Origin of the sequence: Serratia sp. (in: enterobacteria) (genome assembly GCF_046715635.1) — a bacterium.
In the GTDB taxonomy this organism is placed as follows: Bacteria; Pseudomonadota; Gammaproteobacteria; order Enterobacterales; family Enterobacteriaceae; genus Chania.
Genome location: NZ_JBKJYW010000412.1, coordinates 1 through 57,671, shown reverse-complemented (window position 1 = coordinate 57,671; position 57,671 = coordinate 1). Strand labels below are relative to the sequence as shown.

At 49.5% G+C, this 57,671-nt stretch carries 55 protein-coding genes, 1 tRNA gene and 3 pseudogenes (1 of these 59 running past the window's edge); 30 read left to right on the top strand and 29 right to left on the bottom strand.

Translation table 11 applies throughout. From position 1 onward, the window contains the following. From ACLQ7H_RS21520 to ACLQ7H_RS21465, 12 genes are all read left to right on the top strand, one after another. Positions 1-629: the 3' portion of an ATP-grasp domain-containing protein gene (locus ACLQ7H_RS21520; RefSeq protein WP_411754416.1), read on the top strand. 436 nt of this gene lie to the left of the window's left edge; only the last 629 of its 1,065 coding nucleotides appear in the window; its start codon lies off the left edge, out of view; the stop codon is at positions 627-629. 3 nt (positions 630-632) lie between these two features. Continuing rightward, on the top strand, positions 633-1,763 hold the full coding sequence (locus tag ACLQ7H_RS21515) for a phosphoribosyltransferase domain-containing protein (RefSeq protein ID WP_411754415.1): 1,131 nt from the start codon (positions 633-635) through the stop codon (positions 1,761-1,763). Then, on the top strand, positions 1,756-2,529 hold the full coding sequence (locus ACLQ7H_RS21510; RefSeq protein ID WP_411754414.1) for a hypothetical protein: 774 nt from the start codon (positions 1,756-1,758) through the stop codon (positions 2,527-2,529). Before ACLQ7H_RS21515 ends, ACLQ7H_RS21510 begins: the two co-directional genes overlap by 8 nt. Position 2,530: 1 nt before the next feature. Continuing rightward, on the top strand, positions 2,531-3,610 hold the full coding sequence (locus tag ACLQ7H_RS21505) for a cysteine protease StiP family protein (RefSeq protein ID WP_411754413.1): 1,080 nt from the start codon (positions 2,531-2,533) through the stop codon (positions 3,608-3,610). Continuing rightward, the gene (locus tag ACLQ7H_RS21500) at positions 3,610-4,566 is read left to right on the top strand and encodes an HpcH/HpaI aldolase/citrate lyase family protein (protein ID WP_411754412.1); all 957 of its coding nucleotides are present in this window, start codon (positions 3,610-3,612) and stop codon (positions 4,564-4,566) included. Before ACLQ7H_RS21505 ends, ACLQ7H_RS21500 begins: the two co-directional genes overlap by 1 nt. Positions 4,567-4,568: 2 nt before the next feature. Further along, positions 4,569-5,042: a tellurium resistance protein TerW gene (locus tag ACLQ7H_RS21495; protein WP_411754411.1), complete on the top strand. Its 474-nt coding sequence runs from the start codon at positions 4,569-4,571 to the stop codon at positions 5,040-5,042. Between the two features lie 412 nt (positions 5,043-5,454). Beyond that, on the top strand, positions 5,455-6,093 hold the full coding sequence (locus ACLQ7H_RS21490) for a vWA domain-containing protein (RefSeq protein ID WP_411754410.1): 639 nt from the start codon (positions 5,455-5,457) through the stop codon (positions 6,091-6,093). A gap of 20 nt (positions 6,094-6,113) precedes the next feature. After that, positions 6,114-6,758, top strand: coding sequence for a TerD family protein (locus ACLQ7H_RS21485; RefSeq protein WP_411754409.1), 645 nt, complete (start codon positions 6,114-6,116; stop codon positions 6,756-6,758). After that, positions 6,755-7,393 carry a vWA domain-containing protein gene (locus tag ACLQ7H_RS21480; RefSeq protein WP_021807360.1) on the top strand — a complete coding sequence of 213 codons (639 nt, stop codon included), beginning with the start codon at positions 6,755-6,757 and terminating at the stop codon, positions 7,391-7,393. Before ACLQ7H_RS21485 ends, ACLQ7H_RS21480 begins: the two co-directional genes overlap by 4 nt. Positions 7,394-7,488: 95 nt before the next feature. Next, complete coding sequence (locus ACLQ7H_RS21475) at positions 7,489-8,529, top strand: TerY-C metal binding domain-containing protein (protein WP_411754408.1); 1,041 nt, start codon at positions 7,489-7,491, stop codon at positions 8,527-8,529. Next, positions 8,529-10,106: a PP2C family serine/threonine-protein phosphatase gene (locus tag ACLQ7H_RS21470; RefSeq protein ID WP_411754407.1), complete on the top strand. Its 1,578-nt coding sequence runs from the start codon at positions 8,529-8,531 to the stop codon at positions 10,104-10,106. The genes ACLQ7H_RS21475 and ACLQ7H_RS21470 overlap by 1 nt, the downstream gene beginning before the upstream one ends. Before the next feature lie 30 nt (positions 10,107-10,136). Then, a complete protein-coding gene (locus tag ACLQ7H_RS21465; RefSeq protein WP_411754406.1) occupies positions 10,137-11,636 on the top strand; it encodes a helix-hairpin-helix domain-containing protein in 1,500 nt (499 codons plus the stop codon). A gap of 109 nt (positions 11,637-11,745) precedes the next feature. Here the strand turns inward: ACLQ7H_RS21465 and ACLQ7H_RS21460 are convergent. Beyond that, a pseudogene (locus ACLQ7H_RS21460) lies at positions 11,746-12,012 on the bottom strand (hydroxyacid dehydrogenase); the annotation flags it as partial. Between ACLQ7H_RS21460 and tssC the strand changes: the two are divergent. Then, on the top strand, positions 12,011-12,889 hold the full coding sequence (gene tssC, locus ACLQ7H_RS21455) for a type VI secretion system contractile sheath large subunit (protein WP_411754405.1): 879 nt from the start codon (positions 12,011-12,013) through the stop codon (positions 12,887-12,889). The pseudogene ACLQ7H_RS21460 and the gene tssC overlap by 2 nt on opposite strands. Here the strand turns inward: tssC and ACLQ7H_RS21450 are convergent. Further along, positions 12,774-13,097, bottom strand: a complete 324-nt coding sequence (locus tag ACLQ7H_RS21450) for a type VI secretion system baseplate subunit TssF (RefSeq protein WP_411754404.1) — start codon at positions 13,095-13,097, stop codon at positions 12,774-12,776. The two genes, tssC and ACLQ7H_RS21450, sit on opposite strands and share 116 nt — an antisense overlap. A gap of 24 nt (positions 13,098-13,121) precedes the next feature. Next, entirely contained in the window at positions 13,122-13,625 is a 504-nt protein-coding gene (locus ACLQ7H_RS21445; protein WP_411754425.1) for a hypothetical protein, read from the bottom strand. On the opposite strand from ACLQ7H_RS21445, the gene ACLQ7H_RS21440 reads away from it, so the two are divergent. From ACLQ7H_RS21440 to ACLQ7H_RS21400, 9 genes are all read left to right on the top strand, one after another. Beyond that, a complete protein-coding gene (locus ACLQ7H_RS21440; RefSeq protein WP_411754403.1) occupies positions 13,619-14,653 on the top strand; it encodes a type VI secretion system baseplate subunit TssF in 1,035 nt (344 codons plus the stop codon). The genes ACLQ7H_RS21445 and ACLQ7H_RS21440 overlap by 7 nt on opposite strands. Next, positions 14,650-15,678: a type VI secretion system baseplate subunit TssG gene (tssG, locus tag ACLQ7H_RS21435; protein ID WP_411754402.1), complete on the top strand. Its 1,029-nt coding sequence runs from the start codon at positions 14,650-14,652 to the stop codon at positions 15,676-15,678. Before ACLQ7H_RS21440 ends, tssG begins: the two co-directional genes overlap by 4 nt. A gap of 18 nt (positions 15,679-15,696) precedes the next feature. Further along, positions 15,697-17,268: a type VI secretion system baseplate subunit TssF gene (locus ACLQ7H_RS21430; RefSeq protein WP_411754401.1), complete on the top strand. Its 1,572-nt coding sequence runs from the start codon at positions 15,697-15,699 to the stop codon at positions 17,266-17,268. After that, the gene (locus ACLQ7H_RS21425; RefSeq protein WP_173409033.1) at positions 17,265-17,531 is read left to right on the top strand and encodes a hypothetical protein; all 267 of its coding nucleotides are present in this window, start codon (positions 17,265-17,267) and stop codon (positions 17,529-17,531) included. The genes ACLQ7H_RS21430 and ACLQ7H_RS21425 overlap by 4 nt, the downstream gene beginning before the upstream one ends. Positions 17,532-17,921: 390 nt before the next feature. Next, a complete protein-coding gene (locus tag ACLQ7H_RS21420) occupies positions 17,922-18,107 on the top strand; it encodes a polymorphic toxin type 43 domain-containing protein (RefSeq protein ID WP_138106379.1) in 186 nt (61 codons plus the stop codon). After that, the gene (locus ACLQ7H_RS21415; RefSeq protein ID WP_411754400.1) at positions 18,076-18,483 is read left to right on the top strand and encodes a hypothetical protein; all 408 of its coding nucleotides are present in this window, start codon (positions 18,076-18,078) and stop codon (positions 18,481-18,483) included. The genes ACLQ7H_RS21420 and ACLQ7H_RS21415 overlap by 32 nt, the downstream gene beginning before the upstream one ends. A gap of 780 nt (positions 18,484-19,263) precedes the next feature. Continuing rightward, complete coding sequence (locus ACLQ7H_RS21410; RefSeq protein ID WP_411754399.1) at positions 19,264-19,731, top strand: hypothetical protein; 468 nt, start codon at positions 19,264-19,266, stop codon at positions 19,729-19,731. A 385-nt stretch (positions 19,732-20,116) separates the two neighbouring features. Beyond that, positions 20,117-20,497: a hypothetical protein gene (locus ACLQ7H_RS21405; RefSeq protein ID WP_411754398.1), complete on the top strand. Its 381-nt coding sequence runs from the start codon at positions 20,117-20,119 to the stop codon at positions 20,495-20,497. A gap of 760 nt (positions 20,498-21,257) precedes the next feature. Beyond that, on the top strand, positions 21,258-21,884 hold the full coding sequence (locus tag ACLQ7H_RS21400; RefSeq protein ID WP_411754397.1) for a DNA-binding protein: 627 nt from the start codon (positions 21,258-21,260) through the stop codon (positions 21,882-21,884). Between the two features lie 198 nt (positions 21,885-22,082). Here ACLQ7H_RS21400 and ACLQ7H_RS21395 read toward each other — a convergent pair. From ACLQ7H_RS21395 to ACLQ7H_RS21340, 12 genes and pseudogenes are all read right to left on the bottom strand, one after another. Beyond that, positions 22,083-22,250: pseudogene (locus ACLQ7H_RS21395) on the bottom strand (hydroxyacid dehydrogenase); the annotation flags it as partial. 93 nt (positions 22,251-22,343) lie between these two features. Continuing rightward, complete coding sequence (locus ACLQ7H_RS21390) at positions 22,344-22,799, bottom strand: hypothetical protein (RefSeq protein ID WP_411754396.1); 456 nt, start codon at positions 22,797-22,799, stop codon at positions 22,344-22,346. 30 nt (positions 22,800-22,829) lie between these two features. Continuing rightward, the gene (locus ACLQ7H_RS21385; RefSeq protein WP_411754395.1) at positions 22,830-24,080 is read right to left on the bottom strand and encodes an FRG domain-containing protein; all 1,251 of its coding nucleotides are present in this window, start codon (positions 24,078-24,080) and stop codon (positions 22,830-22,832) included. Between the two features lie 273 nt (positions 24,081-24,353). After that, a complete protein-coding gene (locus tag ACLQ7H_RS21380) occupies positions 24,354-27,491 on the bottom strand; it encodes an N-6 DNA methylase (RefSeq protein ID WP_411754394.1) in 3,138 nt (1,045 codons plus the stop codon). A 264-nt stretch (positions 27,492-27,755) separates the two neighbouring features. Then, positions 27,756-27,912, bottom strand: a pseudogene (locus ACLQ7H_RS21375) (IS3 family transposase); the annotation flags it as partial. A 4-nt stretch (positions 27,913-27,916) separates the two neighbouring features. After that, on the bottom strand, positions 27,917-28,333 hold the full coding sequence (locus ACLQ7H_RS21370; protein WP_411754424.1) for a JAB domain-containing protein: 417 nt from the start codon (positions 28,331-28,333) through the stop codon (positions 27,917-27,919). Positions 28,334-28,685: 352 nt separating this feature from the next. Next, positions 28,686-29,138 carry a hypothetical protein gene (locus ACLQ7H_RS21365; protein ID WP_411754393.1) on the bottom strand — a complete coding sequence of 151 codons (453 nt, stop codon included), beginning with the start codon at positions 29,136-29,138 and terminating at the stop codon, positions 28,686-28,688. A gap of 86 nt (positions 29,139-29,224) precedes the next feature. Further along, positions 29,225-29,851: a hypothetical protein gene (locus ACLQ7H_RS21360; RefSeq protein ID WP_411754392.1), complete on the bottom strand. Its 627-nt coding sequence runs from the start codon at positions 29,849-29,851 to the stop codon at positions 29,225-29,227. A gap of 116 nt (positions 29,852-29,967) precedes the next feature. Beyond that, positions 29,968-30,636, bottom strand: a complete 669-nt coding sequence (locus tag ACLQ7H_RS21355; protein ID WP_261467307.1) for an EcsC family protein — start codon at positions 30,634-30,636, stop codon at positions 29,968-29,970. A gap of 245 nt (positions 30,637-30,881) precedes the next feature. After that, positions 30,882-31,703 (bottom strand): DUF932 domain-containing protein, encoded by an 822-nt coding sequence (locus ACLQ7H_RS21350; protein WP_411754391.1) that lies wholly within the window; start codon positions 31,701-31,703, stop codon positions 30,882-30,884. Between the two features lie 93 nt (positions 31,704-31,796). After that, positions 31,797-32,006, bottom strand: coding sequence for a hypothetical protein (locus ACLQ7H_RS21345; protein WP_411754390.1), 210 nt, complete (start codon positions 32,004-32,006; stop codon positions 31,797-31,799). Between the two features lie 141 nt (positions 32,007-32,147). Continuing rightward, the gene (locus tag ACLQ7H_RS21340) at positions 32,148-33,101 is read right to left on the bottom strand and encodes a hypothetical protein (RefSeq protein WP_411754389.1); all 954 of its coding nucleotides are present in this window, start codon (positions 33,099-33,101) and stop codon (positions 32,148-32,150) included. Between the two features lie 438 nt (positions 33,102-33,539). On the opposite strand from ACLQ7H_RS21340, the gene ACLQ7H_RS21335 reads away from it, so the two are divergent. The 3 genes from ACLQ7H_RS21335 (at position 33,540) to ACLQ7H_RS21325 (ending at position 36,447) form a co-directional block, all read left to right on the top strand. Then, on the top strand, positions 33,540-33,746 hold the full coding sequence (locus ACLQ7H_RS21335) for a helix-turn-helix transcriptional regulator (RefSeq protein WP_411754388.1): 207 nt from the start codon (positions 33,540-33,542) through the stop codon (positions 33,744-33,746). Positions 33,747-34,140: 394 nt separating this feature from the next. Further along, a complete protein-coding gene (locus tag ACLQ7H_RS21330; RefSeq protein ID WP_411754387.1) occupies positions 34,141-35,190 on the top strand; it encodes an inovirus-type Gp2 protein in 1,050 nt (349 codons plus the stop codon). A gap of 210 nt (positions 35,191-35,400) precedes the next feature. Beyond that, on the top strand, positions 35,401-36,447 hold the full coding sequence (locus ACLQ7H_RS21325) for an inovirus-type Gp2 protein (protein WP_411754386.1): 1,047 nt from the start codon (positions 35,401-35,403) through the stop codon (positions 36,445-36,447). On the opposite strand, the gene ACLQ7H_RS21320 is transcribed toward ACLQ7H_RS21325, so the two are convergent. After that, positions 36,430-36,666 carry a hypothetical protein gene (locus ACLQ7H_RS21320; RefSeq protein ID WP_411754385.1) on the bottom strand — a complete coding sequence of 79 codons (237 nt, stop codon included), beginning with the start codon at positions 36,664-36,666 and terminating at the stop codon, positions 36,430-36,432. The genes ACLQ7H_RS21325 and ACLQ7H_RS21320 overlap by 18 nt on opposite strands. Positions 36,667-36,860: 194 nt before the next feature. On the opposite strand from ACLQ7H_RS21320, the gene ACLQ7H_RS21315 reads away from it, so the two are divergent. Further along, complete coding sequence (locus ACLQ7H_RS21315; RefSeq protein ID WP_411754384.1) at positions 36,861-38,165, top strand: putative zinc ribbon protein; 1,305 nt, start codon at positions 36,861-36,863, stop codon at positions 38,163-38,165. Further along, on the top strand, positions 38,149-39,159 hold the full coding sequence (locus ACLQ7H_RS21310) for an AIPR family protein (RefSeq protein WP_411754383.1): 1,011 nt from the start codon (positions 38,149-38,151) through the stop codon (positions 39,157-39,159). Before ACLQ7H_RS21315 ends, ACLQ7H_RS21310 begins: the two co-directional genes overlap by 17 nt. A 308-nt stretch (positions 39,160-39,467) precedes the next feature. On the opposite strand, the gene ACLQ7H_RS21305 is transcribed toward ACLQ7H_RS21310, so the two are convergent. The 4 genes from ACLQ7H_RS21305 to ACLQ7H_RS21290 form a co-directional block, all read right to left on the bottom strand. After that, the gene (locus tag ACLQ7H_RS21305; RefSeq protein WP_411754382.1) at positions 39,468-40,448 is read right to left on the bottom strand and encodes a hypothetical protein; all 981 of its coding nucleotides are present in this window, start codon (positions 40,446-40,448) and stop codon (positions 39,468-39,470) included. A gap of 2 nt (positions 40,449-40,450) precedes the next feature. Next, complete coding sequence (locus ACLQ7H_RS21300) at positions 40,451-41,485, bottom strand: hypothetical protein (protein WP_411754381.1); 1,035 nt, start codon at positions 41,483-41,485, stop codon at positions 40,451-40,453. 698 nt (positions 41,486-42,183) lie between these two features. Beyond that, positions 42,184-43,365: a tyrosine-type recombinase/integrase gene (locus tag ACLQ7H_RS21295; protein ID WP_411754380.1), complete on the bottom strand. Its 1,182-nt coding sequence runs from the start codon at positions 43,363-43,365 to the stop codon at positions 42,184-42,186. Between the two features lie 244 nt (positions 43,366-43,609). Further along, positions 43,610-43,704 (bottom strand) — tRNA-Sec (locus ACLQ7H_RS21290). Between the two features lie 174 nt (positions 43,705-43,878). Between ACLQ7H_RS21290 and ACLQ7H_RS21285 the strand changes: the two genes are divergently transcribed. Beyond that, positions 43,879-44,463 (top strand): DJ-1/PfpI family protein, encoded by a 585-nt coding sequence (locus ACLQ7H_RS21285; RefSeq protein WP_021181316.1) that lies wholly within the window; start codon positions 43,879-43,881, stop codon positions 44,461-44,463. Positions 44,464-44,571: 108 nt separating this feature from the next. Here the strand turns inward: ACLQ7H_RS21285 and ACLQ7H_RS21280 are convergent, their stop codons facing one another. Next, complete coding sequence (locus ACLQ7H_RS21280) at positions 44,572-44,727, bottom strand: hypothetical protein (protein ID WP_411754379.1); 156 nt, start codon at positions 44,725-44,727, stop codon at positions 44,572-44,574. A gap of 244 nt (positions 44,728-44,971) precedes the next feature. On the opposite strand from ACLQ7H_RS21280, the gene ACLQ7H_RS21275 reads away from it, so the two are divergent. Then, the gene (locus ACLQ7H_RS21275; RefSeq protein WP_411754378.1) at positions 44,972-45,136 is read left to right on the top strand and encodes a hypothetical protein; all 165 of its coding nucleotides are present in this window, start codon (positions 44,972-44,974) and stop codon (positions 45,134-45,136) included. Between the two features lie 10 nt (positions 45,137-45,146). Beyond that, positions 45,147-45,911 carry an Rpn family recombination-promoting nuclease/putative transposase gene (locus ACLQ7H_RS21270; RefSeq protein ID WP_411754423.1) on the top strand — a complete coding sequence of 255 codons (765 nt, stop codon included), beginning with the start codon at positions 45,147-45,149 and terminating at the stop codon, positions 45,909-45,911. Positions 45,912-46,279: 368 nt separating this feature from the next. On the opposite strand, the gene ACLQ7H_RS21265 is transcribed toward ACLQ7H_RS21270, so the two are convergent. The 8 genes from ACLQ7H_RS21265 to xylF all read right to left on the bottom strand — a co-directional run. Further along, the gene (locus ACLQ7H_RS21265) at positions 46,280-47,632 is read right to left on the bottom strand and encodes an amino acid permease (RefSeq protein WP_411754377.1); all 1,353 of its coding nucleotides are present in this window, start codon (positions 47,630-47,632) and stop codon (positions 46,280-46,282) included. Positions 47,633-47,715: 83 nt separating this feature from the next. After that, the gene (locus ACLQ7H_RS21260; protein WP_411754376.1) at positions 47,716-49,998 is read right to left on the bottom strand and encodes an Orn/Lys/Arg decarboxylase N-terminal domain-containing protein; all 2,283 of its coding nucleotides are present in this window, start codon (positions 49,996-49,998) and stop codon (positions 47,716-47,718) included. A gap of 190 nt (positions 49,999-50,188) precedes the next feature. Next, entirely contained in the window at positions 50,189-50,878 is a 690-nt protein-coding gene (locus tag ACLQ7H_RS21255) for a helix-turn-helix transcriptional regulator (RefSeq protein WP_411754375.1), read from the bottom strand. Between the two features lie 307 nt (positions 50,879-51,185). Then, on the bottom strand, positions 51,186-52,532 hold the full coding sequence (locus ACLQ7H_RS21250) for an esterase-like activity of phytase family protein (protein WP_411754374.1): 1,347 nt from the start codon (positions 52,530-52,532) through the stop codon (positions 51,186-51,188). Between the two features lie 164 nt (positions 52,533-52,696). Then, positions 52,697-53,875: a D-xylose utilization transcriptional activator XylR gene (gene xylR / locus ACLQ7H_RS21245; protein WP_411754373.1), complete on the bottom strand. Its 1,179-nt coding sequence runs from the start codon at positions 53,873-53,875 to the stop codon at positions 52,697-52,699. A gap of 89 nt (positions 53,876-53,964) precedes the next feature. Then, the gene (gene xylH / locus ACLQ7H_RS21240) at positions 53,965-55,149 is read right to left on the bottom strand and encodes a xylose ABC transporter permease XylH (RefSeq protein ID WP_411754372.1); all 1,185 of its coding nucleotides are present in this window, start codon (positions 55,147-55,149) and stop codon (positions 53,965-53,967) included. After that, on the bottom strand, positions 55,127-56,668 hold the full coding sequence (locus ACLQ7H_RS21235; protein ID WP_411754371.1) for a xylose ABC transporter ATP-binding protein: 1,542 nt from the start codon (positions 56,666-56,668) through the stop codon (positions 55,127-55,129). The genes xylH and ACLQ7H_RS21235 overlap by 23 nt, the downstream gene beginning before the upstream one ends. Before the next feature lie 28 nt (positions 56,669-56,696). Beyond that, on the bottom strand, positions 56,697-57,671 hold a 975-nt coding region (gene xylF / locus ACLQ7H_RS21230), incomplete at its 5' end, for a D-xylose ABC transporter substrate-binding protein (RefSeq protein ID WP_411754370.1).

Genomic DNA, 57,671 nt, shown 5'->3' with positions numbered 1-57,671 from the left:
TGATTAGCCGTTCCCCTTTCTCTGGCGCGCAGCTGTGCGTCAAACCGGTGAAGGGTATTTATGGCATGGGATTTTGGCGTTTTGATGAAAGCGTGGGCCCGATGGCCGCCTTTACCCATCCGGAAAACCGCAAAGTGAACCCACAGCGCTACCTCAGCGCGCTGGCGGACGCTGGCGAGTTTGAGCCGCTGGTGCTGATGCCTTACCTGCCTGGCCCTGAATACTCCGTCGACATGTTGGTTAATAAGGGCACGGTTCTGGCTGCCGTCGCACGTAGAAAAGAAGGGGCGCTGCAATATCTGGAAAACCACGGCGAGGCGTTTGAACTCGCTAAAGCCTGCGCCACCGCAATGCAGGCCGACGGCCTGGTCAACGTGCAAACCCGCAACGACGCCAGCGGGCGTCCAGTGCTGCTGGAAATCAACCTGCGCCCGTCTGGCGGTATCGGCTATACCCGTTTCAGCGGCGTCAATCTGCCGGGCCTGTTCGCCCTGTATAAGCTAGGCGTAATGAGCCAGCAGCAAGTGATTGATGAGGCCAAAGCCGCATTCTCCCCAGCGATCGTCCGCTCTATTACCGATGTCGTCAGACATCACCCCGTGCTCGACAACCTGCTGGTGAAGGACTAACCCATGCTAAATACCTATTCCCGCACGCTGTCCTGCGGCACGCTGAAAGTAACCCCAACGGGCGGCACGATCGCGCTGGATGAGCTGTTTGACGTAGCCGAAAGGCGCAACCCGAAACGCGCGTTTCTGTTCGTCAGCAAAGTGCTGGGCCGCCATATTCCGGTGAAGCCGAGCGTCATGCGCGCCGTCTATCAGCAATTGGCCGCGCTGTTCCCGGCCTGTGATCAAGGCCCGGTGCTGTTTATCGGCATGGCGGAAACCGCCGTCGGCTTCGGGGCCGGTGTGTTTGACGAAGTCCGGGGCAGCGTTAGCGACCCGGTATACCTGACCTCCACCCGCCATCCGGTTGAGGGGGGTGAACTGCTGTGCGAATTCAAAGAAAACCACAGCCACGCCACCGACCACCTGATTTATCTGCCACAGGATGCCGAACTGCGCCGCCGAGTGCTGGAAGCCAAAACCGTCGTGCTGATCGACGATGAGGCCACCACCGGCAATACCTTCATCAACCTGCTCCAGGCTTTACAGCAGGATGCCGGGTTACACAACATTGCCCGCGCCATCACCGTCACGCTGACCGACTGGAGCGGCGATGCGCTCGCCCAGCGCAGCCCGATCCCCATCCAGTATGTGTCACTGGTTCAGGGTGACTGGCACTGGGAAAAAAATCCCGAGGCTCCGGTTCCGGTGATGCCAGCCGTCAACGTTACGGCCACCGGCAGCGTGCCGATCACCGGTAAACAAAGCTGGGGCCGCTTGGGCATCTCATCGCCAAGTGCGGATCTGGGGCGCGATGTTCAGACGCATCCAGGGGAAAAATTACTGGTGCTGGGCAGCAGCGAGTTTGTCTGGGAGCCCTTCCTGTTGGCTGAACGCCTGGAAAAACAGGGTGCCGAAGTTAAATTCAGCTCCACCACCCGTTCGCCGATTGCCACCGGGTTCGCCATCCAGTCCGCCATCGCCTTTGGCGATAACTATGGGCTGGGCATCCCCAACTTTGTCTACAACGTGGCCCACCAGCAGTTTGACCGGATCCTGTTGTGTATAGAAACCCCTGCGGCCAGCGTTGATCCCGCGTTAATTGAGGCGTTAAAACAGGTCGCCCCTAGCGTTGAGGTCGTTTGCTATGAATAAGCCGGTCATTTTCTCCGATCTGGACGACACCCTGTTCCAGACGCGCCGCAAGATGGTCGATGAACTCGACCTGGCCCCGTATCGCACCGGCGCCTTGGATCGTAGCCTGGAGCCACGCAGCTTTATGACTGAAGAGCAGTCGATGCTGGTGGACTGGATGCTGGAACATGCCGAGCTTATCCCGGTGACCGCACGGGGAACCGAAGAGATTGCCCGGGTGAGCATCCCGTTCAAGTCTTGGGCGGTGACTACGCACGGTGCGGTGATCCTCAACCCCCAAGGGCAGGCAGACCCGGCATGGCAGGCACTGATGCTGGAAAAACTGCAACCTTATGCTGCTAACCTGCTGGCGATGCAGCGCAAGATCACCGAGCTGATGGCCGAACGCAACATCAATGGCTGGGCGCGTATCAACTATGAGTACGGCGACACGCCGGTCTATCTGGTGATGAAGCACCGAGATAGCACCCGCCTGGACGAGCTTTATGCCATCGCCGATGAGATTGAGCAGTTGTTCCCTACCCGCGGTTATTACGTCCACCGTAACAGCAACAACGTTGCCTGGTTGCCGACCGTGGTAGAGAAAGGGCTGGCCGTGACCTTCCTCCTGGAAAAACTGCGCCTTGAACGCGGCGTGTTCCCGGTTATCGGGTTAGGCGACAGCCTCAGCGATCATCGTTTTATGAAGCTTTGCACCTGGTTTGGCCTGCCGCGCCAGAGCCAGTTTGCCGAAGCGATCTCCCGTCATATTTTCGGAGAGCAGTAATATGTCTGATTTTGTGCCCTTTTCCGGCTCATACCTGCCCGAGGACGTTCACTTTCTGCTGCAACCGGTAGAAATGGCCATGACGCCGGTCGATCAGAAAGAACAGCTGATCCAGTCCGGTGCCCGTCACTACTCGGAAATGTTGAGCCAGGAACCGGAGCCGACCCCTTCACACCTCGACCTGTTTGCCCGCGCACTCGATCAGGGGGCGGGACGCTTGGCAAAAGAAGTGTCTATGCTGGCCCTTGCGCTGATTGAACGGTTCGGCGATACGCCAATTGTGCTGGCCAGCCTGGTGCGTGCCGGTGTTCCTCTGGGGGTAATGCTCCAGCAAACGCTGCGCGCCATGGGTAAAGAGTCGTATCATTATGGCATCAGCATCATCCGCGACCGGGGCATCGACTCGCTGGCGCTCGACTGGATCGAGGCACGTCACGGCACCGAAGGGATAGTGTTTGTCGATGGCTGGACGGGTAAGGGGGCCATTACCGGCGAACTGATCCGCTCCCTCAACAACCGGCCCGGCTATCCTGCCCAGCCCCGCCTGGTGGTGCTTGCCGATCCCTGCGGGTGTTCGTGGCTGGCCGCCAGCGACGATGACTGGCTGATCCCGTTTGGCATTATGGGCGCGCCGGTTTCCGGCATGATCTCACGCTCTATCTGGACAAGCGAAGGCCTACACGGCTGCGTACAGTGCGATCATCTCGCCCAGTTTGAATGCAGCCGTCTGCTGGTGGATACCGTGGCACAGTATCGCGCGACGCTAAACACAGCGGCGCTTGAGCCCTGCACACAGGATGCAGAGAGAAAGGCTTACCTGAAACAACAAAGTGAGCAGGTGGTCAGCAACCTGGCTGAAAAATATCAGGTTGCCAGCATTAACCGAATTAAACCAGGGATCGCAGAGGCTACGCGCGCTGTGCTACGCAGAGTACCGGATCACGTCTTGGTCCGTACGGTAGACGATCCCGACGTTGCGCTGCTGGTCTATCTGGCGCGCGAAAAGGGGCTGACCATTACCGAAGTCGGTGATGAGATCGGGCAGTACCGTGCGGTGACAATTATCAAGAAGGTGCTCTAATGAACCAACGACTTTCCCCTTGGCGGCTGGGTGCTTCACTCTATATGCCCGCCACCAGAACGGATATCGCCGATACGATCCTCAAGAACAAGATCGCCGGTTTACGCTCGCTGATCGTCTGCCTGGAAGACGCAGTCAGCGACGAAGATATTCCCCAGGCGCTGGACAACCTGCGCGAACTCACCCAGACGTTGGCCCAGGCCAAGGCCGCGGAGGGCAATGACCACTGGCCGCTGGTGTTCGTACGGCCTCGTCATAAAGAAATGGGTAAACAGCTGCTGGCAAGCATGGATTTCAGCGCGGTGGACGGCTTGGTGCTGCCCAAATTCACGCTGGCTTCGCTGCCTTACTGGTGGAACATGATGCAGGACTCGCACCTGTGCATGATGCCCACGCTCGAGACAGAAGAAGTGTTTGATGTGGTGCAAATGCGTGAGTTAGCCAATACCCTGCATCACCATCCGTGCTATCGGCGCATCATCGCCCTGCGTATCGGTGGCAACGATCTGATGAACGTGGTGGCACTCAGAAGGCCGCGCAACCTGACGCTGTATGACGGCCCGATGGGCTATGTGATCAAAATGCTGGTCGCTGTGTTTTCTCCGCGTGATTTCGCCCTGACAGCACCGGTTTGTGAGCATATTGACGATCATCAGATTATGGATAGGGAATTGGCGCTCGATATCGCCCATGGCCTGGTCGGCAAGACGGCGATCCATCCGAATCAGATCGGCAAGATCGAAAAGGCGTTGATGGTGCAGGCCAACGATCATACCGATGCGCTGCGGATCCTTAACTCCTCGCAGGCGGTGTTTAAATCGCAGGGAACCATGTGCGAGCCGGCAACCCATCGCCGCTGGGCGTCAGAAATCCTGGCGCGTGCTCAGGTATATGGCATTGCCAACGAGCCATCTCAGGAAAGCCACCGCTTTAGCATCAACGCAGGCAGTCATTAATCATGCAACTCAATACGCGACAGGCACGGATCTATAAGCTGGCCATTTTACTGAGTGCGGGTAAACCCGTATCCGCAGACAAGATCATCACCGAGTTAGACTGCTCGGGGCCAACCCTGACACGCGTGCTTAAGGAATTGAGGGAATCCTACGAGGCGGAGATCAAATACCGCAAGGCCACCCATTCCTATCAGTTGACTGCACCTGGGAACTTAGACAAGAAGACGTTTCGCCGTATGCAAGATGCGCTGGCGGCCAACTCGGAGCTGAAGACCAGCGAAACCGTCAGCCGGGTCTATCTGGATAAAGAGAAGAAGAAAGCCGTGTCACTGTCATTGAAAATGTCGGTGCTGCGCAAAATTGACCGCTTATCCAGAGTGACGGAAACGACCCGCAGCGAAGCGGTGGATATGGTTGTCGAGCGCTGTATCGACGACCTGGTACGCAGCATTCAGGCCAGCAAACAGAAGCCGTAATACCCTCCCCCTCACCCTAACCCTCTTCCACAGGGAGAGGGGACCGATCGAGTAGATCTGAAAGCTCGGTAACGCACCTTGGACAAGGGGACGATCGAGTTCACTGAGGCTCCCCACTTCCAGAAGCTACACAGACTAATCCACAACGCAGGACAGCTCCCTCTCCCTGTGGAAAAGAGGACGGTCCGTGCTACAACTCAACGACATCCTCTCTATCAGCCCTGTTACAGATCAACTCCCGTACCCGACCACAACTCCGCGCTGGCTCCCACTCCCTGTGGGAGAGGGTTGGGGTGAGGGGGCGAAAGCGATCGCAAAATCAGCAAATCTACTCCCGCAAACGAGGGTATTTCTGTTGAGATAACGACCAGAACACTTATTATGTTAATTCGGCACTCAATAAGGGAATACGATGAGAAGACTTCCGGTCTATCTGCTACTTGATACTTCGGGCTCCATGACGGGCGAACCCATTGAAGCGGTCAAAAATGGGGTGCAAACGCTGCTCTCCACCCTACGACAAGATCCCTACGCCCTTGAAACCGCCTATATTTCCGTCATTACCTTTGATTCTTCCGCACGCCAGGCAGTGCCCCTCACCGATCTGCTGAGCTTCAAGCTGCCAGAACTGGTGGCCAGCGGCACCACCGCGCTGGGTGAGGCCCTCTCACTGGTCGCCACCAGCATCAGCAACGAAGTGCAGAAAACCACCGCCGAGACCAAAGGCGACTGGCGCCCGCTGGTGTTCATCATGACCGATGGCTCGCCAACAGATGACTGGCGCAAAGGCGTCAGCGACTTTAAAGCCGCCAGAACCGGCGTGGTTGTTGCCTGTGCCGCTGGCCACAGCGCCGAAACCAAAGTGCTACAGGAAATCACCGAGATCGTGCTCCAGCTGGATACGGCGGACTCCACCTCGATCAAAGCCTTCTTTAAATGGGTGTCGGCCAGCATTTCCGTCGGCAGCCAAAAAGTCGAGTCAGGTAAAAAGGAAGTCATTGGCCTGGACGATTTGCCACCACCACCACCCGAAGTTAACGTTGTGCTATAAAACATTTTCAAGGAGATTTTATGTCAGTCAGTTTGCGTAAAGGACAAAGCGTCAGCCTGCGTAAAAACGAACACGACCTTTCCTCAGTCACCATTGGGCTCGGCTGGGATATCAATGAAGAGAAGAAAGGTTTGCTGGGTGGTCTGTTTGGCAAGAAAGAGCCGGAGTATGATCTCGACGTCATCGCCTTCCTGTGTAATGCCCAAGGCAAAGTCGCCGACCTGGGCGATGTGGAAAACGGCAGGCCTTCGCTAGTTAACGGGGACATCATTTTCTTCAACAGTCAGCGCCATAAGTCTGGCCACATCTGGCTGACCGGCGATAACCGCACCGGCGCGGGCGACGGTGATGACGAGCAGATCATCGCCCAGTTGAACTCCCTCGATCCCAAGTACGAAAAAATCGTCTTTATCGTGCAGATTTATAACGGCCAGGAGCTGAAGCAGCACTTCGGCAAGGTGCAAAACGCCTTTATCCGCGCGGTGGATGCCAAAAACGTGGAGATGGCGCGTTTCGATCTTTCGGGCGGAGCCGCCTTTGATGGCCAGCGTTCCATGCTGTTTGCCGAGTTGGTGCGTGAAAGTACCGGCTGGAAGCTGAACGCCATTGGTGAACCTTCCGAGTCCGACTCCTTCGTGTCCCACTTGAAGAACTATCTGCCATGAGAAGATTACCCGTTTACCTGTTGATTGATACCTCCGGGTCGATGCGCGGGGAATCTATCCATGCCGTTAACGTGGGCATTCAGTCAATGATGAGCGCGCTGCGCCAGGATCCGTATGCGCTGGAAAGCGTGCATATCTCCATCATCACCTTTGATAACGAAGCCCGGGAATTTATCCCGCTAACCTCATTGGAAGAGTTCCAGTTCAGCGACATTGTCGTCCCCAGCGCGGGTGGCACCTTCACCGGGGCCGCGCTTGAGTGCCTGATCAAATGTGTCGATCGGGATATCCACCGCTCCGATGGCGATCAGAAAGGCGACTGGCGGCCACTGGTCTTCCTGATGACCGATGGCACCCCGTCAGACAGCTATGCTTATGGCGAGGCGATCAAAGAAGTCAAAAAACGTTCCTTCGGCTCCATTATCGCCTGTGCGGTCGGGCCGAAGGCCAAACATGAGCACCTCAAGCAACTGACCTCTCAGGTTGTGGCCCTCGAAACTCTGGATTCAACGGCCTTTTCCGGCTTCTTCAAATGGGTGTCGGCCAGCGTCGCGTCAGGCAGTTCCAGTGCAGGTGTTAACGCCGGGCAGGATAACCTCCCGCCACCACCACCGGAAATACAGCTGGTTCTGTAGCCAACAGGCAAAGCCTCTACCCGGAGCTTTGCCTGTTTTTTCATTGCCCCCTGACGCGCATTGCAAGAAGCATCCGCCTGACGAGGTTTTTAACCATGAGAAGACTGCCCATCTTCCTGGTCCTGGACTGCTCAGAGTCCATGATCGGGGAAAGCCTGAAGAAAATGAATGATGGCCTGCAAAGGATCGTCAGCGACCTGAAAAAGGACCCCCACGCGCTTGAGACCGCCTGGATATCGGTAATCGCCTTCGCCGGGGTGGCAAAAACCATCGTTCCGCTGGTGGAGGTGGTGTCGTTTTACCCCCCTCGCCTGCCGATCGGCGGCGGCACCAACCTGGGCTCGGCATTGCGGGAACTCACCCGTCAGTTGGATCAACAGGTCAGAAAAACCACCCAGGAACGCAAAGGCGACTGGAAACCGGTGGTGTATCTGCTCACCGATGGCCGCCCAACGGATGATACCGCCCCCGAAATCAAGCGCTGGAAAGAAAACTACGCCAGCAAGGTCAACCTGATCGCCATCGGCCTTGGCCCTTCGGCGGATATGAACATCCTGCGGCAGCTGACCGATAACGTCTTACTGTTCACCGACAGTCAGGAAGGGGATTTCGCCCAGTTTATTAAGTGGATCACCGCGTCTGTCTCTGCCCACAGCCGCAGCGTGGGGGAGGATGCGCCTCCGTTGCTCACCCACACCGATCACATTGTGCGGCTGGCCAAAGACGATATTGCCAGAGCCTACGACGAAAACTGCGTCACCCTGACGGGCCGCTGCAGCAAGTCACGCCGCCCTTATCTGATGAAATACGAACGCCCGGCCATCAACCTTTCCTCGTTGGATTTCAAGCTCAACATCAACGGCTTCAACCTCAACGGCTGCTTCCCGATCGATGAGGATTATTTTGCCTGGAGCGACGAATCGGCATCCACCATTCAGGTCAATACCAGCGAACTGCACGGCGTGCCGGGTTGCCCGTACTGCGGCAATGCCAGCGCCTTTGCGATGTGTAGCTGCGGCAAGCTGTTGTGCGTCAACGGGCCCGATGACGTTATCTGCCCATGGTGCGATAAGGGGCTGACGTTCAGGGAAAACGGCGGCGACTCTGATTTCGACGTGACGCGAGGGAAAGGCTGATGCAAGACGTGGATAAACTGCGCCAGAACGTACTCATGCTGATCCTGGCAGAAACGGGCGCAACGACGGATGACGCCCAGCTTGCCAGCCTGCAAGCCGATGATGAGATCGGCACCTTGCTAACCAACCTCATCACAAAAGTGACGGCCAAGACCCCCGCAACGGTTGAGACAACAGAAGCTCCGCCGTTGGTTGCCAATGACGATACCTTGGCCGACGAACCTAAAGTGGTCCTCACCAAGAGCGATGACATCCCTGTTGCCGCCCCACAAACCGCAGATCTGCCAACCCCTGAGGGTCCGTTTGATCCGCTGGAAGTGCAAGGAGATGCCACATTGCCTAAAGAAAACCTGAAGCCAGGCCAGATCCCGTCCGGCACCGCTACCCCGATTAGCACACCGCAGAACATTCAGCCGCAGGCAAAAATCAACGTGGCTAATGCCCGCACCGGCGTCCCCTTCCACTCTGAAATCGATATCGTGCTGGATGATGGAACAACCGCAGAAGTGCTGGCCGTCGCGTTCGCCAAAGATATCGGCATCACCTTTGATCCGGCGACCTCTTCACTGGCTGGAACGGCCACCGAAAGCGGCGACTTTGACATCACGGTCACCTGGTCTTGCCCTACTGCGCCGCAATGCTCCACCCAAGTGCCCTTTATCGTTAACCCCGACCCGCGCAGCCTGTGGAAAATCCTCGAGCCACCTGCCGATTCGCGCTATTTCAAACCGCATATCGCCCATCAGCAGATCCAGGGGCCTGGCGTGAATATCGTGGCGGCCAGCCGCAGGGGGCGTTCACACGAGCATGCAGGCACCTTCCGGGACGATGACTTTTATATCGCCAGCAATTGCGATACCGGCTGGAACGTCATGTTGGTAGCTGACGGAGCCGGTAGCGCTAAAAACTCTCGCGAAGGTTCGCGCATCGCGACTCAAACCGTGGGCGACTACCTGACTACCCTGTTGAATAGCGACAAAGGGCTGGAACTCAAAGCCTGCGTTGAAAACTGGGAAACCGACGATCAGCGGATAGTCTGGGAAGCGTTTAATCGCCTATTCCGCCAGGCCGCGATCATGGCCGTCAACACTATCAGCAATGAATCCATCCGGGCCGAAGAGAGCGCCAAATCCTATTCGACCACGCTGCTGGTCACCGTTTCCTTCCGTACCGGGGCCGAGCTGTTCGCCGCCTCCTTCTGGTTGGGCGACGGTGCCATTGCGGCCTACGGGCCGGTGGGTAAAGTACGCGTACTGGGTACGCCAGACAGCGGCGAATATGCGGGCCAAACGCGTTTCCTGGATGCCGATGCCGTGAACGATGCGAACTTCAGTAAGCGCATCAGCATCGGTAAATGGACCGAGGTCTCTCATCTGGTACTGATGACGGACGGCGTCTCCGATCCCCGGTTTGAAACGGATAACGGCCTGCAAAATAGCCAGAAGTGGGATGAACTGATCGCCGAGCTGATGCCCTGCCTGAGCGATCCCTCGCAGCCCGCAGAGCGGCTGGCCGAATGGCTGAACTTCTTCTCCCCGGGCAATCACGACGATCGGACCCTAATCGTGGCGTGGTGAATGGATTGGACTACATAGCGGGTGAGTAAAATGGCAAATATTGTTACCTGTACCACCAGGGATGGCGAAACCATCCAGTATGTCGATGAGATCATCGGCTCCGGCTCGATGAAGGACGTCTACTTTTCGCCGGACAAGTCATACGTGGTGGCGTTCTATAAAAAGCCGCAGAACGAGCAGGCGAAAGAGCGCATCGAGATGATCACAGGCCGTTACCGGCAGAACATCTTTGAGCAATCCGGTGGCGATTACTGGCAAGGGCTGTTTTGTTGGCCGACCAGCATAGTGGAACACGACGGCAAAATCGGCATCGTGGTGCCCACCTATCAGAGCCACTTCTTCTTTAAGTACGGCTCCAAGAATAATGACTTCCTGGGGATTAAAGGCCGCGAGAAGGAAGGTAAATGGTTCGCCAGCGCCAATAACCAGAACAAGTTCCTGGATCCGCGCGAACGTGGCAACACCCTGAATTACCTGAAGGTGTGCCTGCTGCTGACCAGAGCCGTCCGGCGTATGCACGCCGCTGGCCTGTGCCATAGCGATCTGAGCTATAAAAACGTGCTGATCGACCCCGAGCAAGGGCACGCCTGCATCATTGACGTCGACGGGCTGGTGGTGCCAGGCAAATATCCCCCAGACGTGGTCGGCACGCCGGACTTTATTGCCCCGGAAGTGGTGAAAACCAGCCATCTGCCGAAAGAAGATCCGCAGCGCATTCTGCCAAGCATCGCCACCGACAGGCACGCGTTATCCGTCCTGATCTACATGTACCTTTTCTTCCGCCATCCACTGCGCGGCGGCAAGATCCATGACATGGACGATGAGATGCGCGATGAAGCGCTGGCGATGGGTGAGAGAGCGCTGTTTATTGAGCATCCGACGGATCACAGCAACGCGGTCAAACTCAACCAGGTCAGCCCTTCTTCGCTGCCTTGGGCCGATCCGCAGAAAGTGCCCTACACCATTATGGGTCCCTACCTGACGCCGTTGTTTGAAAGGGCGTTTATTGAGGGCCTGCACGAACCCACCAGACGGCCAACCGCCGATGAGTGGGAAACGGCGCTGGTGAAAACGGTCGACCTGATCCAGCCGTGCCAGAACGCTGCCTGCGAGCAGAAGTGGTATGTGTTCTCCGGTAAAAATCACCCGGCTTGCCCGTATTGCGGTACGCCGTTCAAAGGCAAACTGCCGATCCTGAATCTTTACTCTTCGCGTAAAGCCGGGAGCTTCCGCCCCGACGATCATCGCCTGATGGTATGGAGCGGCCAGTCGATTTATGCCTGGCACGTTAACCGCCTGGTCGCCCCCAACGAACGCACGCCGGACGCGCAGAAAAAACGCGTGGGCTATTTCGTGTTCCATAACGATCAGTGGTGGCTGGTGAATGAAGGGATCGGCGGGCTGCTCTCCTTGCCGGATAAAACCCCGGTGGCGATCGGCGACAAGCTGGCGCTGAACGATGGGGCTCAGTTCGTGCTTTCTACCGAGGAAGGCGGTAGGCTGGTGGTGGTGCAGTTGGTGGCGAACTAGCGGTTGGATGAGTGATGCCCCCTAATAATTTTGCTTGTGGCGATCGGGGGCATTCAAGGCTACTTGTTAGCGTCGGTTTTCCACTGTAGTAAACCGGCAATATCCTTTTATATTGAACCTGATAGTTTTTCCCATCACTGGCAGTTGTTCGGTAAAACCGAACAACTGAATTTTCGACCAGTTCACCGTCTTCAAATATATTCGTGATGTGTTCGCTGATGGTCGCTTTAGCTTTGCCATATAGTTCGCAGATCATTGCCTGTGATAGCCACAGGGTATCGCTTTCAAAGCGACATTCAACACGCACTTTTCCATCGCCGCTGGCAAACATAACAAATTCGCCTGCCGGGGATTGGGTGAAGTGTTTATCTGTCATGCCGCCTCCGCTTTACAATGCTGTACCGGAACAAGGCCGTGGCATCACCCTCAACATTCTGCTGATTGACCGCCTGCTGCGGGAACTGGATCAACGCCTGAGTGCCCAGATGGATGCGATCCTGCATGCTCCGGCGTTTCAGAGCCTGGAATCAACCTGGCGCGGGCTGGCTCTGCTGGTCGATAACATCCCGTTTCATGAAAACATTCAACTGACGTTGCTCAATGCCACCCAGGAAGAGCTGCTAGCGGATTTCGAATTCTCCACCGAGATTACCTCCTCGGGCTATTACCAGCATGTCTATTCGGCAGGCTATGGCCAGTTTGGTGGGGTGCCGGTGGCGGCGGTGATTGGCTGCTATGATTTCACCCCCGGTGCCGCCGATATCAAACTGCTGCACTACCTCAGCGTGGTCAGCGCCATGGCGCACGCGCCGTTTCTTGCGGCGGCAGACGCCACCTTCTTCGGCGTTGATTCACTCGCCGAGCTGCCCGCCATTCTTGACTTGGATGCGGTCATGGCTGCACCGACACATCTGCGCTGGCAGGCGCTACGAGCAACTCCCGATGCCCGCTATCTGGGGCTGACCGTGTGCCGTTTTTTGCAGCGCGAGCCTTATACCCAGACGTCACAGCAGGTCAGGCAGTTTGTCTATCAGGAACAGGTCACTTCCCATCAGCACCTGCTGTGGGGCAACAGCGCCTGGTTACTGGCGCTCTGCCTGGCGGGCAGCTTTGCCCGTTATCGCTGGTGCCCGAATATTATCGGGGCGGAGAGCGGCGGGGCGTTCCGTAATCCTGCTGCCATTCCAGCACGGTCATGCTCGGCGTGGGCCGCAGAAAATAGGGCCACAACAGGGTCAGCATATGGTGGGTGAGGTTAGGTAGCTGGTCTGCCAACTGCCCCTCTAACTGCCCGGTCATCCAGGCCATGCCCTCCAGTTGCCGCTCCACATCGGGGTCGTGGTTGGGTGCGGTCAGGAAGGAAACCAGCGGGGCATGTGTTTGTTGCAGCACCTCGGCAGCCTGGTGTAGCGCTTTGCGCCGACGGGCTGGAGGGAATTGCCGATGTTTATCCCGGTTCATGCTGTAGACATCCTGTCTTGGAGGTTATTTATCCAGACGCCCGGTCAAGGCGAGGACGAAGTTCGAGCCCATGTGTTTGAAATGCGGCTGCACATGCAGTTGTGTCAGATACCAGCCGGGATCATTCGCGACTTCCTGCACTTCAATGCGTGCAGCACGTAACGGGCGGCGGCTGCGTACGCTGGCTGGCGGGTTCTCCTGATCGGAGACAAAGCGTTTTAACCAGTTGTTGAGCTGATGCTGCAGGTCACCCCGATTGCGCCAACTCCCCAGCCGCTCACGCTGCAATACCTTGATGGTGTGCGCCAACCGGGTAATGATAAACAGGTAAGGCAGTTGCGCCCCCAGTTGGTCATTGACCCGGGCGTTCATCCCCTCAGGCGTGAGGTCGGTGTATTGCGGCGACTGGATTGAGTTGGCCGAATAAAACACCACGTCCTGCCCTTGCTTGCGCACCCCAAGCGGAATAAACCCGGCCATTGACAAGGAGTACTGCCACTGGTCCGACAGCAGCGTCTCGGTTGGGATCTTTTCTTGCCAACGCCCCAGCGCCGCATAGTAGCGGGCGGGCAGGTTACCTGTCGGATCCCGCGCAGGCTTGCCCCCAGATCGCCAAGGGGGCCACGGTGGTCAGTATCCCGCTGCCGGTGACGACCGGTAAAGAGACGCTGCGGTGCCATTTTCGCACCTGCCGTGATACCCAGCTGTGGCCGTTACAGGTGCAGGCGGTAAGCCGCGAGCAGCGGCACGGCAATGACAGCCTGTGTCTGCAACTGGTTACCACGGCGGATCGGCCGCTGGATCTCACTAGCCTGGACGGCCTGCGGCTGTATCTGGGGGAAGACCTGCACACCGGGCAACAGCTGCATTTGTGGCTGAGTGAATACCTGAGTGGGGCCACGCTGGAAGTGGGGGGAAAGACGTGGCCGCTGCCTGAGCTGGCGCTCACCCCGGTCGGTTTCAACGACGAAGAGGCCCTGCTGCCCTGGCCACAGAATGCCGATCCCGGCTATCGCTTGCTGCAGGAGCACGCCTGTTTCCCCAACGCCTTTTTATTTATGGACGTGACGGGGTTCCCCAGCCTACCTCCGCTATCAGCCTCTCACGGCTTTACCCTGCGGTTCACGTTCTCCCGACCTTTACCGTCTGCCCTGGTTATCAACCGCCAGACGGTGCGCCTGCATTGCACGCCCGCCATCAACCTGTTTAGCCATTACGCTGACGGGGTCAACCTCGATGGCACGCAGTCAGAGCTGCCGCTATTCCCCAGCGTGCGCCATCCCGAGGATTACGACGTGTTCTCGGTGGATGAAGTGACCGGCGTATCAGTTCTGAGTGATACCCCCCGCCACTACGCGCCGTTTGAACGCTTCAGCCAGCAACAAGACGCGGGGTATTACCACGTGCGGGTCCAAGGGGCGTTTGACTCGGAAGGCGAGCTCTATCTGTATGGCCGGGTGCTGGCACGGTTCCTGGCCCAGCGTGCCAGCGTCAACCATTTCCATACCCTTACCGTGGTTAACCAAGATAATCAGGAGTGTTACCGCTTTCTATGATCCCCAGTGCAGAGCAGGAGCAGCAGCTCCAGGTTATCGCCGATAACGTTAGCCAGTATGACTTCTACCGCCTGGTGGAAGGACTGAACCGGCTGGCAGGCCTCGATCCGGCCCGCACGCTCGGCCTGCCGCCGAACCGGGAGGCGTTGCGCTTTACCGCCGCCGCCGGGTTGGGCTATGCCGCCAGCGATGTGGTGGCGTTGCAACATGAACCGGGTGGGCCGCTGCGCCTGGAGGTGAGTTTTCTGGGCCTGCAGGGCAGCCAGTCGCCCTTGCCCTATTACTACCTGGATGACATTGCCGGGAGCACGGCGCAGGGAGAAACGCGGCTCAACGATTTTCTGGCGGTGTTCAACCATCGGCCCCTGTCGTTGGCGCACCAGATTTGGCGCAAATACCGCTATGAGATCACCTTCAAACCGGGAGGCCGCGATGCCACCTCGGGGCGTATTTTTGCCCTGATAGGCCTGGGCCATCCGCAAACGCGAGAGCAGTTGGGGATCAACGCCGAAGCCATGCTGGCCTACGCCGGTCTGCTGGCCTCACCGGGCCGCTCGCCGGAGGTGATCGCCCGCCTGGTCGGTCACTTCTTTTCACTCCCGGACGTGACGGTACAGTCTTGTATGCCCCACGTCATGACGCTGAGTGACGAGCAGCAAAATCGCCTGGGGCAGGTCACCGCCGTACGCGGGCAACGCCATCAACCCCGGTCGCTGCTAGGGGGTAACTTTGTGATCGGTAGCCGGATGCGCGATCGCAGCGTCAAATTTCAACTGTCGATCAATGAGCTCACGCAGGAACAGTACCTGTCGTTTTTACCTGACGGTAAACAGCACCGCCTGCTGGTCAATTTTGTCGAGTACATCCTGCGCGAACCGCTGGTCTGGGATCTGCGCCTGACGCTGGCACGGCATCAAGCCGGGGGGCTGAGGCTCGGCGACACACAGCGGACCCAGTTGGGGTGGACCACCTTTGTGGGGCAGCCCGAAGAGAAACCCTACACCCTGTTGCCTGTGCGCAGGTAGCCAACGTCAAGGATTGATATGAACTTTACCGATCATCTCAGAGAGGAACATGCCTTCCTGCGTGCGCTGGCGGACAAGGTGGGGCAGGAAAAACCCGCACTGGCCGCGCAACTGGGCCGCCATGCGGGCGATCCGGACGTGGAATGCCTGATCCAGGGGGCGGCAATGCTGAATGCCGGGCTGCGTCAACGCCTGGAGGACGGCTTCCCCGAGGTCACGCAGGGGCATCTTGCGCGTACCTGGCCCTTCCCCCTGCGGCCTATTCCGGCCTGTGGCGTGGTGAACGTCAGCGCCAAAGCCAGTACGCTGGATGCGCCGTTAACCTTGCCCGCCGGAGAATCGCTCTCCCTGTTGTCCGACGGACGTGCGCAGGTGTTCCAGACCTGCCATGCCTTGACGCTGCAGCCGCTGGCCCTGATTGACCGACAGTTGCTGGTCACCCACTCCCACAGCGAGATCCGCCTGACGTTTCAGTACCAGGGGCCGGGTGGCAGTTGGCCAACCCAGCCGCTGTCGCTGTTTCTGGGCGACGATCCACAGGTGGCAGCAACGCTGACCCTGTGGTGTGAACAGCATCAGGACCGCCCCGTGCTACAGGTGGAAGGACGACAATGGGTGCTGGAAACGGTATTGTCTTCCCCACGGCCCACTGCGGACAGCCACCGACCGATGGCGACGATAGTAGGCTCATCACGGGTGAATAGCCCGAAGGTCAGGACCTATTGGTACCAGAATGACCATCTAGGCACACCGCATAGCCTGACAGATAGCCAGGGCAATACCGTATGGCGAGGGCAGTACAGCGCCTATGGGCAACTGACGGAGGAATGGACACCGCCAGACTCACGGGATGAACACCCGCAACCGAAGGTGAACAACCCACTGCGTTTTCAGGGGCAGTACGAAGATACGGAAAGCGGGCTGTATTACAACCTGAACCGGTATTATGATCCGGGTGTTGGGCGGTATTTGACGGCGGATCCGGTGGGATTGCTGGGCGGGTTAAATGGGTATGCTTATGTCAATGGAAACCCTGTGGGTTGGGTAGATCCGTTGGGGCTGTTTAAGGTAGACAGTAACGGATTTGAAGGGGTAGAGAAACTACAGAATGACCTGGTCGAAGTGTATAGAGTTCAACCTATTAATAATTCATCAGATATTCTTCTAGGTGGCGCTTTTTTGGATCAAAGATTAAAAGGTCGCAGCTTATTGCAAGCTAATAGAGAACGTCATCGTTTAATGAGACGTATGACGTCTGATGATCCTAGTGTCGCAGTAAATGCTATGCAGCAAGCTCAGGGAGGAAGGGCTAGTAGCCCAGTAATATCAACAACTCTTGATAAAGCTGGCGCAGAGGCTAATTTAGCTAAACTTGGATCAGTTGGTGTTCCTGCTGAGTTGATTACTATCAGAGGCCCTCGCTCAGGAGGGATTGACTTCAATCTAGAACTAATTCAACGTGGGGGTAGGACAAAACGGTTCGGTGATGAAGATATGAAAGAATTTGGAATCAAAGATTTATATGTTCCAGCTGAGGGTAAGAGTAAATCAGGATTCGAGATAATCGATAGAGTGAGAACAAAAGAATGAGTGAACTTACAGTTTTTTGGAAAAAAGAAGCCGTCGGTAAGATACTTGACCCGCAACCAGATAATTTCCATCTATGCGGAAAATGGCAACCTATAGCAAGTAATTATTTAGATGATTTTATTAATGACATACAAGAAACCGAAGATTCTTTAGTCTGCGTAGGAAGTGAAGAAAAAGGTTTAACTGGAGTAGTTTGTGCGGTACCTGATGAGTACATAGACGTTTTAATTAGAGACTCCTATAAGAATCTTCATGAATTATAGTAATAACCAAAGAGCGGTCCTCTGATCGCTCTTTAGTTGTAAGCCTAAACAAACCTTGAACGCTGAGAATTTCAACTCAGTAACGGCTAAGGATTATTTTTAAGTTAATCGTTCGAATAAGGAAGCACATTATCATTGATGATGATGTGCCTGTTTCTGATATCTCAACAAGGAAAGTATATATGGTTAAACATGAAGTTAATAGCTTGCAACTAGCGGCATTTTTGGACTAGAGCCTGCATCAAAATCATCTGGGGCAATTCGTCATTATTCTCCGCCAGCAAATAAAGCAATAGAATATGTTTATGACCCTAAAATAGGAAAATTTTCCGTAGGATGCCATAAAGATCCACCCCCTTATATTCACCTCATGAAAATGTTGCAGAAGCTATAAAATCAGATAGAACAGAAGTTTTAGGTGGAATGTTTAGACGAGGACAAAATGGGGGATTTCTTACAAATGAGCACAGTGGACACTATGGAGAACGCTGGACATTAGAACTTCGTGATAAATTTGTTAACCAAATGAAAGAGTACGGAATTGATGTCAAACATCAAAGGTGGAAAAATGAGTAATAGTGAAAAAAAACTGACCATGAGGAATGGGAATGGTATCTGCTTATTGAATGATGGGCAATGGGTCGTCATGTCCAATAACAAGATCCTCCCCCTTAAAACCAGCGATGACTTTTGGTTTTCCTTCCCTATTTTGGAATGCTCACCTCAGCCAACCAAGGAGAAGCTTGGTGATGATTTTCCATATAATGAACTTTTAAAACATGCTCTTTGTAGTGAGTCAAAATATTGGTCAAGCCTTGCATTGCAATGGCTAGAGCTCATCAGTTTGGATGAAAAAATTAAATTAAAAGAGATATTGGAACTAATTGTGTTGGATAAATCTCACCCCCAGCGCAGCCGACATTTAGCTAGGAAATATTTAAAGGATATGTAATTTATTTTTATATAATTAATGCAATAAATGAAGTAAAAAAACTGAATTACAGCCTTGAGAATGGGAGTTCAAACTCAGGGCTGAACCTCATTATTACACTACCAATACCGCCTGCACAGCGTTGATAACGACCTCGCCTAGGCTAATCTTACCACCAGCCCCAACGCTACCGGCCAACCCACTCCCATTCAGCCAAGCACAGTAAGAAAATGCGGAAAGCGGGCAGAATTACTACCTTAACCGGTGGGTGTTTGGTGTTATTTTCTGGCGGCTCTGATAGGGTTGGCGGGTGGGCTCAATGTTGATGTAAATCCGGTTGGTTGGGTAGAACCTCTAGGTTTAAAAGGACTCCCTAGGTTTGATAATCAAGCTATAGTAAATAGAAGTCCAAAACCTGAAATACGTAGGCACAAGAAAATATTTATATACCGAGAGACTAAAATGGAAATCCTATTGAATTAGCCAAGCAACGTGTTAACGGTCAGGATATACCGCTCCCTCATCTCGATGCTGAAGGAAGAGCGCACACGGTTCTAGGAGGTAAAGTAAGCTCGGAAGGTGGTGGAGTGTATAGACAGTCAGCTGAATTCCCAGAAAATACATAGCCTTTAGCTAATGGGCAACCCGTACCTATAAGCGAAGTTCACTGGGGGGATCATGGCAAGCCTCATCATCATCCAAACCCTCACCAGCACCCTTTTGTATTTGACGGGAAAATTTGGTTAAGAACGAAAGGTAACCAAATGCTTCCATTTAACACAGCAACGCAAGGGAAATAGTATGGATATCTATGTGGATTTATTTTTACCGAAGGGTAATGATGTTTGTCATTTAAAAGAAGACCTAATATCATGGGGGAGGGAGAGTTTCTCCCAATTCCCCAAAAAATATTCTTGGATGGATACACTGAAATTCGCCTCCCCCGACCACTCTCCATCATACGAGATTTTATTACCTCAAAATGTAGAGTTAGATAATTACTCAATATATTCAATTGACGATAATTCGATATATGAGTGGGAGCAGGATGTTAATAATCACCTAGTATCTAATAACTATTTAAAAAAATTCATCACCGATGAATTACCTAATATAGACTCATGGATAGCTGCTATTTCATTTGATGAAGACATCATAGACAACATAAAGAAAGTGATTTGCATCAATAATGTTAACGAACTAATAGAAGAGATAGAGAAAGCAATGAACTGGAATGATACCAATGGTTTTATTGCTTATAAAATATAACTTAATTTTATAGTTTATCCTTTAATAAATAATTAGGATCTACTAAGGGATGAACTGCTGTATTAAGAGTATATGATAGAACAAAGGTGAGGGGTTATTCAGCTTCCAGAAGGTAAAACTGGTTTGCAGGAGATAGCCCCTCCTCTTAAAGGATAGTCTCATAACGAAGGAAATGTCTCTGGTATTAGTCCATATACTTCTTGGCCGCTAGACCCTGCTATAGTTCGTTCCTATGCTCAGACTGATGGTATAATTTTGAGAGTTAAAGCTAAAGCGCCAAAGGGCAATGAAAATGGTACCAGGTTTTTTCTGATGACAAGTATTTTGAACAATAAGTTCTTATACAAGAGATTCGTGATAGCGGCATTGAGGTATTTAAACCATTATGACCATTAATTACTTGATAAACAGACTCCGGTGTTTTGATAATAAACCATTGTCTAAAAAGACAATTGATTTACTTTCGACCTCGATAAAACTGATCGAGGTCGAATATGATAAAAGTATAGCTATCAATGAATTTAAAATACACAAAAAATATCTTGATAAGGCTGGCGTTAAATACTTTGGAATTAATGAGCTAATAGATATACTGATGAAAACCCCAGATGAGAGAATATTAATTCTAAATTGCCACAATGAAAATCATGTATTAAAAGTTTTTATGGATCTAAATCATAATGTTATTGGTGTGGTTGGATTTGAAAAACGTAAAAGAACTCCAGAAGAGATTGAAAGGGAAATGCATAATTTAAGAAGAACGTAGATTTAGGGCTATACCTAAAATACCATCATCATCAATGGATGATTTGTTGGCGACTGGAAATATTGGTGGTGAAAAAATGAGTGCAAGGAGGTTGTTAACTATGTTACATGAACTAACCAAAGACGACCATGGTTTCATTAGGTTTGTTATTGGAAAAATTCAGCTTCTCAAAAAAAGCTTTGTACGGTATAGCACTAAAACGTGGTAAAGATCTGGGAGAGGAATGTACCCCTAAAGCTGCATTGCAAGCATTATAAAAACACCCTGAGATTGAGCAGCATTTCAGAGATACTTTTCCGTTCATTGATTTTTAAATTACCTCCCCCCTGTTCTTATTAATTCTAACATGGGGGGCTTGGGGCTGAGTTTTACGGGGAATGACAGAGGGAAGGCAAACAGGCCCGCACGGTGCGCCACTGGAGGAACCAACCTGCCGAACCTTGACCAGCATTTTCTGTGGGATGAGCGACCCGGGCTGTCACCGTGGTCCATCAGGACGGTTCACGGGAGAACTAGCAACATGACACCCACTTCCGCTGCCGGGTGAAAAAGGTCAACCTGGACGGGGCGCTCCACCGCACCGATTTGCGGCTGGGCCTGATACTGTATCCGAACGCACCGATTTGCTTCCTGTTACTTTCGGTTGGAACCCAGAAATGTGCCAGGCGCTGTGCGCCACCTCAATACCGACAACAAATTGGCTTCCGATTATCGTAGACCGTTGATAAAGTGACCGACGGGTAGACGAAGAGAAACCAGCATGGTCGAACGTATTGATTACCAGATTGAAAAATATAGCTTCGCGGAAGTTAATGAAACGCCGCGTATTGCGCAGCAATGGGCTGAAGTCCTCAAAGAATGCCGTCAGGTGCGGGCTGGAAGTACCGAGCGCCTGCGCATCGCATTGCTGAATGTGGATTATGTCACCAGCTTTGAACTGCCTTTTCGTTTGCTGTTGGTGCGTGCCCCACAACTGATTGCCGAGCTACGGGATGAACTGCAACTCAGTCAGAAAAGTGCCGTGTTTAACGGCAAGCGTTTTGGCTGTGTTTACAGCGTGAAGGCTGATTTGAGTAAAGTACCGGATGAATTTCAATACCGTCTATCAACCCGCATTCGCAGGGAAGTATCGTCAGGCGGAACCGCAGAGCCTTACCGGGAAATTGCCAGGGAAATAAAAATGCCGCGCGAGCGGCTTAAAAAGGCGCTTGAGAACGGACTCGCGGTAACGGCACTGGATGGTCTGTTTTGGTTCGGTATGCAGCGAATCGCAGCCGACGTGGCGGTACTCAGAAAAAAGGGGATGCGTATTGCGACCTCAGAGGTTCAGGCATGGGACAGTCTCACCGCTACCCTCCGCCCCATACCGGTATATCGCGGCGTCTGAAATGCTCATTGTCATTGTTATTATCGTTTCCTGGTGTGCATTTTCGGCGATCACAGGAGTCGAATTTGATGCCTAACAATATGATATAAAATGGATTATTTAATATGGATAATTGAGTAACCCCCACAAGAACCCCCAAATGCTTTTGCTTACGGAAATCGTGGGGTAGGCAGGCTACTTTTTGGGGTCGGTTTCCCACTATAGTAAACCGGCAATATCCTTTTCTCCATCGGCTTTTTAACCGGCGTTACTGCTCAGCAAAGTGGGCGTATCCACCCTCCGCTTTTTCATCAGTCGTTTCTTGGTGATCTTTCCTGCACTTTCCATGACCTCACGTTCGTTAAATTGCATGAACTGATTCAGCTTAACCTACCTGTAACATAGCTTCACAACCCACATGCTACATCAGCCATTGCAGCCAGTTGCAAGTCCGCAATGAGCAAAAATAGACATTAGTGCTTAATAGACTTTAGGAATACCGTTTTTGTTAGTTGCACGTAAATTGAATATTTCTAAAGCTTGGTCGTAATTTATTTTATGCTTTCCGTGTGGTGTAGCCTGAATGAAAGTGCGCATCTCTTGTGGAGAGAATGAGAAGTTTGATGGTAAATTTAGCATTCTTTTTACAACACCATCCGTGGAATTGCACTGACCACATATCAATGTTTCAGGAAATCGAGTTTGACCAGGCTCAAAAAAGCCAATAGAATGATCATGGTGTTTATGCAAGGCCGCAACCCAACCCATAAAAGAATGTGGTGTATTCGGGAATCTTTGGGTCCATTTCATGATCTGAAATTTACTGCGTCCACACGCAGGACAAAGCCACTCATCACCAATTGAGTTCCATAACTGATAATAATGAAGGCCATCATGGCTCTGATAATCTTCGTGTGTTGGTATTTTTATTTTCATAACATATTAACTCTATAATCAGATAATTAACTACAGCAATGATTTGTTAAATTTATATTTTTCAGCAACATATTTTGCAGAATTCTCAATATATGGAAACACAGTGCTTTCATTAATATTAAGAATGTCAAGTTCTTTGAGTATTGACAATTTATTAGTGACTGTAATTCTGGTTACAGTAATCTCAGGAGTACCTTCTTCATTCATAACTGCATCAAGTCCATATAAAATAAATGCACCCGATTGAGATGAAATACGAGCATTATTTTTCTTTCCTTTTACGCAGATTATTTTTCGTAGGTCATCAGGTATGATATTCATTTCGAAATATGATTTTTCTTCTCTTATAAAATGAACCAATCTTTTTATTGACAATTGACCATTAAAATCTCCCTCGTCAAAATTAATGTTATCTTTTTCTACCTTAGGTAGTCTAGCTAAATTAGCAATGCAGCTGGCTACATCAGAATCAAAATATTTCACTTCACTTCTCGCCATTGAAAATATTATTACTTCACCATCTTCATCATATGCTGATTTACATGCAAAATAAAGGGCTATTAATGGATTTGAAGTTATGTCCAATAACCTAGTAGGCAGTGAATAGTGTTGCATTCGAACAAGTGTATCTAATGTATTTTCATCGGATTGGAAATCCGCTGAGTTCGATACCATTAGCTCTTTATATAGTATGTGCTCACTTTCTAAATATAAATAATTCCCATCATCATCCTTCCTAAATAAAGAAGGCTCTAGCTTATATTTGACTTTATTCGAGTGCCCCCTGTAAAAAACTTCTGAACCAGGTTCTCTTTCAGAGAAAAGCACTTTAGCTATGAAACCCTGAACCGTCGCAACCTTTGGGTTTGTAGACTTTTTGGCAGAAGGCCTCCCTAATTTATCTGGCCCCCGTATCTGCTCTTGATTTAATATGCCAGCAGTTTCAAGGCGCTCATAAAGGTCTTCATCTTTTACAGCCCAATGGGTTCTATTAATTTCCCAATCACGAATATCAAGTAATGGTGCTATTGGCTTAATTTTATCAAATGATATTGGGGGGATATTCTGATCAAGTTCAAACTCTACAAGTAGTTTTCTTCCTCTCTCCTTAATTGAAGTGAGTTTTCCAACACGAAGGTCTTCTTCATTGCCTTCATATGAGAACAAGCAAGGGTATCCCTTCAGAGTCCCTATCAAATCAGAGGTAAGAGATTGAAAAACAACAGCAATAGACTCTGTTGTATACTCCAGAAATCGACTTCTATCAAATTCGTAAGACATCTGATCCCAAGCACCTTTGTTTGCCGTGACTAAAAGGTTGTACATATCAGGATAACCTCAAAAATTTACTTATTAATCATAATGATAGCTAAAACATCAAAAGGTCATGACTATCAGTACCAATCGTTGGAAAGACATTTAAGATTTATACTCCGAATAATCGTCCGAAACAACTGAATAACCTTACCTTGTCTCTGGATTTAGTTATCTTCGTATCAAAATTAACACATATATGCTCGCATATGATGCCCTACTCAACGAGGTTTACACTTTCTACGAACGGAAAAAAGACTTCAGCAAAAACTTGTCGTTGGCATTTTCAATCAACTTTGTGGGGTTGGCACATGGATACAAACACTCATAGATGAGGGTATTGTGATCTGTGTCATGCTCGGAGTATGAATAAAACGCTTTAAACGCATGCTCATCAGTAGTGTTATCAAGAATGATGAAATCATAAAGCTTATAACAACTGGTCACTGCATCAGGATTTAACACATCAATCTCTGTGAAATACAGCTTGCCATTTTCAAGAGGTGTGTTGGTCGTGATAGATTCAAGCTGGCATGGGTTAACGGATAACCCACTGTAGATCTCGACAGTGTAGATGAAATTCTCGCCATCGTATATGCAGCTTTTTGGGCTAATGAGTGTGAACTTGTAGAAAAAATTTCTGATTTTTGCATCGAATCGGTAATTTAACAGACAGAGGTTTTTATAGCATTCATTCACCCTGACTGAAGAATTTAAACTACCATGTGCAACCTTATTCCTGATTTCATTCGCGTCCTGCAATATATTAACCAGCTCTACATCAAAGTAAGAGTTGAGCTGTTTCGGTAAGGAGTCTTTGTGATCCGTCAGGACATCAAGGATCCGATTGTGTGCCACAGCCATAGTCATCTTTTTGAGCTGTGCTTTCTTTTTGAAGTAAAAATCATCGTTGAAAACCATTATCTCCTGAGGAGTTAGCTGGCCAAATGCTAATGAAAGCAACAGATGACCGAGAACCTCAAAAAACAGGAGTAACGAATGGCATTTATCCTTTCTATTCTCTCCAGAACTGAATTGAAGGAAAAGAATAGCCAGTGGATGAGGCAGTCGTTGAAAGAAGTAATGATGAGCTGACTCTTTCATATAGTCATATTGGTCCAGCTTTTGTCTGTCAATTTTTAGGGTGAATAAAAACTCCTGCCTAACATTAGCGAGTTCATTTTTTCTTTTATCAAGGATCTCCATCGCATAGATAACCTCTTCTTGGAAGGTTTTGTCAAAAATAGGGATCTGTGAGTTCAGCATGTCATATATTTTAACTAAGGATAACCCATTATTTTTACTATGTTTTTTTAAAAGAAGCTGACCATGCTCACTTTCAAGAAATAGATTAAAAAATTCCGGATTAATCGAAGGGTCAAGTGACAAACGTGGTAGCGCTCGTGATGATTTGACTGCCTGCGATTTAATCATTCTTTTTCGGACATCACACCAGGCAAGCTCACCATCTTTGTGAAATCGGATAAGATCTTTTAACGTGCGAGTATCGAACTGGTATTTGGATTTCAGAGACTCATCGTACTCCGACATGAGTGCCATAAAATCGATAGCATAGCCCACAGTACCGATCTTACCGTCGAGAGAACTCGTTGCTGCCTTGTCATACCATGCATCCGGAAAGCGGTTTTTCACATTGAGTGAAAAATATTGCTCAGCTGACTCGTTAAGAGGAATACGCTCATAAATGCGTAAACTCGGATCCGCTTCAATATTTCCATTTTTCAGACAAATCTCGGCATGAACATCTGACTCGCTTAAATATTTAGTAAGTATTCTGAACGTCGTAACCGGGATGTTATCTGGCAACGCCTGCCTGAATATATCTCTGGACAGGTATTTCTCGTCCATTTTATCTAATGCCGCAAGGATCTTGCATGCATCAGCTACATTGCTCCACTGTTTATCTGCTTTCATATCCTCAATACGTACTAGATCATGGGGATAGAATGCTAATCTTAGTGGGTGCTCAATAGTTATACGCCGATAGCCAAAATCTGATGTCCTGAAAATTTTCACATTTTTGGCCGGTATATTTTCTGCGTAAAGGCTCAGGATTTCATTAACATGCGCAGTACTCATGTGGCGGCGCTTTCTGCCTATTGCTTTACCCTGTGGCTCGAACATATCACTGGCATTGATAAGGATGACTTTACCAGTGCGCTCCCGTGGTTTATTTTTATCTAGTATCCAGAGATATGTTGCGATTCCTGTATTGAAGTGCATTTCCGCAGGCAAGGCAATAATAGCATCAAGGTAATCCTGCTCCAGAATATGGCATCGGATATCACTTTCTCCGCTACCCGCATCACCGGTAAAGAGAGGCAAGGCGGTTGTTATAATACCGGCACGGCCGTTCTTATTCATCTTGTGAAGCAGATGTAGCAGGAAAAGAAAGGAACCATCCGACGTTCGGGGCAAGCCTGGCCCAAAGCGCCCCACATCACCTTTCTGATGTTCATCCTTAACGCTCCGCTCTATTCTTCTCCAGTCAAGATTAAATGGGGGGCATGAAAGAACGTAGTCAAAACATTCCTGTGCAAACTGGTCCGAAGATAAGACATCTCCTAACCTGATGTTACTAGGGTTCTGTCCTCGTATCTGCATACCTGCTTTACAGACAGCATAAGACTCATGGTTGATTTCCTGACCATAAGCCTGGACAACGGCCCCTGGATTCATCTCACGAACGAACTCTATTGCACTTGAAAGGAACCCCCCACTTCCAGCTGTCGGATCGTAAACACACCGAATGCCCCCATCATGAACCAGCATATCATCATCGTTCGCCAGTACTAATGTAGTGACCAGAGATACGACATCGCGGGGGGTAAAATGTTCTCCTGCAAGCTCGGCGGAACTCTCGGCGGTACGGCGCACGAGATCCTCAAATATCAATCCCATATCCTCATCCTGGAGTACTTCTTCCGACAGTTCGATATTGCTGAAGTAGTTAACCAGTAAATCCAGTAATCCAGCATTATCAAGCTGCTGCAGGGTTACTGAGAAATTAAAGCTTTCAAAGATCTCACGCACTTCGCTAGTGAACGCGCGAATATAGTTTTCTAAATTTTGACGCGATGCGGTCCCGGTCAGAGTTCTTAGAGTAAAAGAGGATGTATTACTGAATTGATGTCTGGATGAGGTCCGCAACAAGGTATCTTCGCTCTCTGTATCAGACAGCTGACTCAGCAGTTCAGTTTCGGACATTGCTTTTCTTATAGGGTGAAGAAGACACTCTAGGCGGCGCAGCAACGTAAAGGAGAGGATGATATTTCCGTACTGAGACGGTCTAAAATTACCACGCAGCAAATCAGAGGCTGACCACAGTATCGTTGTCGTTGAGATAAGGTTTGTCATTGTTTTCACCAACCTAGAGTAGATGCGTCTATTTTCCATTTAACGGACTGTTTCGCAAGAGAAAAAACCATCTACATAGTGAACTGACTTCATAAAGTTGGACAATTTATATTACGCAACTATATGGATGGGCCTGGGTTCGGTTCTCTACCGGACTCAGGCCTTTTAGTTTCTACATTTATTCATTCACGGTTGTAGTATGTAGATGTACTCGACGATGAAATATCACAACTAACTGATGCTTAGACTCTTTCTTATTGAGTGATTCCGATTGCAGCGTGCTGAAGAAGCTTTCTATTACCGCATTTTCATAACCGTTTCCCTTTTGTGACATGCACTGTTTCAACCCTGCTTCTTTAATTCGATTCTGGTAGTGCGCCATCGGATATTGCTAGCCCTGATCTGAATGAAGCAGCGGATAAAGATCACAACCAGCCGCGCTCAGCGAACGACACTGACTCACCATGACCAAGAACGATATGGTCAAGAGTTCTCACTTCCACCAATGACAACGCTTCCTGCAGATGCTTGGTTATATGACGGTCAGCCACGCTGGGCTCTGCCACGCCAGAGGGATGGTTATGTGCCACGACGACAGCCGCTGCATTATGGCTAAGCGCCGTTTTCACGATTTCCCGTGGGTACACCGGAGTCTGGTTTATCGTGCCGATAGATACCGTCTCACAGGCAATCAGCCGGTGCTGGTTGTCCAGGAATAGCACCATGAACGCCTCATGTTCCAATCTTTCCAGTTGCAGCCGTAAATAGTTTTTGGTGCTTTCAGCAGAGGTAAAACTGAATGGCCTGGTTTTCAGCTTCTTTTCCAGGAGCTGTATTGCCATGGCAATAATACGTTGCTCTGTCGTATCTCTTTTCACCTAGTTGTTCCTTATAAGCAGCATAAAGCTCAACTCCCCGATGAAAGGGAGTTGAGCTGAGTTGAAGTTGATTTATTTTTTACATAAATGTCGTAATACTATGGATAACAAACCGAAAGGGGGAAACCATAAAAGGAAGGGGGTTTATGAAGTGTATTAATACGTTAGTATTAATACATCCTCTGGTGTTAAAGAGTAAGTAATAAAACAACACAGGAAGGTAAACACCTTCCTGATGGTAAGCAGAATAAATAATACCAATGATAAGCAGATTAATACATCAGGCCCGGAGGCAACAACCAACGGGCCGAGAGAGTCAGAAATCCAGCCCTGTCTTACAGTCAAACTCGGGGGTTCCCCAGGCTGGTAATGCAGTGGCTACCCCTTTCGTGGGCAGGTCAACCGTTTGGCCATCCGTAGTTTTGGCCTGCAGCCGGGTTGCCTTTCTCAGTGCATCCCAAGTATAGGTAAAGTTATTGCTGCCTACTCGTGAATCTGTATCATACGGCGTTTGAACCTCGGTGCCATTGACAATCAAATCAAAGCCCTGCTGGCTGTATGAGCCGTATTTCTTCCCTTTGAGGCTCAGGGTCATGCTGACCGGTTGGTCTTCACTGCAGGCGATATACAGCGAATCACCGCTTTGCGTGACGACCGTATATTCTGACACCCCTTGCCCCCAGCCACTAGACCATTGCCCAGGCTCACCAAAAGCATAGACACGCGTGGCTATCCAGAAAAGCAATAATAGAACGATGATTTTCTTCATAATAAAACTCCTGTAAAAGATGGACTGATTGACAATGCTCTTCTTAAGAAAATTAAGTAAAGAAATGAAGAGGCAATGTCATCAAATCACTGACTAAACATAGACAGAACTTCTTTTGTATAAAAACGATCCAGTGGCAATGTATTATCCTGCACAGAAAACAATCGTTCTGCCGGATACAAAAATTTGTAGCTAACATCGTCAATGACTTTATTGACGCTTGGTGTATTACTCACTTCAGTAATCACTTTATCTTTGGTGTTATATACGATGTACTCCACCGTTCCAGTGACAGTTCGGGTATCAGTCATACGACGGGCGGAGTTATTTACATTATCAATAAAGAGACGACTAGCATTGTAATTTGACATGCCTTTCGCCCTATCTTCGATTACACCCATAATACGTTTCATTCTGGCTTTCTCTTTGTCCGAATACACCACTGTGAGTTGCGCCTTACAGGTCAGTGAATTGACTGATGGGTTACTGTCTGTGGCATGAATGTTATCTAGCCTCAGAGTTAGCGAGTCCGGCGTCAGTCCCATACTACCGAATTTCTTGTAGGTACTAAGGTTCATCTTGTTCAACGCATTGCTGGTCACTATCTCATTGATAGAACGAATTGACTCAGGGTTATCACAGGAAAAAGCATCACCGCAACCTGACAGTACTGCAGAAGCCATGATTACTGCCGCTATTTTTCTTACATTCATTTCTTTTCTCCATAATCAAGATGAACAGCCTCCTTCCCGCCGAAACGGGAATGAGTTGTTACTGCATGTGGTAAATACAATATGGTGACTAAGATCACCGGATTATCGAATGGTGGTTACGGTGCCATCACCTCATCAGCCATTGAATTTATGTCATGCCCGATAAAGGTCTCTCGGGCAATATTGCCGATGATGTTGGTGGAAATACTGTCGAAGGTTCCGCCGACAATGCCCCCGGCCAACGGCACCAGTTTCACCAGATTGATGCCGCCTTTCTGGCCAAACTTGGTCAGCAGTCGGAAGCCAACGGCCCGGTTGATGGTCTTGATGACCTCACCCGATACGCTCCGGATTGCGCTTCGGGTAAGCTGCATACCGATTTTAATACCAGCTTCCTTGAGGATGTCTTTCGCTGCATTACCACACAGGCAGAGATACACAAAAGCGCGAACATTGTCGTCTTTCAGGTCATAGCCACCGATATAGGCAATTGCCGCAATCATCCTAATCTGGATGTACATCACACTGGTGATATTGGCAGGAATTGCTACCGGCAGCGTGATAGCTCCGCCAAGCCCGGTAACAAAACCACTGGTACCTGCTTTGGTGTTTTGCCAGCGGATAAGTGCGTTAACACAATCCACCTGGTTTCCTCCCTTCTTCATATAGGACTCGGCAATGTCTTGCGCCGAGTCCAGCCCCGTGACACCGTTTACCGCCTTGTCGTAAGCCCAATCCAATACCTTCTGAACTTTGCCTGCCGTGAGTGCCTTATCCTGTTCCATCTACGCCTTTCCCCCTTGTTGAAAGCCCGTTATTCCTACGATAGCGGGCTGTATTTCCCTGTATGTCGGCGTGCCAAAACGTACCTGATTGATGGGTTGCAAGATGAAGAAAAACCGAACGGCACCCAGGCCGATCTTATCGACGGATGAACGGCAAAGATAATCGGTTGTGTAGATCAATAACGAGAAACCGATCGTTGAAAACGATCAACTTTTTACAAATGATGGGATATTACGTGAACGCGTTACTTGTTGAATTTAAGCATATTTTCAGCCAACACCCACAAGGCACGGTTAAGCTTGATATCACCTTCAATGCCTTTCACTGCGCGGGTTCTAGCCTGTCTGCCACGGGCGTTGCGACCATTTAGCCCACCTTTGAGCATGTTTTCCTGCACACGCTGGTAGGTACTCCACAGGTCGCTTTGGCGGTCTTCCCAACGGCGTGGTATCAAGATTTGCTCTTCGGTAACTGGCTGGTGGTCTTCACCGTAGCGGTAACTCAAGGCTGCGTTGGCAAAGGCCCGTTGTGCCGGTAGCGTCAGAGAAGTGGTCAACATGGCTTCGCGTGAGGCCTCCACCTTGTCGAAAATCCCCAGCACTTCATAAGCGCCTTCGATAACCTGACCAACAACATCACCTTTATGCGGCACACGCACTTCGCCAAAGCTGTTGCCGCATACCAAGCCGTTGGCACACACAAAGCGAAACAGGCCCGGGATCATCTGGTAACTGCTGGAGCCATCGTGACTGTTGAGCAGGATAATCTCTGGCACTTCCTTACCAACAATCTGGTTCTCACGGCGTAGACGCAGCATGTGTTTGGTATGCTCACGCTTATCCAGGTCGCGTACTCGGGTCTGGCAGGCGAAGAAGGGTTGGAAACCTTCTTTACGCAGGTTATCCAATAAAGCGATGGTGGGAATGTAGGTGTAGCGATCGCTACGGGAAGCGTGTTTCTCTTCCGAGAATACGCTGGGCACATGGCTGGCCAATTCATCATTGGTTAACGGACGCTCACGGCGAATGGTATTCACCGCACCAAAGCGGGAGGCAAGACGAGTCATGATTTCTACTCCTTAATAAGGCATAAAAGCAGGCAGGCCTACCGAAAAACCGGAGGCCTGAAATGTGGTGGTTTGGAAAGTCTTTCCCTAGTGTTAACGCATAAAGCCTTCATTGGCCTTATGTCGTGAACTAGCGACGAGTGAAACGGAAGAACCTGACAGGGTATGAGAGCCAAAAATATTGCGGTACTGCTCTGTCAGTTGCTGTTCGGAACTAATGCCGTGGCCGCCCAGTAGGGCTTTGGCGTATAAAGCATCCAACCCACGGGGAAATGGCGGAAGTGATGATGAATCATCGTGCATGAGATGACCTATTTCATTGGGTGGAAACCACGTTTCACAATTGATACTGTGGCGCAACTCCCTTCAGTGATATAGGTGTAAAAATTTGTTGATTAAATATTTTTTGATATTTTTCTAGATGATACAATTATCCCGCATTGCTTATCGTTTTATTTTTGAGAGTCCTAAACTTTTACTTTGCCCAGGTAAATTGAAAGACTCTCTTGAGAGAGTATAAATGTAAAACTCAAAATCTTTCTTATCTCCCCTGTTCGTTCTGCATTTAGGGTCTACACTCATACCATTGTAGTCGTCATAAAAAAGTACTTTTCTCATACCATCACTACGGTATTGATTAACTTCATAAAGACATTTTTCACCTGCCACTCCACCTTTTGTTAAAAGTGGCCCAATGAAATTCTCGCTCATGGTAAAATGCCGCACACTTCCTGTACGCCCTTGCTTCTCAAGAATATTGAACCATACACGGTTAATCTCCAGCCCAATGGTGTGATTGAAGTCTTTTTCGTTAAAGTAGAAATGCAAATGCAAATAGGGGTGCCCATCCTGATGGCGCAAGAGCACCCAAAAATAGGCAATTACGTGAGAAAATAATGCCAATGTCTTAAGATTGTTAAATAACCTTTTTGCCATGTCCTTAATGACATCATCATGTAATAAATAATTACCAGCAGCCTCACTACTTTCTTTTACGTCGAGAGACAGGCAAAGAGAGCCCGCCTTTGGATAAGCCCTTAACACTTCATGGTGGTAGTCCCGCAACCTTCGATATGTCGCCATTTTCTTGTAAATGCATTGTCTCACAAGAGAAAGAAGTCTCTCCTTGTATTCTAAATCACACCCAAGAATAAACACTACTTTTCCGTCAATAATACCATCATAGACATAATCCAATTCATGGATAATATTTACAAGATCCTCACCATCTCTGTCCTTATAAAAAAGGCAGTAAGTGTTTGCCAGCGCATTTAAATGACTACGAACAGGCCGAGTATTTTTATGCGTAGCAGATTTCTGGGGGAAGATAAACCTAAAGTCATCCATCATGTTGTATACGCCCATCAGCTTCCCTTTCCTATATTCAGCCACAGTCATGGTCGACCTCATGAACTGTTACGTTATCACATAACAAACATTACTTGCTATAAATAATAGCATTACCTGCAGCAAATAATGACATAACTTGTAGAAATATCAAGGCTGGTAATCAAGTATAGCGTGGAGACAGTTGAACCACCTCCCTGGCCAACTCATGCAGAGAAAAACCGTGAACGTAAGCTTGTTTACATTGCGGGTTTGTTATCAAAATCTGCTGCTGATAGAGATGCAACACGTCGTTTTTTGATGCATCAATAATAATTCGATTGAAGAAACATCCATAAAAAATGAAAGGCAGGAGCCTGCATGCGTATTTTTTTACATGACTGACTGATGTGATAGAGAACATTGTGGCACAGTGGCATAAAGCGAAAAGGAAAAATCACGCTGTCACACCCCGTTCTCCATACTCTCAATCTCATGGGGAAAAACGATATGCAAAACAAGAAAAAAAGCCTGCTGGATGACCAACTAATCGACATGAAATTTATCGTTGAGTATACCGGCATGTCTGACAAATGGTTTTACAAACTCATCGCACTCAAGCGTTTCCCAAAAGGAATCAAGCTCGGCAGTAGCAGACGTTGGTTTAAAAGTGAGGTTGAAGCATGGATTCTAAAGCGCATTGAAGAGTCCCTCTAGTTACCAATAAAACAACCAAACCGCAATAAAACCAACCACCACATACATAGTTCTTTGCCCTCCCCCCTGAATATTATCACGTTCAAACAGACACTAACTTACCAGGCTTTTGTTTGGTGCGGAACGATATCATAGACACCACTATTTAATTTAAAACGTATCCAGGCACACACCAAATTCACCGTTGTAATTCGGGATTTTTTATTATTGAATTGACCAAATCATTCAATGATTACTTTCTGTTAGCTTGCTTGTACAGATATACAACCAGAATAGAAAGTTTAGAGCATATAACCACTGTCACATATACAGCTTACCACAATATAGCAGAGCCTCGCATGGCTCTGCTCATCTCACATAGCCCCACTAAACACTACCATTGAGGAATATAAAAATGGGTTTTAACTATGACCACCACATGCTGTTATCAACCAGTTCTATCGATGAAGATTCAGGTACACTTGTATACCTGACTCAGGACCTAAATTACCTGGAGGATTTGCTTAATTTATTCAACGACACTCAGCTTATCGCCAAATCAGAGTGTGATGAATTCAGTGTACATTACTCTCCATCAGCTCGTTACGCCTACATAAAGTCCAGCGCAACAGGAAAAAGGATATTTCTCGCACTAAAGAGACTTCAGTCGCTGAACGCCGTAAAAGATGAACCGCGCGAATATCATCCTACACTGGCAGCACTCCGAAAACTGTCTGACCAACACGATATTTCGCATCACATCGCAATGGCAGATAATACGACAGAGGCGATTGCACAGTTAACCAATCGCCTTAATGTATTCATTCGGCAATTCAGAGCAGAAATCACTACGGGACCGCATAAGCTTAAATTACGCAAATACCAAAAGGCAGCTAAGAAAAACCTAAAGGGTACTCTTCAGTATATCAACTCGCTCTCTGCGCAATACGCACGGCTGTTGGTTGTTCGGGTTGACTTGACTTATCTCAAGGACGCCAAGGCCATGATAACTGCAGACTTGGCACGTCAGCACCGGCAGCGTTTTTTCAAGAACCTGCAGGCACATCGCCTGTTTCGGGCGTGCGTGGGCTATATCTGGAAACTTGAGTATGGACGTTACAAAGGGTTCCACTATCACTTGCTGGTGTTTTATGACGGTGCCCTGGTTCGGCAGGATGTGACTCTTGCACGGCTGCTGGGTGAATACTGGCGAGACGTCATTACCGATGGGGCAGGTAATTACTATAACTGCAATGCCTATAAAGAGCGTTATCGAATCCCAGGAATTGGCATGCTTCACCATACCGACACAGTCAAACGGGGTGGGCTGAACATCGCCATTAACTATCTGTGCAAAGTCGATACCTACGCCCGCCTAGCGCTGCCAAACGGTGCCCGTACCTTTGGGCGAGGAGAGTTTTGCCCACCCACCGCAGTTCGCCGTGGTCGTCCTCGTTCGCCGTGAATAACGGCCACTTTCCTCCGCTCGACGACCTGCCATCCATCATCGGTAGTTCTACCCAATAAATTTTTATCTCCATGACAAGAGATATGAGAAGTACCTCCTCCATTTTTCTGCATGCCACTGATGCATTCCCAATGAGCCACTTCGTACACGCATTCACGATAAATCAAGCCTGGCAGCCTTACCTGCTGGCATAACTCTGAGCTTCCCATGAAAAAATACTATCAAAAGTGCGTTTACATCGACGAGTATGATGTTCATCTGCAACTCGCCACCTCACTGCTTCACACGCAGGAGTTCGGTTCTGAAACCGTATTAGCCACCAAGGACTACGATATCCTGGGCAACATTCGCGCCCGCCTGCAGGCTCTTCAATGTCTGCTTCAGGACGCACCGATAACAACCACTTCCCATCAAGGCCTGTTAAACCCTGTAGATACTTTAAGATACGCATTGAGGTTATCAACGCCAGGTCAGGCAGCGCTGTTGGCAGAAAAACGACCTCTCTACCGCCTGCTTCACCCCACGCTGGACCGGTTCATCCAGTTAGCAAAGCGCTACCACGACAACTACAAGCGTAGCAATGAAGGTTGTCCCATTTATCACCAGGACGCTGCCGAACAAACCCGTTGGCTGGAACACGTATTGGAGAACTTTCGGGAAAACACCGAGACGGTGAACTCCCCTTGCCAAGTACAAAACTTCCTGATGAAAAACGCACCCTACCTGCAGAAAGCGCGGCGTGTTGTCGATGCACTACTACAGCAATATAAGTCACTGATGATGGTGGGTATTGACCTCAGCTACGTGCAGACGGTCAAAGACGACATCACACCCACGCAAGTTCGCCAACACCGGCGTCAACTGCTGGCCATGTTGCACAACCATTCGCACTTTCGCCATTGCGCAGGGTACATCTGGAAGCTGGAACACGGCCCCATCAAAGGCTTCAGTTATCAGTTGGTTTGCTTTTTTAACGCCGCACAGGTAGACCTTTACGCCCGTATCGGCGTAGATATCGGAACCTGCTGGCAGACTGTCACCGAGAAAACAGGTCGGTCTTTCTGCCAAAGAGAACTCCAGGATGATTATTCCTACCCAGGATTGATGATGTTTTACCAGAGTGATACCGCTGCACCGGAAAAACTGTACCGGATATTCAACAACATGATTCAAACAGATACCTACGCCAGGCTGACTTTGCCCCACCAATTTCGCACCTTTGGCAGTGCACGGGTATTACCCCACCGACGGTAACTCCTGCATCGGGCATCGTTCCAGACCCACTCCGTGACTGGCGTGCAAATCGACAATATTCAGGTGATTAATCAGGCGCTTGAATGGAAAGCCCGTTGGTGGTGCGAGCTCAATTGACTGCTGCGTCCAGTAATACACGAAGGGATTGCCGTTGCAGGCAATCCCTTGTTCGGCAAAATGGGCTGTAACACGCAGGTATTTTTTTACAACACTCGCCAATTTAATGACAAAGCTTCCCCCCTCGTTTGCTGCTGTAAGTCAGCCTGATTAACCACGCCCACTATACGCACCGCCCTGTTGCGGACTGCTATCCCAGACACCCGGCGCGTTTATCAGCATCACCGCACCACGACGTCGTTCCGGTTATGCCCAATGAACAGGTATTTGCTACCGGATGCATTCAGGAGTCTTTCATGTTCATACAATTCAAGAAAATCACGACCGGCAGTACCGGGGATGGCAGTACCGTGTCAGCGGACGACCTGTCACTCAATCCCCAAATCCCTTATCACTGTACCAGTTGTGGTAACCCGCTGCGGCTCCACCTGACGCATACGGCAGGGCGATACTTTGAGCATGACCTTGAGCACTGCTCGTTCCAGACACTCGACACGTGCACATATTTACTTCCATCGTCACATTTTCAATCTACTAGACCGCTCACTCCCTTTGCGCAGGCAGTTCAGGAAAACAGACAACGCGACGATGACACCTTGGGTTTTCCAGGGCTGCAGCATTACTTCTGTGTGATGTGTGACCGTGACTATTATGGTAAAAAGAGCTGCCTGTATTGCGATGACACCCATTACACCACCGAAATCAGCAACCGGGACGCTGAAATGGTCACTATCGATACGACCCCTCTGGGATTATCCCCTACCGAACAGAATCGCTATTTCGCCCATCTGACACGCTCAACCTTGCTCCCTGTCGAGGAGCGTGGCGTGCTCTATCCCGGTGTCACAAGCGACCTGGACCGTCTGACCGAGCCCTATCTGCTGCTACATGACCTGTTATCCGGCATGAAGGCTATTCCGATGAATCCTTATACCGCGCATTCGGTGTGCCAGCGATTGATATCGGTCACGAACGATTGCCGCAAGCATCGTACGCTCCATCCAACCTTGCAGCGATGTGCTGAACTTATCAATCAAACTGAAGAGGACCAGAGAGGGAACAAAGCCCTTTGCATGAGTCTGATACAAAACCTGCGGATGGAATACCTCGGCAACACGCATCAGCAGGCACTGATTCACTGGTTGCAAAAGGGATACCAGAACCGACTGGCAGCATTTCGGTGGCTGGCTGAACTCCATACTAGCTCCCCATCTTTCGCCATGGTGGGGATTGAGCTTGCTTATCAGCAGACCGATACGCCGCTGGCTTGCATCACCGAGGACCTGAAGCATTTCCTGCGTGACATCCACACCCAAGATAAACTGACGCACGCCATGGGGGCCGTCTGGCACCTCGAATATGGCAAATTGAAGGGGTATTTCGTCCAGGTGATGGTTTTCTTTCCTATCGAACAGTCGGATACGGGCCCTGCCTTGGCGGTACTAATGGGTGAATACTGGCAAGAGACGGTGACACAGGGTAATGGACGTTACTACGCTAATGAGGCAGAACAAGAAGAATATCGTTATCCTGGATGTCTTTCGGTATTGCCCTATCCGCAGAACCATTCTGTCCGAGCCCCAAATGTTTTTTGCCTATAACAATGGCATCAGCGCCACCGCTCAGGAAGTGAATGTGGAAAAAAGCGAAGATGGCCTGCAGATAACACACATCCGTGATCTACAAATTGTCAATGGAGGTCAGACAACTGCATCACTTTTTCATACGGAAAGAAGAGATAAAGCAGTTCTGAAAGATATTTTTGTTCAGATGAAGCTTACTGTAATAGACAGCACTGAAAGTGATGATGTTGTTCCAAAGATATCTGAATATGCAAATACACAAAATCGCGTCAATGCTGCCGATTTCTTTTCAAACCATCCTTTCCATACGCGCATTGAAGCGTTCTCCCGCCGTCTTTGGGCACCTGCATCGCAGGGAGCACAGCGCGAGAGCAGATGGTTCTATGAGCGTGCTCGTGGGCAGTATATCGACGCACAAGTCGGGCTTTCACTCTCCGGGCAGAAACGTTTTAAAGCTGAGAATCCTAAGTTACAGATGTTTACGAAGACTGACCTCGCCAAATTTGAGAATGTATGGGATGACCATCCGAAGTGGGTTAACCTTGGGGCGCAGAAAAACTTCGCACGTTATGCTGAAAGAATTGGGAGAGAATGGGCTGAATCATCAGAACAGTTCAATGAATTTTATTTCCGCCGTATCATTGCACGGGCTATTATTTTCAGAACCGTTGAGAAACTCATATCAGAGCAGTCATGGTATAACGGGGGCTATAGGGCAAATATTGTTGCATATTCAATCGCTGCACTAGGCAGAGTATGCAAGAGAATAAATAAGAACATCGATTTTCAGAAAATATGGAGTACACAGAGTCTTTCCGCATCACTCGTTGAAGCCTTCAGGATAGCAGCGGAACATGTTAATGAAGATATCATTCATCCACCTGCAGGCATTTCCAATATATCTGAATGGTGTAAGAAGGAACAATGCTGGACACGTCTGGAAAGTACTCTTGATAAGCTCACGGAACTTCTCCCAGAGGCTTTTTTTGATACGTTGCTTTTTTATGAATAAATGAAACATGATATATAGTCGATAGTTAACGAAAGTCGCAATATTGTAATAGGTAAAGATCCAGTTATCTCACCTCGAGCAGAAACACATATCGTTTATTCTGCTCAAGGTGATTAGCCAAATGTATTTTTTGCGAAGGGCAGACTCTTGTCCAACTGGCCGTTTTTCTAGGTGGGAGGATGCTGTAGCAAAAAAAGCCAAGCAAAAGGTTATTCGCTTAGCTTTGGTCGGAAGACCTGAGTAGCTTAACCACTCATCACTATCATGATCGAGTATTACATCTAATATCTGAATTGGCGAATAAAAATTCATGTCGCATTCTCTACCGAATTAACGATATCTTGCTCCATTTTTATATTCTGCCATACTATTGCGTGAAATAACGTTGTGATATATTGTATTGCATGCTTATTTATTAATGAAAAAAACAATTCAGCATCGTCAACATCATCTAAACTTATATTATTTTCATTAGAGTGAGAAAAATGAAAAAACCTGTTCCTTAAGGTTATCAGGAAAGAGTGAAACATTGAAAATGGGATTGAAAACACATCAGGTTCACTGTGGTTTTCAGCATACGCCTCTTGTTTTTTTAAAGGAAGTATTTTTCCTTTTAGTGTATTGAATATTCTTTGTTTAAAATTTTCATCACCAATAATGTTAATATCAAAGGAACTATCTAGTAATTCATCATTTTTAAAGACCTCTTTAATAAAATTGCTCAAGAACTTAAGCTCACCAGTATTTTCAGATGAACCAGATGAGAACCATGCCCTTAAATTATTAAATGTATTATGATAATTATCTGTCAAAGCGCTATAAATCATTGGAAATGCATACGATATATTTTCATATGCCCTGTAAATATGTACAAATGCAAGTGTATGTTTTTTTAATTGAACATTATAAACGGCACTACATATCTCTTGATAAAATGGCTTGTAGAAATTTCTATTTTTGAATTTATTAACTTTTATGAATGTTTCATAATGCTGAAGTGTCCCACCTTCCTCATAACCATTCAAAAAACCTAAGTAATTTTGAGTTATGCTATCATTCTCCTGATGTATTTCCGTGTTTCCCTCAATATTTTCGGTAGTACTAGTTTCCATCTCATTTAAAGGGAAAAAATAATTAATTTCAAGATCAACTATTGTCTCATATGCTTTCATTTTACATGTCCCTGAAAGCAAACGAAAAATCATCAATAGCTCAGATGAACCTTCGTCCAGTTTAAACATTGAACTATCAGGTTCCGATATCTCAATAAGTTCAATTTTCATCCCCATGATTAGTTCGACTCCGTTTCTTCAATAAAATAACCTAAAATCTCATCATAATCATCACGGAGTACATTGGCTTTAGCAAAATATTTGTGACTCAAGTTGCGTCTAAATTTCCCTAAATTAACTTTTGAAGGGTTGATGCTAGCAAATGCTCTGTCAAAGGCTTCAATATGGCTTTTAAATTCTTCTACTGAAAGTTTTTCTATGTATGAATAGCCTTCAGAATATCCAACGGCAAAACCAATCATATTATTACTAACCCCAAACCATTTTTTATTTGTAGGATCGGCAGCCATTTTATCCATAAATTTTAATACATCATCAAACTGAACCTCTTTTTCAATAACTTCATGGGACATTATTCTTCCCAATATTATTTCATCCATTTTTTCGCTAATTATTTTGTTATTTTCATTATTTACATTCCCAGTAAAGAATGCTAAATATGCTTTGGCCACATCAGCCATATCATAACTTCCTTCTACAGAATTTTCTGCCTTTTTCTTTTCAGTTTGTATTGTGATATTAACGGTTTGACAATCCAACATCTCCTCAGTTAAAACTTCAATCTGATGTCTTGGAGACATTTGTTTTTGCCCGTTATTAAGAGTAATCATTCGGTAAAGCAACATATCTTTTTTCTTGGATAAAATAATGCTCAAATATAATTTTTGACATAAATCAATGTTTGGACTCTCTTTAACGCCATTCAATGTATTTAGCCTTTGAATACCGTCTAAAACATATCCTTTAGATATGTTTTCATTAATGAAACTTTCTATTTTTTCAATATTAAGATCATCATAAAAATCATTTTTTGGTTCCACAAAAGCTAACGTTAACGCAGGCATTAAGCATCCATTTACTAAATCCTTACTTAACCTTTCATAGAACTTCTTATTCTGTAATTTTCTCTGTGAATCATATCGGTCTATCAAGGGGAATAGTTTTTCTATAGCAAACTCATAATTAGCTTCTGCATTGAGAACTAGGCTTTTTATTACTTTATCGTAGCCTATTGATGTTACTTTTATCATCATTCATTTCCTTTTTAGTTAAAATAATTAACTTACAGCAATATACTTTTTAAAATACACTCGAACGCGGGATAAGCACATAAGTTTTTTTCGAAAAAACAATTGTCTGTATAATACGCACATATCGGTTGCTAAATCCACAATTTTAACACTAAACACAAGAGAGGTGACTGCATAGCAATCTAACTGATTAGGGCATCGTCTTCAGGATATGCACTAAGGATATGTGTATTGAGTGACTGTGGCGGCAGGGAATGCATCGTAACCGGTATTGAGAACGTCACGCCATTGTTCGAAAAGATGTCTACACACCTCAGACGTTGTACCTTATTGATGGTGCTCTCACTCTCCAAGTTACGTTTACGAAACAATGGCAAAAAAACGCGAATCGATTAAAGCCAACAACGTCAGTATGATCACTGACGTTGTTGGCTTTTTTTCACCTTTCCATCGCACGATGGAGGTAAAGATGGCTAGCCATCTTTACCTCCATTTAGCTGATTCAACCCTATTATTTCCAGACACAACGCCCCCTAACCCCATGCTCTAAATAACTTTTCACAATAGTGCTCCACTTTACGTCATGCCTTGAACTACAAGGGTTATAAGCTTCAAACAGCAAGGCCAAGCACCAGTGCAGGGTACGAGAACACCATGACAATATAGTTAAAAATGAACCAAAAACATCAACTGTAGCGGTATTATGGAATACTATTTAGACTATCCATGTAATCCGCATACCACTGCATCATCTCCCGCCTACCGTCCAGATACTGCGCATGGTTGTAGGCTCCACGAATGGCATTCTTATCCACATGAGCAAGCTGCGTCTCAATCCAAGCCGAGTTATAGCCCTTCTCATGTAAAATCGTGCTCATCGTGTGGCGGAAACCGTGGCCCGTCAGCCTTCCCTTGTACCCAAGCAGCTCAATCACCTGGTTAACACTTTCCTTTGAAATCGGCTTCGTACGATCATTTCGCCCAATGAACACCAATGGGTATGCACCTGTGATAGGTTTCATTGACAAGAACAAATTCACGACCTGCTCAGACAACGGGACAATATGGGGCCGCTTCATCTTCATCACTTCAGGGGGGATTTCCCAAAGCCGTTTCTCGAAGTCGATATCCTGCCAACGAGCAAAACGTAACTCTTGTGTACGGACCGCTGTCAGCATGATGATTTGCGTTGCGGTTTTGGTGATGATGCTACCGGTGTACCCAGCGAGATCTCTGAGGAAGTGCGGTAACTCTTCAACGCTAAGGAAAGGGAAATTCGTCTTTTTCGGTGTGGCCAATGCTGTTGCCAAATCGGGGGCCGGATTGTACTCAGCACGACCGGTAACTATGGCATAGCGAAATACCTCCCCGCAGCGTTGCCGTACCTTACGCATTTTCTCCAATGCCCCACGCTTCTCCATCCGTCGTAACGTTTCCAGCAACTCCATCGGCTTGATTTCAGCAATAGGACGTTTGCCGATATGAGGGAAAATGTCTTTCTCGAAGGTATCGATAATTTCCTCACGGTAGCGTAACGACCAACGGTCGGCCTTATGCTGATGCCACTCGCGTGCGATAGCTTCGAAGGTGTTCGCGATAGAAAGCTTTTGCGACAGCTTTTCGGCCTTCTTCACTTCACCAGGATCGCCACCAGAAGCTAGCGTTTTGCGTGCTTCCTTTCTTTTCTCTCGCGCATCAGCCAATGAGACATCGGGATACACGCCGATAGAAAGCATCTTCTCTTTACCAGCAAAGCGGTACTTCAAGCGCCAGTACTTTGAGCCATTGGGTTTGACCAGCAGATACATGCCACCGCCGTCAGCCAACTTGTAGGCTTTCTCCATCGGCTTGGCCGTTTTTACTTTTATGTCCGTTAGTGGCATAGCATCTCCATTGATAGATATGGGCAGTGGCCTCAAGCGAGGTGCTGCCAGAGCAGATAAAAAGGGGTAACAACATGCCTACGGGGGTGCCAGAAAATAGCATACTTTTTTGAACCCCCTAAAGGACCCCCAAATATCACTTGATGTGGGTTGAGTTCGGTTGAACTCCGTAGACAGAATCATGGCTTAAAGCCAGTATACATGGGGTTTTAGTTGAATTCAGGAGAGTTTGAGAGACATCGAATGGCGGAAGATCACAGGAGTCGAACCTGCCCAGGACCGCTGGCGGCCCCAACTGGATTTGAAGTCCAGCCGCCCCACCGGGGACGAGGATCTTCCTCTGGAAACAGGAAGCAAGTCGCAGATTATAGCGCGAATCCCCCTAGCTGCTAAGAGGGAATTCAAGTTTCCGCGATCCCCTTCGTACACTTGCTCTCCCGCACAAAACTCCCGCCTTTTATCTGCTACCCTAGCCGAGCCCGGGTTATTAACCCGTACATTGCTGGAGATGCTATGACCAAGAAAGTTGCCGTCCTGCTGAGCGAAGGATTTGAAGAGGCCGAGGCGGTTATCGTGATCGACGTGTTACGTCGTATGGAGATAGAGGTAGAGCTGCTGTCCTGCCAGGATAGGCTGGAGCTGCGCAGCTATCACCAGATACGTATGTTTGCCGATGCTCTGTTGGAACGCCGCATGGACCAACTGTACGATGCCGTGGTGATCCCCGGTGGGCCGCAGGCTACCGCCGCAATGGCGGAAAACGAGCTGGTCGTGGAGTTTATCCGCCGCCATGATCGTGCTGCCAAGCTGATCTGCCCGCTGTGTTCTGCCGCCGCTCGCGTGCTGGCTGCCAACAAACTGCTGCAAGGCCGCCGTTATGTCTGTTCTGGCGATCTGCATCAGGAGATCGAAGATGGTACCTACGTGGCTGAAAGGGTTGTGGAAGATGGCAATCTGATCAGTGGCCAAGGGTTGGGGGCCGCGTTTGATTTCGCCTTCACCGTGGCCTACCGCCTGACCGGCGATCGCACTACCACGCAAGAGCAAGCCGTACATATCTATCACGAAAACTGGCAAGCCCCACAGGCAGTGCATTAATCGCTACTGCTGCTAACTAGGCGCGGCACAATTTGCGTTTTCCGGCTCCGATGCCGAAAGCGAAAATTGTTACCGCGCTTTCTGTTTTTTACGGCTACTCCTCGGTATTCAGGTACAACGTTTTGATCCCGCTTTTGCTACGTTTAGCAGCAACCAACGCATAACAATGACCTGTAACTGTTTTGCCAGATTAGGCGAAGCCGTGGTCAGTAATACCACGATCATCTGCACGCCAGTAAAAATCCCCCCTAACCGGCCCATCATTTTTGTTAACCACAAAATAGAAGTGCGGGAATAAGCTGCACCTTTGGCGAAGATTATTCATATTGATAACAACGTGGCTATTTTTTTGAATTTTTCGGGGCAAACATATTCGACCGTAGGAGCATAGTTGGTTGAAATAACCGTGACATCACTAATACTTGTTCCCCTGTAGTGGTAGGTAGTACATAATTACACCATGCAATGCCTTCACGGGATCTATGCTAAAAAAGAGAGGGAATTCTTTATGAGTATGCCACAAACAAAATCTGAATTAATTTCATATCTTAATAAAAACCTCGGTGAATTAATAAATGACCTGAATACAAGTTCGCCGGAGCTTGCCTCAGATAAATCAATGGAGAGACATGCGAAAAATAATAACGTTTGCTTAAAATCAGTATCGGAGTGAAATGATTATGATGAAAAAGAAAAACAATACGCCAACGCCCCACGATGCCACATTCAGACAGTTCCTGACCCAGCCCGAGGTTGCCCGTGATTTCATGGAACTACACCTCCCGGCAGAGCTGCGTGCCATCTGCGACCTTAACACCCTGAAACTGGAATCAGGCTCCTTTGTGGAAGATAACCTTCGTCAGTACTTCAGCGACGTGCTCTACAGCCTGAAAACCACTGCTGGGGATGACGGTTATGTCCACGTGCTCATCGAACACCAGTCCACCCCGGATCAGCACATGGCTTTCAGGCTCATCAGGTACGCAGTAGCGGCCATGCAGCGCCATCTGGAGGCGGGCCACAAAAAGCTGCCTCTGGTAATACCGATTCTATTCTATACCGGTAAGCGCAGCCCATACCCCTATTCCACCCGGTGGCTGGATGAGTTTGCTAACCCAGAGCTGGCCGGTAAACTTTACAGCGGTGCTTTTCCGCTTGTCGATGTCACCGTCATCCCTGATGACGAAGCCTTTGTACGCCAACTGGCACAGCGAGTGCCGCAACATGGGGACACACTGATGACCATCGCACAACAGCTTGAACAGAAGGGCATTGAGAAGGGTATCGAGAAGGGCATTCAGCTTGGTCGGCAGGAAGGGCATTCAGAAGGCGAGCGCGATGCTACGCTGAAAATTGCCCGTACCATGCTGCAGAACGGTCTCGATCGCAACACCGTCATGAAAATGACCGGTCTGACTGAAGACGAGCTGGCACAGATCCGCCACTAATCTTATTAGAACAATGTTCTAGCCTTACTGTCGGACCTTGCCAGTAGTCTGAATAGTCGCAAAGGGACTATTTTATGGTGGGACTATAACCTGATGATATAGCAAGGTTTGGCAAATAACGGCAAAATGTAGAATTGCCGTGTAGTCTCACCGCCAGGATATTACACAAAATTCAACGTAACGCGTTTAATTAAAATGAACAACTAATAATGGCAGGGTCTTATATCTCTCCGAAAAGGGGTGATTCGCTGTATTTTATTTGTCACCGTCATAAAAAGCCTCCCCACCAAGGAGAAGGCTTAGAAATAAAAGAGCCATTCACTGTTGCAGTAACGCCTTCATTGTTACCGCGCTTTCTGTTTTTACGGCTACTCCTCGCTATCCAGGTACAGTGTTTTGATCCCGCTTTTGCTGCGTTTTGCGGCAACCAGAGCATATAACGGGATGGTGAGCATCATCATCAATACCCCCCAGAACATGGCATTGCCTCCCGATCCAAACAGGGCAAACAGACTGTAGAGAATGCCAATCACCGCCAACGTGCAGTAAACAATGAAGCTCCCGCCTTTATTCAAGGATTTTGCCACCATGATGATCGGCAACGCGACCAGCGCATAGATATAGGGCAGTAAAGAGGCGAATACTGACATCAGCACAATAACCTGAAACTGTTTTGCCAGATTAGGCGAAGCCGTGGTCAGTAATACCACGGTCATCAGCACGCCGGTGAAAATCAGCCCTTTCATCGGTACATCGTTTTTGTTCACCACGGCAAAGAATTTCGGGAATAGCCCCTGCTTCGCCCCGGCCTTGGGGGCTTCAGACTGCAAGATCAGCCAGCCAGAGATCGAACCGAAACAGGCGATAACGCTCAGTGCGGAAACCACTTCCCCAGCGAACGCACCGAACATATAACGGGCGGCATCGGCAAAGGGGGCAGCGGAATTCACCAGTTCACCGTGCGGTACCAACCCCATAATCACCGAACAGCTGGTGACATAACACACGGCGGCAATCAGTAATCCCAACACCGTCGCCTTGGGGACGGTGGATTTGGGGTTTTCCACCTGTCCGCTGGACACCACCGCGGATTCCACGCCCAAAAAGCCCCATAACGCCAGGGAGGCAGCAGAAAGGATTGCCGAAGCGTCGCTGCCCTGGGTGCCATTATAAACTTCGGTGAACAGCGCGGGTTTGAACCAGAACCAGCCAATAAAACCGATGCCCAGCACCACAACCAGCATGCAGCAGGCGGTGAATGACTGGGAACGCCCGGCCACCCTTGCCCCCAAAGAAGCCAGAGCGATAAATCCCCAAAGGATGACAATGGCGGTGATAGAGCTGGCAAACGGATCTCTGAGCAGGGGGAAGAAATAACTCAGGTAACCCACACCCGCCACCAGCAGCGCCACGTTCCCTACCCAGGCGCTGATCCAGTAACAGATGGTGGTCTGAAAACCAATAAACGGCCCAAATGCGTCGCTGGCATAGGCAATAATGCCGCCATCACGCGGTGTCACCATACTGTTTTTGGCAAACACCAAAGCCAGGGCAATCACGCCCACAATGGTAATCAACCAGCCGTACAGCGAGATAGAACCAATAACCGCCAAGTTGGTCGGCAGCATGAAAACGCCAGATCCCATCATATTGGAGGCCGTCACCAGCGTAAGAGCGACCAACCCCATTTTTTTTACCGCGGCAGTATTAACGCAAGCCATAATATTTCCCATCATTGATTGAGCAGATGCAAATCTTGAAGGGGGTGCACAGCGCACCCGTGGGGGATAAAAGTGCGCGTCGATTAAAACATTGAATAAATCGGGGTATTTTTCGCGAGGTTGTTTTTACCGGTGAGGGGTTCCTCTTTTATGCACCTCACCCAATAAATACCGTCCTCATCAATGTTCACACCTTGCAATTCATGCTCAAAGCCGGGGAAACGCTGGCCGAAGGTCTGCAATGCAACCAGATAATCGACGATGGCCTGTGATTCAGCCGTGACTTTTTCACCCGGCATAATGAGTGGGATACCTGGTGGGTAAGGGGTGATCATGATACCCAATGTACGGTTGCTGATTTCAGCCACCTTAATCAACTCCGTTCTATCGGCGATCAGGCATTCATAGGCCTGAGAAGGCCTAAGAACGGGGATTGCCTCCGCAGAGCAGGCCAACTCGGCAAGCTCGGTGATTTTCAGCGTGATATTTTCCTGATGAATGGCACGGCATAAATCCCCCAGGCCAATATTGTTATAACCCGGGGCACTGGCGGCAACCTCAGGAAGCAGGGTTGCCAGCGGCGTATTGTCGTCATGATGCTGTTTGAACAGCATCAGCATATCGATCAGGGTATTCCATTTGCCCTGTGTCGATCCCAGGGCAAATAACACCAGAATAGTGTAGTCCCCGTATTTGGCCGGAATGATGCGCTGTGTATTGAGGAATTTTGCTACTACCGGGGCAGGGATGCCGAAGTTGCCCATTTCTCCCTGGGCGTTTAGCCCCGGGCAAGTGATGGTGACCTTGATAGGATCCAACATCGCATAACCCTCGGGCACATCACCAAAACCATGCCATGCATCCCCGGCACGCAACATCCAACAGCGGGGATCGTTGGCTAGCACTTCATTAGGGACCTGAGTAAAAGGCACCTTGTGACCTTCTTGCATTAAGGCCGTCGGTTGCCAGATATCGAAAAACCAGCCTGATGGGCCTTGCGTCTTGAGTTTGTCCGCCACGGTAACCAGCGTCTTGCGAAAGCTGATAGCATCATGAACAGCTTCATCAACCAAGGTTTTACCGGCCTCCCCCTCCATCATGGCAGTTGCCACATCAATCGAAGCGATAATCGGATAGAACGGTGAGGTTGTACCGTGCATCGTAAAGGTCTGATTAAAAATGTCATAGTCCACCGGTGCACGTGCGGAATTACGAATGTGTATCATCGAAGCCGAAGAAAAAGCCGCCAGCATCTTATGCGTCGATTGCACCGCATACAGCGTTGGGCCATTTTCGCCATCTGTTGGAACGTCCATAGCAAAACGGCCCCGATACAAGGGATGAAATTTCGCATAGGCGTACCAGGCTTCGTCAAACTTGATACGTGGTACCAGATAGGCCAACTTTGGCACGATGGCCGCCACGTCGTAAATTAATCCGTCATAGGTACAGTTGGTGATAATGGCGTAGGCCGGATACTGATCTTCCGCCTGATAAGCCAACGCGCTGTCATCAATCTTTTGCCGGATCGCTCTGGTCTCAAATTGATCGGGGGAAATCAAACCGATGATGCCAAGGCCATTACGGGAAGGCCGGAAGTAGACGGGGCTAGCCTGGGTGATCGTCAGCTCATGATTGACGGACTTGTGGCAATTGCGGTCAACCAGAACGATTTTGTCTTTCAGGTTAATCGAGTGGCCTACAATCTGATTCGATTGAGAAGAACCCCCGGTCACATAAAAGGTTTTGTCGGCTCCGAATAGTTTGGCAGCACGCTTTTCCGATTCGCTAGGAACGCCTTTATGCTCAAGCCAATCCCCCATTTCAGGCGTGGAGATACCGATATCGGCTCGCATCAGGTTTTCACCAAAGTAATTGATGAATTCGCGGCCTACCGGATGCTTAAGGTAGGCGACGCCCCCTTGGTGCCCTGGGCAATCCCAATAATAAGGGCTGTCCGAGGCATAATTTTTAAGCGCATAAAAGTAGGGTGGCAATAGGTTGTCAATGTAATGCCGCATGGCCAGGTGAATGCGGCCAGCAATAAACTTGGGGGTATCCTCATTGATATTGATGTGCTCATGAATTTCTTTAGTGATCCCCGTCGGTAAACGCCCCAACAAGGGCGTTCCTGAAGAGAAGAATATGGGTACGTGGCTGTTTTTCGCTCGCACAACATCAATGAGATCCTCTATAAACATAGAACAATGATTCTGGCTGGGCTCATCACACTCATGAAAAATGACACAACCGATACCAACTTCTTTTCGGGCCATTGCCAAAGCGGTTTCACTCGTATCGGCATGGATAAAATGGTGGTTATTTAATTCCAATTCATCCTGTATTTCATGCAGGGAATCATCCATCTTTACCTCCATATTGCTGATGGAGATGATTAATATTGGAAAATCAAAGTGGTTGGAATAACTCATTGTATAGCCTCTTTTTATCTGCACCATTGCAACATAGCCTGGCCATGCCAGATGATTAACGTCAGCTTACATAGAAAGAGGCCATAATAAACTGTACCAAAGGTACAGCTTTGTAATATGAATATTACTTGATGATATAGCAAGGCTTTGAAAATAATGGAGGAATGTAGAACTGCCATTGATTCTTTCTGGCAAGTGACATGAATTCCCGCGTAGAGCTACAATGCGCCTTAGCTAATATATTGGTTTTATGGAATTTTATGGTTCTGAGCGTTCTGTGTAGAATATCGGCAATTTCTTTCTCCGCCATGCCTTGTAGTAGCAGAAAAGCCACGAGCCACTCTTTATCCGTGAAGATTTCGCCGGGACAAACGGAAGTTAATTTACCGATGTCACCACCAGAGACAAAAAACCGGGGTGTCACCGAGTTGAGCGGCTTGATATGGCTGATAATACCGATAATATTCGCCTTATTGTCATAGTAAGGCATACGCTCACAATAGAAAATGCTGAAAACCCGGTTTCCTTCAATAGGGAAGATGCCAATTGCCTCTACCTTCCTCATTTCATCAATGACACGTTGATCGTGAATAGCGATAAAGGCTTGAAAAGGAGACAACGCTGAGGTTGTTCCTCCTTTAATGGGCTTAAGTAATAGAGCATACCTGGCATTGGTATAAACAGGTGTTTTATGTATATCCTTTAAACACCACGCCTCATCGCTAGACTCCCACGCAATCAAAATCTCTAAAGGGATAGTGAACTCTGAAGACTTTGATTTTAAAATAAGACTTTTCATGCTGCTTTGAGACATTTTCTCACCTTCAATCCTTGAAATCATTTTATTCCACTTAAGAACGTCTTGAGTAGACTCTAAAGAGGCAAGGTTTAAAGTCACTTTTTATGCCCAATCGCGAGTATGCCATAGACCTACTGTACTGCCCTCATCCTAACTCCCTGGCGAATGCGCCATCAATTAACTCCAGCCCATGACTACAGATCCCTATCAACGCTCTCTCCTAAGGCTGCAAGTTAGTCTAAAAATGATTTATTATTTATCTGCGTAATAAAAAAAGCCCTCTCCCAATAAGGAGAAGGCTTCATGAAAAAAAGAGCAAAATTTACGGCTGTAACAGGGCTTTCACCTCTAACAAAATAAACTCGTTATCATCCGCCACGTTGGGTTCGCGGCTAGAAGAGAACGGGAAGTTATTGTCGTTCCCCACGATGATATGGCAGCCATCCACCACATCGACATTCTCGATAGTGAAGAACGGGAAGGTCAGCACGCCGTTATTCAGCGGCTTGCGCGCCAGCTTCTGCGGGTCCTGAATGTTCAGCAAATCGATATACGCCAGTTTTTCTACCGGCTTGCCCACGTTGGCGTCGGAAAACGCCATCTTGTAGACCCGCTTAAATTTGGCGAGCTGGCTGAAGCAGTTATCCGTTGGCGCACCTGCCGCACAGGCTTTATCGGCGGTGCCTTCACCATTATCACGTTCGATCACCAGCCCATGGGTGGCGTCGATCATATTGAAATCACCGATGGCGTTCTGATTGTCTTCCAACACGTACTGCCAGCTGCGGCCAGTCCATGCCTGCTGTTTGACGTCAAATTCCAGCACCCGCAGGTAGCGTTTGCCCGCCAGGTTCTCAAACTGTTCGCCGTCCCACAGCGCCCCTTCCAGCAGGGGATACAGCTTACTACCGTCTGGTGATACAGCCATTCCTTCAAAACCCTTGGAACGCGCGAGCTGGAAGTTCTGCTTGCCGTCTGGCGCACCTGGCAGCGTCAGCGTCGGGTTATCCGGCGATTTCACTACCTTGCCGTCAACCTGGGTATCAAACACCGCCAACACCTTGCCGTTCAGATCCGCTTTAATCAGGTAAGGGCCAAACTCATCACCGATCCATAGGGCATCGTCGGCAAACTGGAAGCTTTCCGGGTCGAAATCGCTGCCGGTCAGATAACGCTTATCGGTGCTTTCATTGACGATATGGAACGGGACTTTTTTATCGGGATCGTGCAGGAACAGCGTTTTCAACGGCGTTACCGTGCCTTCCTTGAAATCGATACGGTAATGGTTGAGATACAGCATGGCGTCCGGCGAATTGGCTTTGCTGCCAAAGCCGTTATCGGTCAGCACCCAGTAGGTGCCATCCGGCATGTGTTTGATGCCGGAGTGCCCCTGCAACGGCTGGCCATTGATGGGTAGCCCGATGCCGGTCAGCCGATCGGCCGATTTCCCCGCTATGCTGCCCAGTGCGGTGATGCGTTTGCCGCTAGTGTATTTACCGCTCTGTTGCAGATCGGTTGGTGCATCCTGGGGGGCCGTGACGCTGGATTTCACCGGTAGTACAGCGTGCCCGGCCAGCACGGCGGGAACTTCCTGAGCCTGTGCCCATAGCGTGGTGCTGAATGCCAAACAGCTGGCCAGCAGTGCCAGGCGGGATGAAAGATTATGCATATTATGAATTCCCTGGTGATGGTTTTGCCCAAAAGTAAAAAGCAATGCCACTATAGGGAGCCGTAATGACAGAAATATTATGTGCCGCATGACACCTTTGTCAGCCCCTCCCCCAATACCAGGCGGGCGCAGGCCAGCGGAGGGGGGTTAGCAGTCTCCACGTTTCAGTAGCCAACTTCCCCAAAACGATCGCGGCACTCTTTGGGTGTCATGTCATAGCCTTTCTTGAACACCGAATAAAAATACTGCAACGATGGGTAGCCACACATCTGTGAGATTTCGTTGATGGGTAACGAGGTCGCGGTGAGCAAATTACGGGCGCGTTCAAGCTTCTCTTCGTGGATGGCGTTATGGATCGTCTGGCCGGTTTCATCCTTGAAGCGTTTTTCCAGATTGGAACGAGACATGCCTACCGCATCCAGTACCTGCTCCACCTTAATCCCCTTGCAGGCATGATAGCGAATATAGTGCATGGCCTGGATCACCGCCGGGTCGCGCAGTGAACGGAAATCGCTGGAGCGCCGTTCAATCACCTTCACCGGTGGCACCAGGATACGCTGTAGCGGCAGCTCGCGCCGATCCAGCAGTTGATGCAACAGCTTGGCGGCGCGATAGCCCATCTGGCGTGTCCCCTGCATCACCGACGACAACGCCACGCGCGACAGATAGCGCGTCAGTTCTTCGTTATCAATGCCAATCACACAGAGTTTTTCCGGCACAGGAATATCCAGGTGCTCGCACACCTGTAACAGGTGGCGCGCCCGCGCATCGGTAACGGCAATAATCCCGGTCTGCTGGGGCAAGGTCTGCACCCAATCCGCCAGGCGGTTCTGGGCGTATTGCCAGTTCTCTGGCGCGGTTTCCATCCCCTGATACACCACCCCCTGATACTGTTCCGCCGCCACTAGCTGGCGGAAAGCCTGTTCACGCTCCTGCGCCCAACGCTTCCCCCCCTCCACCGGCAGGCCATAGAACGCAAAGCGGTTCAGCCCTTTTTCTTTCAGGTGCATAAACGCCGCTTCCACCAGCGCATGGTTGTCGGTAGCGATGTAATGCACTGGTGGATAGTCTTGCGTACGATGGTAGGAGCCACCAACGCCAACCAGCGGCACCTGGACGTTATGTAACAGTTGCTCAATATCCCGGTCGTCGAAATCGGCGATCACGCCGTCCCCCAGCCAGTCCTTGATGTTATCGATGCGGCAACGGAAATCCTCTTCGATAAAGATATCCCAATCACTTTGCGACGCCTGTAAATACTCCCCAACGCCCTCCACCACCTGGCGGTCATACACTTTATTGGCGTTGAACAGCAGCGTGATACGGTAGCGCTTCTTAAACATGGGGGCTCCCCAGCAATGAATACGGTTCCCTGAATAGCACAACCCTTGCAGAAGGCTGAAAAAATGCCGCTACAATTGTGAAGTCGCGCCTATACCCGGCGTTTGGTCGCGGAATCCATCCACACCGCCAGCAGCAGGATCGCGCCCTTGACGATATATTGCCAGAATGTCGGCACATCCAGCATGCTCATGCCGTTATCCAATGAGGCCATGATAAACGCCCCCATCACCGCTCCCGCCACGCTACCGATCCCCCCGGCCAGGCTGGTGCCACCGATCACGCAGGCGGCGATAGCATCCAGCTCGGCAATGTTACCGGCAGAAGGCGAACCTGCTCCCAGGCGCGAACTGAGGATCAGCCCGGCAATCGCCACCATCAGGCCGTTGATGGCAAACACCGCCAGCTTGGTACGCTCAACGTTAACCCCGGAAAGCCGCGCGGCATCGATATTACCGCCAATGGCATAAATACGGCGGCCAAAGGCGGTACGCGACGCCACAAAGATCCCAGCCAGCATCAATGCGGTCAGGATCAGTACCGGCGTTGGCACCCCGCGATAGTCGTTCAGCAGGTAAATCGCCCCTAAGACCAGTATTGCCATGATGCTCTGCCGGGTGACATCGCCGCTCGCTGCCGCCACCGGCAAGCCCAGTTGCGTACGTCGACTACGCCGCCGCCACTGCCAGGCAACAAACAGCATCAGGCCGACGGCACCAATGCTAAAACCCACTCCGTTGGGCAGATAGCTCTGGCCAATCTGCGACATGGCATTGCTGGTGGGTGACACGGTGGTGCCATTGGTAATGCCGATCAGAATGCCGCGAAACGCCAACATCCCCGCCAGGGTGACGATAAACGAAGGGACTTTCCGATAGGCCACCCACCAGCCATTCCACGCCCCCAGCAACAACCCCGCCAACAGCGTGACCACAATGGTCAACGGCAGCGGCCAGCCGAACCAGACGTCAAATATCGCCGCTACGCCCCCCAACAGCCCCATCATTGAGCCAACGGAAAGGTCGATCTCCGCCGAAATAATCACGAACACCATGCCCACCGCCAGAATGCCGGTGATCGCCGTCTGGCGCAGCAGGTTGGAGATGTTACGGGCGCTGAGATAGGCCCCTTCGGTGGTAAAGGTAAAGAACAGCATAATGACGGCGATCGCCGCCAGCATCACGAACACCTGCAGGTTGACGGTTTTCAGCCCGAACGGCGGTTTTTTCGCCCCCACTGGCGGCAGGCTGGCTTCAGATTGCGTGCTTTTCAACATGTGTTTCACTCCTTAAGGCCGCTTCCATTACCTGTTCCTGGGTCAGACCGCGGTTCACCAGATCGGCTTTAATCTGCCCCTGGTGCATCACCAATACCCGATCGCTTAATCCCAGCACCTCCGGCAATTCGGAGGACACCACAATCACCGCGATCCCCCGTTGTGCCAATTGATTGATTAACTTGTAAATCTCTTGTTTGGCACCGATATCAATGCCGCGCGTGGGCTCATCCAGAATGAGGATTTGTGGGTTCAGCAACAGGCACTTCGCCAGAATGGCTTTCTGCTGGTTACCCCCGCTCAGACGGGCGATAGCCAGCTCCGCAGAAGACGTTTTTACCCGTAACCGTGCCAACGATTGTTGGATCGTTGCCTGCTCCTGCTCATCATCCAGCACCGTCAATGCGCCACTGAAATCCCCCAGCGCCGCCAACGTGATGTTGGCCCCCACGCCCATCACCGGCACAATGCCATCGCGCTTGCGGTCTTCTGGCACCATGGCGATGCCATATCGCATTGCCTCGCGGCAGTTGGTGATGGTGGCGGCCTGCCCTGCGATGGTGATGTTGCCCTGCCAACGCCCCGCATAGGCACCAAACAGGCACTGCATGGTTTCGGTGCGCCCGGAGCCAACCAGCCCTGCCACGCCGAGGATCTCCCCACGCCGCAGAGTAAAGGACACATTATCGGCCCGGCGAATATGCCGGTTGACCGGATGCCAGGCAGTAAGGTTTTCCACCTGCAGGATCACTTCACCGATGGTGTGGGGTTCCTGCGGATACAGCTCGGTCAGTTCACGGCCAACCATCATGGCGATGATATCGTCCTCGCTCATCTCCGCCGCAGGCCGGGTACCAATGTGCTTGCCATCGCGGATCACGCAGATGAAGTCCGAGATCGCTTTTACCTCGTTGAGCTTGTGCGAAATATAGATACAGGCGATCCCGTGATCGCGCAGATCCGTAATGATCGCCAGCAACGTGGCGGTTTCACTTTCGGTCAATGAGGCGGTGGGTTCATCGAGCACCAGCAGGCGCACCTGTTTGTTCAAGGCCTTGGCGATCTCCACCAATTGCTGCTGGCCCAACCCTAGTTCACCCACACGGGTATTGGGATCAACCTCCAGCTTGACCTGCGCCAGCATGCGCTGGCAGCGCAGGTACATGTTGTCGTAGTCCATTACCCCATAGCGGCCCCACTCGTTGCCGAGAAACAGGTTCTCCAGCACCGTCATCTGCTTCACCAGGGCCAATTCCTGATGAATGATGGCGATGCCTTTCTGCTCGGTATCGCGAATGGTTTTCGCCGTGATGATCTCGCCCGAAAAATAAATATCGCCCTGATAACTGCCGTGCGGATATATTCCGCACAGCACTTTCATCAAGGTGGATTTTCCTGAGCCATTTTCACCACACAAGGATAATACCTGCCCAGCCTCTAACTGCAGGCTGACATTATCCACGGCTTTCACTGCGCCGAATTGTTTAGTGATATTTCGCATTTCTAACAGGCAGGGCATTATTCACTCCCCCCAGATGGCATGGCCATTAATTAAGATCGGATTGCTTATGGAAACCATCGGCAATAATCGTACTGGCGATATTCGTTTTATCCACCTGTACCGGGGTTAATAGCCAGGCCGAAACCTCTTTACTGCCATTATTTAATTTGGCGTTGGACTTGGGGGGTTCCCCTTTGCCCAGCTGCACGGCGATATCCGCCGCTTCGTCGGCCAGCTTGCTGATCGGTTTATACACCGTCATGGTCTGGGTGCCCGCCACGATGCGTTTTACCGCCGCCAGATCGGCGTCCTGGCCAGAGATCGCCACCTTGCCCGCCAACCCTTGCGCAGCCAGTGCCTGAATGGCTCCACCCGCGGTGGCATCGTTGGAGGCCACTACCGCATCGATCTGGTTATTGTTGGCCGTCAGGGCGTTTTCCATAATCTTCAGCGCATTTTCCGGCAGCCAGCCGTCGACCCACTGGTCGCCCACCACCTTAATCTTGCCGCCGTCGATCAGCGGTTGCAGCACGGTCATTTGCCCCTTGCGGAACAGCTTGGCGTTATTATCCACCGGGGAACCGCCCATCAGGAAATAGTTACCCTGTGGCACGCGCTGCACCAGGCTTTGTGCCTGCATCTCACCGACTTTTTCATTATCAAACGAGATGTAGAAATCGATATCGGCGTTATTGATCATGCGGTCATAGGCCAGCACTTTGATCCCTTCACGCTTCGCCTCGCTGATGACGTTACTCAGCACCTGGCCGTTATAAGGAATGATCACCAGCACATCAACGCCACGGTTGATCATATTCTCAATCTGCGCCATTTGGGTTTCTTCATTACCATTCGCAGACTGAACAAAAACATCTGCACCGAGAGTTTTGGCTTTAGCCACAAAAATATCACGGTCTTTTTGCCAGCGTTCTAAACGTAAGTCATCAATAGCCATACCAATTTTAATTTCTTTCGCCAACCCTGACTGGCTGAAAAGCACTAATGCGGCACAGGCAGAAAG

Bases quoted from the DNA above. Each gene is read 5' to 3' on its own strand.
- ACLQ7H_RS21330 (WP_411754387.1), top strand. From the start codon at position 34,141: ATGGGTTTTAACTATGACCACCACATGCTGTTATCAACCAGTTCTATC.
- ACLQ7H_RS21405 (WP_411754398.1), top strand. From the start codon at position 20,117: ATGACCATTAATTACTTGATAAACAGACTCCGGTGTTTTGATAATAAA.
- ACLQ7H_RS21250 (WP_411754374.1), bottom strand. From the start codon at position 52,532: ATGCATAATCTTTCATCCCGCCTGGCACTGCTGGCCAGCTGTTTGGCA.
- ACLQ7H_RS21340 (WP_411754389.1), bottom strand. From the start codon at position 33,101: ATGACTGTGGCTGAATATAGGAAAGGGAAGCTGATGGGCGTATACAAC.
- ACLQ7H_RS21380 (WP_411754394.1), bottom strand. From the start codon at position 27,491: ATGACAAACCTTATCTCAACGACAACGATACTGTGGTCAGCCTCTGAT.
- ACLQ7H_RS21255 (WP_411754375.1), bottom strand. From the start codon at position 50,878: ATGTCTCAAAGCAGCATGAAAAGTCTTATTTTAAAATCAAAGTCTTCA.
- ACLQ7H_RS21500 (WP_411754412.1), top strand. From the start codon at position 3,610: ATGAACCAACGACTTTCCCCTTGGCGGCTGGGTGCTTCACTCTATATG.
- ACLQ7H_RS21280 (WP_411754379.1), bottom strand. From the start codon at position 44,727: ATGATGGGCCGGTTAGGGGGGATTTTTACTGGCGTGCAGATGATCGTG.
- ACLQ7H_RS21285 (WP_021181316.1), top strand. From the start codon at position 43,879: ATGACCAAGAAAGTTGCCGTCCTGCTGAGCGAAGGATTTGAAGAGGCC.
- ACLQ7H_RS21265 (WP_411754377.1), bottom strand. From the start codon at position 47,632: ATGGCTTGCGTTAATACTGCCGCGGTAAAAAAAATGGGGTTGGTCGCT.
- ACLQ7H_RS21505 (WP_411754413.1), top strand. From the start codon at position 2,531: ATGTCTGATTTTGTGCCCTTTTCCGGCTCATACCTGCCCGAGGACGTT.
- ACLQ7H_RS21510 (WP_411754414.1), top strand. From the start codon at position 1,756: ATGAATAAGCCGGTCATTTTCTCCGATCTGGACGACACCCTGTTCCAG.
- ACLQ7H_RS21410 (WP_411754399.1), top strand. From the start codon at position 19,264: ATGGATATCTATGTGGATTTATTTTTACCGAAGGGTAATGATGTTTGT.
- ACLQ7H_RS21430 (WP_411754401.1), top strand. From the start codon at position 15,697: ATGAACTTTACCGATCATCTCAGAGAGGAACATGCCTTCCTGCGTGCG.
- xylH (WP_411754372.1), bottom strand. From the start codon at position 55,149: ATGTTGAAAAGCACGCAATCTGAAGCCAGCCTGCCGCCAGTGGGGGCG.
- ACLQ7H_RS21260 (WP_411754376.1), bottom strand. From the start codon at position 49,998: ATGGATGATTCCCTGCATGAAATACAGGATGAATTGGAATTAAATAAC.
- ACLQ7H_RS21355 (WP_261467307.1), bottom strand. From the start codon at position 30,636: ATGGAACAGGATAAGGCACTCACGGCAGGCAAAGTTCAGAAGGTATTG.
- ACLQ7H_RS21370 (WP_411754424.1), bottom strand. From the start codon at position 28,333: ATGGCAATACAGCTCCTGGAAAAGAAGCTGAAAACCAGGCCATTCAGT.
- ACLQ7H_RS21365 (WP_411754393.1), bottom strand. From the start codon at position 29,138: ATGAAGAAAATCATCGTTCTATTATTGCTTTTCTGGATAGCCACGCGT.
- ACLQ7H_RS21490 (WP_411754410.1), top strand. From the start codon at position 5,455: ATGAGAAGACTTCCGGTCTATCTGCTACTTGATACTTCGGGCTCCATG.
- ACLQ7H_RS21495 (WP_411754411.1), top strand. From the start codon at position 4,569: ATGCAACTCAATACGCGACAGGCACGGATCTATAAGCTGGCCATTTTA.
- ACLQ7H_RS21450 (WP_411754404.1), bottom strand. From the start codon at position 13,097: ATGAACCGGGATAAACATCGGCAATTCCCTCCAGCCCGTCGGCGCAAA.
- xylR (WP_411754373.1), bottom strand. From the start codon at position 53,875: ATGTTTAAGAAGCGCTACCGTATCACGCTGCTGTTCAACGCCAATAAA.
- ACLQ7H_RS21470 (WP_411754407.1), top strand. From the start codon at position 8,529: ATGCAAGACGTGGATAAACTGCGCCAGAACGTACTCATGCTGATCCTG.
- ACLQ7H_RS21400 (WP_411754397.1), top strand. From the start codon at position 21,258: ATGGTCGAACGTATTGATTACCAGATTGAAAAATATAGCTTCGCGGAA.
- ACLQ7H_RS21325 (WP_411754386.1), top strand. From the start codon at position 35,401: ATGAAAAAATACTATCAAAAGTGCGTTTACATCGACGAGTATGATGTT.
- tssC (WP_411754405.1), top strand. From the start codon at position 12,011: ATGCCGCCTCCGCTTTACAATGCTGTACCGGAACAAGGCCGTGGCATC.
- ACLQ7H_RS21350 (WP_411754391.1), bottom strand. From the start codon at position 31,703: ATGACTCGTCTTGCCTCCCGCTTTGGTGCGGTGAATACCATTCGCCGT.
- ACLQ7H_RS21390 (WP_411754396.1), bottom strand. From the start codon at position 22,799: ATGAAAATAAAAATACCAACACACGAAGATTATCAGAGCCATGATGGC.
- ACLQ7H_RS21335 (WP_411754388.1), top strand. From the start codon at position 33,540: ATGCAAAACAAGAAAAAAAGCCTGCTGGATGACCAACTAATCGACATG.
- ACLQ7H_RS21275 (WP_411754378.1), top strand. From the start codon at position 44,972: ATGAGTATGCCACAAACAAAATCTGAATTAATTTCATATCTTAATAAA.
- ACLQ7H_RS21465 (WP_411754406.1), top strand. From the start codon at position 10,137: ATGGCAAATATTGTTACCTGTACCACCAGGGATGGCGAAACCATCCAG.
- ACLQ7H_RS21235 (WP_411754371.1), bottom strand. From the start codon at position 56,668: ATGCCCTGCCTGTTAGAAATGCGAAATATCACTAAACAATTCGGCGCA.
- ACLQ7H_RS21345 (WP_411754390.1), bottom strand. From the start codon at position 32,006: ATGCACGATGATTCATCATCACTTCCGCCATTTCCCCGTGGGTTGGAT.
- ACLQ7H_RS21385 (WP_411754395.1), bottom strand. From the start codon at position 24,080: ATGTCTTACGAATTTGATAGAAGTCGATTTCTGGAGTATACAACAGAG.
- ACLQ7H_RS21425 (WP_173409033.1), top strand. From the start codon at position 17,265: ATGAGTGAACTTACAGTTTTTTGGAAAAAAGAAGCCGTCGGTAAGATA.
- ACLQ7H_RS21305 (WP_411754382.1), bottom strand. From the start codon at position 40,448: ATGGGGATGAAAATTGAACTTATTGAGATATCGGAACCTGATAGTTCA.
- ACLQ7H_RS21415 (WP_411754400.1), top strand. From the start codon at position 18,076: ATGTCAAACATCAAAGGTGGAAAAATGAGTAATAGTGAAAAAAAACTG.
- ACLQ7H_RS21315 (WP_411754384.1), top strand. From the start codon at position 36,861: ATGTTCATACAATTCAAGAAAATCACGACCGGCAGTACCGGGGATGGC.
- ACLQ7H_RS21485 (WP_411754409.1), top strand. From the start codon at position 6,114: ATGTCAGTCAGTTTGCGTAAAGGACAAAGCGTCAGCCTGCGTAAAAAC.
- tssG (WP_411754402.1), top strand. From the start codon at position 14,650: ATGATCCCCAGTGCAGAGCAGGAGCAGCAGCTCCAGGTTATCGCCGAT.
- ACLQ7H_RS21270 (WP_411754423.1), top strand. From the start codon at position 45,147: ATGAAAAAGAAAAACAATACGCCAACGCCCCACGATGCCACATTCAGA.
- ACLQ7H_RS21360 (WP_411754392.1), bottom strand. From the start codon at position 29,851: ATGAATGTAAGAAAAATAGCGGCAGTAATCATGGCTTCTGCAGTACTG.
- ACLQ7H_RS21480 (WP_021807360.1), top strand. From the start codon at position 6,755: ATGAGAAGATTACCCGTTTACCTGTTGATTGATACCTCCGGGTCGATG.
- ACLQ7H_RS21475 (WP_411754408.1), top strand. From the start codon at position 7,489: ATGAGAAGACTGCCCATCTTCCTGGTCCTGGACTGCTCAGAGTCCATG.
- ACLQ7H_RS21310 (WP_411754383.1), top strand. From the start codon at position 38,149: ATGTTTTTTGCCTATAACAATGGCATCAGCGCCACCGCTCAGGAAGTG.
- ACLQ7H_RS21300 (WP_411754381.1), bottom strand. From the start codon at position 41,485: ATGATGATAAAAGTAACATCAATAGGCTACGATAAAGTAATAAAAAGC.
- ACLQ7H_RS21515 (WP_411754415.1), top strand. From the start codon at position 633: ATGCTAAATACCTATTCCCGCACGCTGTCCTGCGGCACGCTGAAAGTA.
- ACLQ7H_RS21295 (WP_411754380.1), bottom strand. From the start codon at position 43,365: ATGCCACTAACGGACATAAAAGTAAAAACGGCCAAGCCGATGGAGAAA.